Raw genomic sequence first — 57671 nt, 5'->3', positions numbered from 1 at the left:
AATGAATTTGCCATTAAAGGGAATGCCCCCTTTAATTTTTTTTCTTATCTGTTCTTCAAACCAGATGGCTTGGAAAGGGTCTTGAGCTTCTAAAAAAAGATTTTGAGCATCGAAACGGGAAATCTTGAGATTGCGAAGCCATTTTTGTACAGTGGCTTTTCCCATCTCAATCTCTTGCAAAGTCAGGAATTGTTCCCAGGCTTTCATCTACTAAAAAACTCGACTTTGTTTTTTAAGGAACGTTAAGCTTTAGCGATATTAAGAATAACCCTTAGAAAAGTTATCGCAAAGAAAAAAAATCCTAAATTTAAACTTAATATCGCTTTAAATCCGGCTTACCTTAAATTCATTTGAGAGAAGCCGGACTTAAAAAACTTTAGCTACTTCGTCTTTTTCTTGCTTCCGCTATCCACTACCACAAGGTCCGATTTATTTTTTTTTCTTGTCATCCACCACTGCTGAACCATGCCGAGCAGCATAGAGGAGATCCAATAAATGTTTAATCCGGATGGGAAGTTATAAAACATCCAAGTGAATAAAACTGCCATCATCGAACTCATCGCTCTTTGTTGACGTTGCTGCTCAGTCCAAAGGGCCGGATCTTTTGGAAGCGGGGAGGCAATTCGCGGCTGAATAAACATAATGACGCCCAAGATAATAGGCAGCAGGTGAAATTCATTACCGATTAAAGGAAGAGGTGTCTTCCAGCTGAATAAAACATCTGGAGAGGTCAAGTTATCAATCCAGCCGGGTATAAAAGAAGCGCCGCGGAGTTGAAAAGAGGATTTTAAAAGGTCGAACATCCCAATAAGAAAAGGCATCTGAATTAAAAGAGGCAGACACCCGGATAAGGGATTTGCACCGCTTTCGCGATACAAGTTCATGATCTCGATTTGTGCTTTTTTCTGATCGTTTTTGTATTTCTGCTGAATGGCTTGTACTTTAGGGCCAATCTCTTGCATCTTCATCATGGAGTTCGTGGACCATGCGTTAAGAGGATAAAGCATCACTCTTAATGCCACAGTCAAAAGAATAATTGAAAGTCCCCAGGAGCCGGTTAAATTGTAGAAAATATTCATCAAGAAAAAGAGGAACTTGGCAAAAGGCTCTGAAATAAATGCAAACCAGCCATGGTAGGCTTGGCAAGAAATATAATCCGGGTTGTAGCCTGTGGTTGGATCACTGTAGGCGAGATCCACAGCTTTTAAAATGGGGGTCGAGTAAGGCCCTGCAAAAAACCTAAAATTCATTGTTCCCCCTTTGCTATTTAAAGGGAGGTAGGTTTGATAGCCGGGAAGATCTTTTGCTTTGAAACGCTCAAATTCTTCTCCGATTTCTACAAGCCTTGAAGGAACTATGGTTCCATCTACATAAGAAACTCTAAATCCGGGGTCGACTTCTGTGAGTGGATCCATAATGATGCCGAAAAAGGCGTTGGAGTTAGAGATCCAATCAGGATTAACATGCGAAAAAGTAGAGGTTTCTGTGGGAAGATCGATTTTATTAACTTCAGGGGTCCCGGCTTTAGTCATTCGGTATTTAAGGGCCGGCGCCGGAGCTCCGGAGATAAGTTCAGCTTCAGGTACGCCGCTTGTGAGCCAAATGCCTTTTGCTTCACCTTCAATTTTTATTTGAAGATCAAAGCAATAGGGAGCGCTTGATTCGTTCAAGGTATAGGTTTTTACAACCCTTCTTCGCCCATCGCTTGCTTCAAAAACGATTTTTTCCTTATCGAAGTAAGTGGCTTTATAAATTTGCGTGGAAAGCTCCGGAAATTCCGAAACGAAGTTGCAGCTATAGAATTGAGGCGGAACCTGTAGGGATTTTCTTTTACCGGCTTCTATAAGGTCGCGTCTTATCAAGGGGTAGTAGCCGCCGATTTGATTGGCTTCTTTTTCAACAAAAGGACCTTCGCTTTTTTCGCCGGGAGTAAAAAATGCGTGGGCAGGAAATCTTGCATTGTAAGGGTGGTCGCTCACCATTTCCTTATCAAACTCAGTTATTTTAACTACACTTTCCTGATTGGATTCGCTCTCAAAAGGAAGGTTGATTTCGGCAACAGAGCCCCCCCTATTTGAAAACACAAGTTGAAGAGTCTTGTTTTCAAGGACAAAAAACTTTTCACCTTCTTCATCAGTCAACGCAACCTTTTCTTTGACCTTTTCAATGAGAGTATCGATTTTAGGGTCATTTTTAAAAAGTTGAAGATGTTCTTTGCCTGCAGCCAAAAGACCTAAGGGTAAATAGCTTCCATTTACTTGTATTAGGGCGATACCCGGCTTGTCTAAAAGCTCGAATGGGATCCCGTCTTTTTTTAGGGCCTCAAGCTTTTCAACGCTCGCCGCATAATTTTTTAGCTTGGCAAGAGGGAATTCAAGCTTTCCATCTATAATGCTTGCAGAGGTAGTGCTAAAGTCTTCACCTTTGTTTTTTGGAAAAACGAAGAGAATATTATATCGGCCAAAATCAGGCAGATTGCCGATTTTTAAAAGGGGGTTTTCATCTCTGCTATAAAGCCCAAGCTGACCCTCTCCGAGGGCGTTATTCTTAAGGGAAAGGGGGACCGTTTTCCCCTCTATTTTAACAAAAGCTTTTTCCGGAAGCCGGGCATCTTTTTCTCTAAACACAAGAAAAGAACCTTTGCTTGAAACGCTTTTAAAAAGGGGCTTTTGAAGAGCATCATCTTCATAAAGAAGAGAAGTGTTTAATGTTCCAGCCGGTTTATCTAAAGAAATCTCTTCTTTTGTTAGCTCGATTTTTTTATTGATTTCTGCTTGGTGCTGCTTAATCCAAAGCTCGCGGCTTTCTTGGTTTCTATAGTCAAAATAAAGATTGACTGCGAAGAGGCTTGCAGAAAAAGCAATGACCCAAAGAAGAGTTTTTTTATCCATAGATTTTAGCGAATGGGGTGATTAGGGTTTGGCCTTAAAAGGCAAAATTAATTTTAAAATGAAGACGAGTTAAAAAAAAGTTATATAAGGCCTTGAATAAAAATGACTAGACCCTCGTCTCTTTTCGAAGCCAAAAGTTTACCAAAGAAATAGTTAACCCGCAAGTTGATTAAATAAGTGTTTATTGACTCAATATTTTCAATCGAACGCAAATTTCGTAAAAAAGGTTTAAGTTTTGAAAAAATAAATTTTCTTCTCGCCCTTGCTTAAAAAGCAAGAGCAGTCCTATTCTGTTGTTTTCATGTTATTAATTAGAAGCGTTAGATATAGATATTCGATTTGTTGACTGACTTCAGGTTGAAATTCGTTAACAAATGAGAGAGGTAAAACTATGGCAGATTCAAGAAGTTTAGGGGATTACGATGTTATAAAAATGATTGGACAAGGGCCGCTTGGATCTCTTTACCTAGCTGAGCATCGCTTTATGAAAAAGCAATTTTGCCTGAAAATCCTTCCCCAGGAATTAGCACAAGACCGTGGTTTTATCCAACGTTTTGAAGAGGAGATTGCTAAACTATCCTCTCTAAATCACCCAAATATTGTTAAAATCCATAATATTTCATTCGCTTCGGGAAGGTATTTTCTTGTCACGGATTGTGTGGTGGATGATGTCGGTGAGACAACAAACCTTGCCCAATACATGATTTCACTTGATGAGCATTTAAAAGAAGAAGATTTATTTTGTCTCTTGCAAGATGTTGCTGAAGCTTTAGACTATGCCCACAGCCAATGCGAAGACTTTGTTCATAGGGAATTAAAGTTAAATAATATTTTAGTCAGCAAGAAAGAAGGCAAGCCTAAGTTTTATCTTTCAGATTTCGGCCTTGCCAAGATCGTTGGCGATGGCGCCATTTTAACTCGAACTTTTAAAAGTGTGGCTGAAGCTTTAAATATTTATCAAGAGGTTAGTCCTGCCCCTGAAAGCGGGCATTTATACCCCTCTATGGAAATTGATGAGACAAAGCTTAGTCCCTTGCACGCTTCCTTCCTACAGAATTTTTCTTTTTTAGCGCCGGAACAAAAAAAATTAAATGAATTCCATGAGATTGGACCAAAAGCTGATACTTATGCTTTTGGAGTCTTGGCTTACTACCTTCTCACCAGCCGATTTCCGGAAGGGTACTTTGAGATGCCAAGCCTTCTTGGAACTCCCTATCAATGGAATTGGGACTTCCTTGTAAAAGAATGCCTTCATTTTGATCCAGCCAAAAGACCTCTTGAGCTTATTCCGGTGTTAAAAAGCGTTAAGAGTGTAAGGAAGGAAACCGCCTCTCCCCAGGCATTTTTTGTTAAGCAAGAAGAGAGCCATGAGGATTACCAAATGGAAGAAGCCGCTCATGTTTCCTTAAAGGAGCCTGCCTTTATTAGCGAAGAGAAAGAAAGCCATCATTTCAAACCTGTTTTTAACGATGGCTATCTAGAAAGACCGGTTCATGACCCCGATCCTGCGAAACAATTTGCAATTGATCATGGGGTTAAACACTATGAACCTGTAAGAAAAGAAATCCATAAAATCGAGCCCCTCCTAACTGAAATGACAATCATCAAGGCTACCAATTTTATGAGAGGGAGCAATGAAGGAAGCCGTGATGAGATGCCGCGCCACAACATTAGCGTGGAAAGCTTTGCTATGGACGTCCATCCAGTGACGAATGAGCAATTCGTTCGTTTTTTAGAAGCCCTCGGCGGTGAAAAAGACAGCAATCATAATGATGTCATTCGATTAAAAGAATCTAGAATTAAAAGAAGCGGGGGACGCTATACCATTGAATCCGGTTATGGCAAACACCCTGTTGTCGGCGTGACATGGTATGGCGCTTTAGCTTATGCAAAGTGGGTTGGAAAGCGTCTTCCAACAGAAGCCGAATGGGAGCTTGCAGCAAAAGGCGGGGATGAAGAAGCGATTTATCCAACGGGCAGCAGCATCGAAAAATCGGAAGCCAACTTTTTTAGCTCGGATACAACCCCTGTTAAGAGCTACCCTCCCAATCCCTTCGGTCTTTTTGATATGCCAGGAAACGTTTATGAGTGGTGCCAGGATTGGTATGGCTATAATTATTATGAAGTTTCAATCCAAGAGCCTGACAATCCAAAAGGACCTCTTCAAGGCGTCTACAGGGTTTTAAGAGGAGGCTGCTGGAAAAGCTTGAAAGAGGATTTGCGCTGCTCCAAAAGGCATCGCAACAACCCGGGCACCGTAAATAGCACCTATGGGTTTCGCTGCGCTGTGGATGTAAAAAAAGAATATTAAAAGGTGATCCTATTATGAAGTCTTTACTTTTTGTCTGCCTTGGGAATATCTGTCGATCACCCGCAGCTGAAGAAATTTTTAGGGCCCTTGCTGCTAAAAATAATTTAACCGATTTTAAAGCGGCAAGCGCCGGGATTGGCGACTGGTATGTAGGTCATCTTCCGGATGATAGAATGAGAGAAGCTGCGCAAGATAGAGGACACTTTCTTGCTAGCCGGGCACAAGCCTTTAAAAAGGAATTTCTCGATTCTTATGATCTGATCCTTGCCGCTGACACAGAAGTGCTTCATGATCTTTACAAGTTTGCAGACACACCGCAAATGAAATCAAAAATTCATCTTCTAACCTCATTCAGCCCTATTTATAGAGGGGAAAACATCCCGGACCCTTTTTATGGGGGCAGAAAGGATTTTGACCTTGTTTTGGATATGCTAGAAGACTCATGTCAAGGCCTTATCGATTATTTTAAAAACCAAAACAGCAAAAAAAACGGGCCGTCTTAAGCCAAAGTGCCAACCGACTATCATAAACCATGAAATTCTATAGAGTTGTATGAAAAATAAATTTTGTGCCTTGCTTTATACCCTAGCACTTTTCGCTTCTGCAAATGCGATAGCTGAAATGAAACCTGCCGTAAAGATTTTGGCCACAACTGCAAAAGAGAGGTATGATGGGGCAGCTGATTGTAAGTTTGTGTTTACTAATTTTCCAATCAATGAGGATATCAAAGTTTCCTATTTAAGCTGCGTATCGAAGGATCCAAAAAATCGCAAAGTAGAATGGCTTAAGCTTTTTGAAGATGGGACGTTTGGTATCAACAAGTGTAGAAAGGCAGCAGTTTTTGATGTTAATACAAAAAATACTATAAAAGGGGAAAAAGTTGTCGCCCGCTTTGAAACAAAAGAGAAAGTGTTAGCTGAAATTTCATTTGTTCCAAAACCCCTTATTTTTAAGAGCGATAAAGATTCTTTTTCTGTTGAAGTCATCCTGGAAGAAACCGCCCCTACAACTATTTATAAATTTTGTTTAAGAGGACTAAAAGAAAATGACCTTCTTTTTTTCAATTCTCTTTCCGGATCGGAAACGCTAAATTCTGTTTACGTTCATGATCCTAGCAAATCCTTTCTGTACACACCGGGTGTGGCAGGCGAGGTTTCAGGAGAAGCAAAAGTAAAATTTACAAAAAGTGACGACATTTTAGCTTTTTCTCTTCCCTGGGGAATGGCCATAAAAGAACAAAGGAAGGGGAAAACTCTGTCTCTTATTAGAAATTAGCATCTTTCATAAGTTTGTAAGATTAGCTTTTCAAAGTCATGAGCGTATTTTTTAGCATCTGTTCGCATCTCGTAGGATTGAAGCGCCTCTTTTTTCCAGTCAGCTAGAAGTTTTGGCTCTTCTATTAATCGGCAGCAAAGATTGACATAATCCTCATTTTTTAAAGAGGTAATCATCTTTTCCTTTCCAAAATAAGCGCCCATTCTAGCAGCAGGCATAGGGTCTTTTTCATCATACATGGAAACGATAGGAAGGCCTGCAGCCATGGCCTCAAGAAGGGCAAGCCCGCTGCCTACCGGAAATTCATTTAAATAAATGTCCATAGATCTTGTAAAGTCACTTGGATTTTTTTGAAAGCCTAAGAAATGGACCTGGTCTTGCACTTTCCTTTCTTTAAAAAAGGACATAAAATAATCAAGATAAACGGGATCTCCAATAGGATAGTAGTGAGCTCTTTTCTCGCGCTTTAAAATTTTTGCGATACAATCACAAAATTCGGGAGATAAGCGGTTGAATAAGTTTAAAGATACAGTAGTAAGTAAAATTCGATTGTGATCAGGATCAAAAGTTTCTCTTGGGATTGGGCTTTGATTCCAATTTTTTCTAAGATTTAAAGAAAAAGGTAGGGCTTCTACCACCGTGTTACGATTATTAAAAAACTGAATTTCGCTTTTTGGCCTTTCCTCGCAGGTAAGAATTAAATTAAAATGAGGCTCGATTGGAATGGCAAGATAGTAAGGAAGACAAAACCCATTCTTATCAGGAATGAGTGGAAAACCCCCATGATCCATAAAAACTGTGCAAGGAACCTCTAGCATTTTTGCAGCTAGAAGATTAACCGGATTAGGCATATGAAAAATGGCTATCTCGCACTTTGCTTCAGACAATTTTTTAGCAAGGATTTTAGCTTCTTCCTCGTACGTTAAAAAAGGATGGCTTAAAACTGTTAGGGGAATATCCTCTGAAAAAAGCGCTTGAACCGTCTTTTTAGCTCGGGTTAAAGTATCTTGACCGCTAAAACTATAGTAAGGGTATTCTTTGGGCCTATAAAGCCCTGTCTCTGTTGTATAAACACTTGCTTCAAAAAGGGTCTTATCGCGGTTTTCAAGAAGCGAGCGCAAGATTTCAGCCGGAGCATGGGCTTCATCAAACACCGTATTGATGATATGAGCAATTTTTATTGGCTTTTTAGCTTCTTTTTTTCTTTTTTGAGCTAATGGCGGCACTTTATCGAGAATGATCTTCAAGTAATCCGGCATTGCCGCGTTCATAGTAAGATTTTTTGGTTTTGTTTTATGAATATCATTCCAATCTTTATAGGCATAACGAAGCCAAAGGGCTAAAAATCTCTCTTCGCCATAGCGTTTTGCATCTCTTGCGAAGGCATGCCTTTTTCCGACTTCAAAAAGCCAATTAAATGGATCTCTATCCTTTGTTTCGCTTTTGAGCTGAGTTAAAGCTAACTTTAAATGTTCCAATATTTGAGGATAGTCCTCTTTTAGATAGGGATCTTCCGTGATAAAAAGAGGTTTTATTTCTTTGAAAGGTTCATAGGATTTTATAAAGGAACTATCAAGAAATTGTTCCAAGCCATAATAATTTAAAACATAAATTAAATTTTCGGAGTTGAGAAGTTCATCTAGCACCACTTTGAATTGCAGGGATTGGATTAAGACCTCTTTTGAATAAAACAAAAGAATTTTAGGTCTTCCGGAAAGGGGTTTTAATAAAGCATCCCATGGAATTTTTTTAGCCTCCATCAAAATAAGAGGAATATCATTGAAATTCAAAGTTAAGGGAAAATTTTTTATGGCTTTGATCTCTTCGGCATTTGCCGGGTATGCAAAAGCTTGATAGGGCTTTCCGCTTACAAATAAATGCTCGCTTAAAGCCTTCCTCTCTGTTGCAAAGGCAATAAAATGGTTACTAAAGTTTAAACGGTTCTCTAAAATGGCGCGTGTTTTTTCCCTGCACGATTCAAGGTGCTTTTTGAAATCTTCATTTTCACAAGGGATCAATTTTTTTTCATAGGCGATGTGGATATTTTCAAGAGCATCCTCTTGTTCAAGAGACTCTAGCATCTTAAGGGAAGCAAAATCGTCTTTATCCGCTGCAGAAAGAGAGAGAAAAAAACAAACTTTTTTTAAAACATTTTCAAAATCCTCATGTTTTAGCAAGAGCTGAATATCATCTTCTATGTACTTATGAAGAAGGGACCCGGCAACAAAAGAGTGGTAGGGCGGGAATCGAAAAAGAGCATCCGCAAAGTTCAGGATATATTTAGAAAAATCATCTTTTTTGTCTATTTCTTCAAAAGAAACGCTCGGATCATTAAAAATAGCTTCTAATGCTTCCTGAAATTGTTTTTCTTTAAAGTGCTTTAAGAATAAGAGGATAGCTGGATCCATAGTTATGTTATTCCTTTTTTAGAGGAAGAATTAAAGTAAATTCAACCCCTCCTTCTTCCTTATTCTTAACTTCGATCCTTCCCTGATGCATTTCAATGACTGAACGGACAAGGGATAGACCAAGGCCAAGCCCCGGTTTATCTTCCCCGGAAACCCTATAGAATTTATCAAAAATATAGGGATGCACTTCCTTTGGTATTCCGGGTCCATGATCGCAAACTTTTATTTCAAAGCTATCTTCCAAGGAACGAACTTCGATTTCGATGGGCCCTTTGAAATTGGAATATTCAAAGGCATTGACAATCAGGTTGTTTAAAGCAAGTTTCAATAGCTTAAAATCAAAAGGAGCCATAAGGTTTAGTTGTCCCTTGGCTTCTACCGCTTCATCTTTAGTAAGAAATTTTACATTTTCTAAAACTTCATCAATCAGCTTTTGTATTGGAAGCCTCTCAATATTAAGACGAACATAACCGGATTCAATTTCAGAAAGAGCGATGACATTGTCTATAATAAACTTTAGATTTTGGATAAAGTCATCAAGCTTGCTTAAAAGCTTTTTTTCAATGGGTTTTTCCGGAGCTTTTTTTATTTCAGCCAGAATATTTAGGATTTGCTCAAGCGGCATGTAAAAGTTTCGATTAAGTGTGTGGAAAAGGCTTTGATGAATCTTTTCAATTTGCCTCGTATAGTCTTCGTAGTGGATTTTCTGTTCGAAAAAGTGACGCTCAATGTAAATCCCAAGATGATGGTTCACTGTTTGAAGGAAATTTAACTCATCTCTTGAAAGAGTTCTTTTATTATTTGGCGTGTAAACAAGCACCCCGACTGCTTCTTTAGAGAATTTTATAGGAAGATACAAAGAGTTAACAGAAGGCAACGTGTTGGTGGACCATCCGGCCATTTGACCCGTTTGAAAGACGAGGCTTGCGACCGCTTTTTCTTTTTCATCCTGATTAATCTTGCTATCAAACTTTATGCTGCCTTCATCTGTTTTGACAAGTATGTTAAAAAAGCCATCAAACATTAATTCGAGCCTTTCAGTTACACGTGAAATTAAAGCTTCCATAGTTGCCGATTCAGCAATTTCTTGTTCAATCTCATAGAGTTTTTCCATTTTTTCTTCGCGCTGATGCAAAAATTGATCTTGTTCGCGAAGCCGCCTTGTCAAAAAACCGAGTAAAAATGCGGTGATAAAATAAATGGTGATTAAAGCGATATCTTCAGGGTCATGAATGGCAAGAGTAAAAAGGGGAGGGATAAACAAGTAGTTCCAAGCAAACGCGCTTAAAATAGCCGCAAAAAAAATTGGGCCCCTATTTAAAAAGAAATTTAAAATTAAAATGCCAAGCAAATAGACAAAGCCGACAGATTTGTAGCCCACATAAGGAAGCAGGGCATATCCAAAAAAGGTAATGGCCGCGATCGTGATAAGAGCATACAAATACGAAACAAAAGGAATAGGCTCTCTATGGAAGTCATGGGACTTCCGAAAAAGAGAGGTGGCTTTGTCTTGCCTTAGGACAATAATATCCACATCCTTATTTTCTTTTTCTATGCGTTCTATAATGTTTTGGCTGAATAAATTGATAACCCGGTTTCTTTTTACAGGGGGTCTTCCGACAATAATTCTTGTGACCCCTTTTTGTTTGGCAATACGGTTGAGGCCGGCAACAATGTCAAGGTCATGGGTTGTGATCGTGAGGGCGCCAAGTTCGCTTGCTAAATTTAGGTGAGCGTTAAGACGAAGCTGATCCTGATCGTTAAGTTTAACTCCTGTATCTACATAAACTGCATACCAAGGGGCGTCTAATTCAAACGCTAATTTTCTTGCCGCCCTTATTAATTGCTGCGAGGAGGGGCTTGAAGAAATAGCTACCATTAACCGCTCTCTTGTCCGCCATTTTTTACCTTTAATAAGCATGCCATGAAGGTCATGGTCTACTTTTTCAGCTGTAAGCCTGAGTGCAATTTCTCGTAACGCCGTTAAATTATCTTTTTGGAAAAAATTCTGAGCCGCTATTTTTGATTGCTCAGGAAAATATACTTTTCCTTCATTAAGCCTTTGGAGAAGCTCGTTTGGTGAAATGTCTATAATTTCAAGGGTATCGGCATGCTCCAAGAGAAGATCCGGGACTGTTTCATTAACTTTTATCCCGGTAATATTTTCAACAAGGTCCTTTCGGCTTTCAATATGCTGGACGTTTAATGTAGTGTAGACATCGATTCCGGCTTCAAGAAGTTCTAAAACATCCTGCCATCTTTTAGGATGTTTTGACCCGGGAACGTTTGTATGGGCCAGTTCATCAATTAAGACAAGGTCAGGTTTTGCCTTTAAGATGGCTTCAAGATCTAATTCTTCAAAAACCGTGTCTTTATATTTTACCCATTTTTCAGGCAATAATGGCAAGCCTGCAAGGAGTTTTTCTGTTTCCATCCGCCCATGAGTGTTAACAACCCCTACGATTAAATTTACACCCTCTTTCATCAAATTGTGGGCAGCTTCCAGCATAGAGTAAGTTTTTCCAACCCCGGCCGCCATTCCAAAGAAAATTTTAAGTTTTCCAAGCTTTTGCTTTTTTTCGGTTTCTTGCACAGCTTTAAGGAGCTCATCAGGATCCAATCTTTCATCAGGTGTCATAGGTTTTTGTCTAACTCCAGATTAAGAAGGAGCACATTGACATAAGCAGGCCCTAAAATTCCAATCTGCTTACCTTCTTGTAACTTGGAGATCAGCTTAAGTATGGTTTCGACATCGCGATTTCTTGCTTTTGCAATTCTTGGGGCTTGATAGAAGGCCGTTTCAAGGCTAATATGCGGGTCAAGGCCGCTTGCTGAAGAATAAACAAGTTCGTTTAAAACTGGATCGGTTAAAGAAAATTTTTCCATTCTTGCCTGTACTTCGCTTTTAAGCTTTTTACTTGTAGGGCTAAGATTGCTGCCGCCTGAGGGTCCTAAAGGATCATAATTGATGGCTGAAGGCCTTGGCCAAAAATAACGATCGCTTGTAAATTTTTGAGCTATTAACGAAGAGCCCAAAATTTTTTGATCCCTTTTTATTAAACTGCCCGTAGCCTGGTTTGGAAATATTAAATGGGCTAGAAAAGTTATTGCCAATGGGTAAAAAAAACCTGTCAAAATTAATAAGATAAGAAAGAGTTTGATTGCTTTTTTTATCATTAGACCAGCCCTAAGGAAGTGATTAATAAATCGATTAATTTTATCCCGATAAATGGGGCTATAATACCTCCAAGACCATAAATTAAGAGGTTTTGCTTGAGCAATTTATCAGCGCTTCCGGGGGAATAAGAAACTCCTCTAAGTGCAAGGGGGATTAGCAAGACTATAATGAGAGCATTAAAAATCAAAGCGCTAATGATGGCGCTCTTACTTGAGGTGAGATTCATGATGTTTAACGGGTAAAGAGCCCCTTTCAATTCTTTGGTGGCATAAAGCGTTCCAAAAAGGGCCGGGATAATGGCAAAATATTTTGCAATATCATTAGCTATGCTAAAAGTGGTTAAAGCCCCTCTTGTCATAAGCAGCTGCTTTCCTATTTCGACAATATCTAGAAGCTTAGTCGGGTTGCTATCTAGATCTACCATATTACCGGCTTCGCGGGAAGCTTGAGTTCCGGTATTCATGGCAAGGCCGACATCAGCTTGCGCTAAAGCCGGGGCATCATTTGTTCCATCACCTGTCATGGCAATTAGAAGCCCTTTTTTTTGGGCTTCTCTGATTAAGTTGAGTTTTATTTCAGGGGTCGCTTCAGCTACAAAATCGTCAACGCCTGCTTCTGCTGCAATGGCGGCAGCAGTCAAGTAATTATCTCCTGTAACCATAAGGGTTTTTATTCCCATCTTTCGCATTTCTTTAAAACGTTCTTTGATGCCTCCTTTAATCACATCTTTTAAATAAATAGCTCCAAGCACTGCGCTTCCAAGAGAAACAATAAGAGGCGTACCTCCTTTATTTGAAATGGACTGAATGGCGTCTATCAGTTCTTCCGGAAAATGGCCTCCCAATTTTTCTATATGGAGTTTAATGGCTTCATAGGATCCTTTACGGATAATTTTAACGTTGTCGGCAACGCTTTCGGTATAATCAATCCCGCTCATTTTGGTGTGGGCTGAAAAAGGAATAAATTTTGAGTGATTTAAATCTAAATTCTCTGCTCGTAAATGGTATTTGTTTTTAGCCAAAATAACGATGGAGCGCCCTTCCGGAGTTTCATCTGATAAAGATGCTAGCTGTGCCATTTCAGCAAGAGCTTTTTCATTGACATCGGGCGCCGCTATGAATTCAACAGCCATCCTATTGCCAAGGGTAATGGTTCCTGTTTTATCCAGGATTAAAAGGTCGATATCACCCGCGGCTTCCACTGCTTTTCCGCTTTTGGCAATCACATTTCTCTGAATAAGCCTATCCATCCCTGCAATCCCGATGGCGCTTAATAAGGCTCCAATGGTAGTTGGGATAAGACAGACAAGCAGGGCAATGAGTGTTGGCAAAGTCACTTGTTCTGCTAAATTTTGATTCGCGGCAAGGCTTGTATAATCGGCGAATTTTTTTAAGCTGATGATGGTGATGATGAAAATAAGGGTGAGGGAGGAGAGGACAATCGTTAACGCAATCTCATTTGGTGTCTTTTGTCTTTCAGCGCCTTCAATAAGAGAAATCATGCGGTCTAAAAAGCTATGCCCTTTCTCTGAAGTTACTTTAATAACAATTTGATCGCTAACCACACGAGTACCGGAGGTCACAGCGCTTCTATCGCCGCCGCTTTCGCGTATTACAGGAGCTGATTCGCCTGTGATGGCCGATTCATCAACAGTTGCAATCCCTTGAACCACTTCCCCGTCAGCCGGGATGAAGTCGCCGACTTCACAAACTACAAGATCTCCTTTTTTCAAAGACAAAGCGGAAACCTTTACTTCTTGGCCATCTACAAGTTTTCTAGCTATTGACTCAACTTGGGTTTTTTTTAAGCTTTCAGCTTGCGCTTTTCCACGGCTCTCGGCAAGCGAACTTGCAAAATTAGCAAAAAGAACGGTAAAGGAAAGCCAAAGGGCAATTTGCAAATTAAACGCAGAATAGTGCCCCAAAAAAAGAAGGAGAATGACAAAAATAGCGCTTAAATAGGTGACAAAAAGAACCGGATTTTTAATTTGAAATTTGGGATGCAGCTTTAAAAATGAATCCCTTAAGGACTCAAGGATCAAGTCCAGGGTTAAAATTCCTTTTTTCTTTTGCATGGGGTTTCTCATTTAAAAAACAACGCTTCTTCTCATTAACATCTCCTCTAAAATAGGGCCGAGGGAAAGGGCCGGAAAAAACGTTAAGCCGGCTACTATAAAAATTACAAAAAACAAAAGAAGCCCGAAAAGAGGGCTTGCTGTCGAAAACGATCCAAGGGATATCCCCCCTCGCTTTTTTAAAGCAAGGTGTCCGCCAATTGCAATCGCGGCTAAAAGAATAGTCAGTCTTGAAGCCAGCATGATAACGCTTAAGACAACATTAAAGAAGGGAGTATTGGCATTTAGGCTTGCAAAAGCGCTTCCGTTATTAGCCGCAGCCGAAGTAAAGGCATAAAGGATTTCGGTAAGCCCATGAGGTCCTTCGGTAAGGGTATCCAAAACAGAGGGTAGGGATAAGGCTATGGCAGCTCCAAGCAGAATTAGAAGAGAGGGGAATAAAAGAGCTAGCATAACCCACTTCATTTCTTGTTTTTCAACTTTTTTTCCTAAGTATTCAGGAGTCCTTCCAACCATTAAACCCGATAAAAAAACCGTTAAAAGAATAAAGAGTAGAAGGCCTGCAAGACCGACACCGACACCTCCAAAGATAACTTCGCCAAGCATCATATTAAATAGACATAGCCCGCCTGCAAGAGGCGACAGGCTTGAATGTGAGCAATTAGTCGATCCATTGGAAGTTGCGGTTGTGGCATTTGCAAAAAGGACACTATTGTAAATTCCAAAACGAGTCTCTTTTCCCTCTAAAACAGGATTGACTGCCATATTCGGGTTGACTGCTATCTCGGACAGGAAGCTTGCAAAAACACTTGTAAGGAAGAAAATTAAGAGGCATGCAAAAATTGGAGCCGCTTCTTTTTTCGATTCTATCATAAGCGCATACATATATAAAGTAGCGCCAGGAATGATAAGAATGGCCCAAGTTTCTAAAAAGTTCGTTAGGGGGGTTGGGTTTTCAAAAGGATGAGCGCTATTTGCGTTAAAAAAGCCCCCGCCATTAGATCCTATTTGCTTAATGGCAACTTGGGAGGCTGCCGGACCGCGAGGTATGGTTTGCTTAGCATTTTCTAAAGTCTCGACAGTCAAAGCTCCCTCTAGCGTCTGAATGGCTCCTTGGCTTACAAGAAAAAGGGAAAAGAGGAGGGAAAGGGGTAAGAGAACATAGAGGGTAAAACGGGTTAAATCCTTCCAAAAGTTGCCAACCGTCGTAGAATTTTGTCTTGTAAAGCCTCGGATCAAAGTTAAAAGCGCAGCAAATCCGGTGGCGGCGCTTAAATAATTTTGAACCGTTAAGCCAAGCATTCCGGATAGGTAACTTAAAGTTGTTTCTCCTGCATAGGCTTGCCAGTTGGTGTTAGTTGTAAAGCTGATTGCTGTATTTAGAGCTAAAAGAGGTTCGACACCGCTTAAATTTTCAGGGTTTAAGGGCAAAACCCCTTGAAGAAGCAAAAGCGCAAAAAGAAAAGCAAGGCCTAATAAATTAAAGAAGAGAAGAGCCATCATATAATTTTTAGCCGTCATTTCCTCTTCGCAATCGATAGAGCAAATTTTATAAATCTTGGCTTCTGTGCTTGAGAAAATAGGCAAAGTGAAAGAGGGGTGATCTTTAAATAAAATCCAAAGATATCGGCCCAAGAAAAGGGAGGTTCCCAATAAAAATAGGAAAAAGCTAACCAATTCCGCCCAATGATTCATAGCGGATCCTAAAATTTTTCCGGGTATAAAAGAGTATAGGTAAGGTAAAAAATAACAAGAACGCTTGCTAAACCCGCCCAAAAAAATTCATTGCCCATGAAAAACCTTACCCCGAAATATAGAGTGGAATTCCCTCTTTTATTTTAAAATAAGGTAAGAAGTAAAGGATCTTTTAAAAAAAAGAAACCCGCCTAAGCCTTGATTTTTAAGACTAGACGGGTTTAAACGATTTCTAAATTTTTAGAGTCTAGAAACACCTTCTTCAATGGCTGTGTCTTTAACCGCCTTTGCAATCGTTTCTGCAACATGCGGATCAAGGACATGAGGCAGGATTTTTTCAGGCGTTGGATTGGTAATAAGCTCAGCTAGCGCTTTCGCCGCGCGAAGTTTCATTTTTTCTGTGATTCGAGAGGCTTTTGCATCAAGGGCGCCTCTAAAAATGCCGGGGAAAGCAAGCGCATTATTGACTTGGTTTGGAAAATCGCTTCTGCCGGTTCCAACAACTTTTGCCCCGGCAGCTAATGCTTCGGCCGGCATAATTTCAGGTATGGGGTTTGCTAAGCCAAATATAATGGAATCTCTAGCCATCACTCTAACATCGTCGGCTTTAAGAAGATTCGCAGCCGAGACTCCAACAAAAACGTCTGCGTCTTTAAGCGCATCAAAAACAGTTCCATTTTGATTGGTAAAATTAGTGAATTCAAGCATTTGAAGCTTGGATGGATTTAAATCGTCACGGCTTCTTGAAATAATGCCTTTTGTATCGCAAAGAATCACATCCTTCACCGGTTTGACATCTCCATTTTGACCTATGCCTTTTAATAATTTTGCAACGGCCGCCCCGGCAGCTCCGGCTCCATTAATAACAACTTTCAAGTTTTCAAAATGTTTACCGGTAATTTTACATGCATTTAAAAGAGCGGCGTAAAGGACGATGGCCGTTCCGTGCTGGTCATCGTGAAAGACAGGGATGCCGATGTCTTGAAGGGCTGATTCTATTTCAAAGCATTTCGGGGCCTTGATATCTTCGAGGTTAATGCCTCCAAAAGTTGGAGCAATTGCCTTAACAATTTGAATTATTTCAGCAGGCTCTTTGGCGTTAATAACAATTGGGATCCCATCAACGCCTGCCAGTGCTTTTAAGAGAATGGCTTTTCCCTCCATGACTGGAAGCGCCCCTTCCGGGCCTATATCTCCCAAACCAAGAACTGCCGATCCATCCGAGACAATCGCGACGCTATTTCCTTTCATAGACAAGTTATAAGCCTCTTCGGGGTGTCTTGAAAGTCTTTGAGAAACGGCGGCAATACCCGGTGTATATGCGATCGATAATTCGGCCTGAGTGGTCACAGGAAATTTTGAGCGCATTTCCCATTTCCCATGGGTTTTGCGATGAGCATCAAGAGATAAGGTAAAATAATCTGTCATAGCGTGAGCGCCTTTTCGTTGATATAAAGGCAATTATCATAAGGGGTTTTAGAAAATTTTTAAAGAAACTCTTGAAAAAAAACTCTAATTTTCCATTTTTTCAAAAAAATAAGCGTTTTTATTAATAAAATTTATTAAAAATTAATAATTAAATTTTAAACTTTATGTATTATTAATAAATAATAACGAGATAGTTGATGAAAAGAGTAAATTTATTAAAATGTTTATCCTCTTTGATTCTACTCTTTTTTTGTCTTGCTATTGCAGTCAAAATTGTTATTGATTTCCGCGTTTCGAATTTTCAAAGAGTCAGCGCATCTCCTCTTATTAAAACTCTGATCTTTTATGAAAATAAGCCTGATAAATTCTTAAGCCTTTTCAGGGAATTACCCCGTAAAAGGGATAGAGAGTACTTTTTTTCATCCGCGATTAAATCCGGTGTCTTAGCTTATTCTGAAACCTCTTCCGAGGAGACTATCCTCCACCTTATTTTTAGGAAAAACTTAAAGCACAAGGAAAGAAAATTCCTTTTGCAGAATATCTTGAAAGCCGGAGCTGATCCGAATAAACGGAACTTGCTTGGAAATACCGCAGGGGATTTATTAATAGAATTAAAAAGCCCTCAAGAGGAGGGGAAAAGTTATCTCCGCTATCTTTTAGATTACAATTTAGATTGTAATGCTATGAGAAAGGGAATTCCTTTTCTGCAGCGTATTGTTTCTAAAACTGAGCCGGCTGCAGCGAAAACTTATCTTAAAATTTGTCTTCTTTATGGGGCGGATCCTCTTATAAAGGATCTAAAAGGAAAAAGTCTTTTTGACCAGATAGCTCTTCTTGAAGACGAAGGAATGAAGCAGGATCTTAGACAAACTGTATTTGAGGTCTTAGAATTCAACTATAGAAAGCTTTTAGCCAATGCTTTTGCGATACCGGGTAATACCGTAATTTCCGATGGCGAAGCCAATTTAGAAGGCCTTCTAGTTTCCTTGAGCCATAGAAAATTAAATAACCTGGATACGGAATTTTATGAGGGGCTTGCTAAAGAGATAGAAGAAGGAAAAGGAAAATTTCTTCAAAAGCTTATTGCTAATTCCTCAAAATCCATGAAGGAAAAATTTAAACTTTTCTCCGATCATGAAAAAAAAGAGCTTGCAAATATCCTTATTGAAACCAATCTCGCTATGCAAGACAGCCTTTCCTATTGGCATAAGCCAAAAAAAGAAGTGGCCGAAAAGATTCAAAAAGGGGAGATGGTTGCTTTAAAAGCTTCTGCAAGCCAGCACCTTTATGGTTTTGTGGTTTATAAAAATAAACTCTATGTCTGTAACAAAGGGTATTTTTACCTTCAGACTCCCGGAGTCATTAAATTAGATATCAATAATGCGGACGAGCTGCCTCTTTTTTTAAGTCATCTCACTTCAAGAATGCCGGTAGAGGTTCTCTTTAAGAAAGAAGATCCTGAGGGAAGAACGTATCTTGAGAAACTTATTGATTCCAGATCGAGAACCGTTTACATCATCCAGAATTTGCAAACAGTTGGCAACTGTACGTTTGTCAACACAAGTTCGATGCAATACGCCATCTTGAATATCTTGCTTGAAGAGCGTCTCGGTCTAAAAGTAAAAGAAAGAAAAGAGCTTGCCCACGTTATCAAATCGCTATCCAAGCTGCATAGACGAGAAAAATTGCTTCAAGAATATATAGCTTTTCATATGAAAAATGAAGGCAGCCCCCTTGATTTCCATTTGCTTGTTCAGATAGGCACAAAAACGACAGAAAGCTCTTTGCATGATCTTTTCAATAGGACTTTGCTTGCAAACTGGCTAGTTGTCGGCGGAAAAGAATTTATCCAAATGAATTTGGCAAAAAACTATCGCTTTAAAGTAAATAGTTATAAAAAGCCTTTCTCTAAGAAAAGCAAAACACTCCAAGTCACAAAAGATAGGGAAGCGCTTCCTCGCCAAGGGTCATAAGAACGGCTTGTCTTAGAAGCGATTCTGCATCGACAGACTTGTTTTTTAAACTTGAGATTCGCTTTGCGGCATACCTTGCGATGTTGATGCCATCTCTAATCGTATAATTTTCATTTTTTTGGTGAGCTTTTTGTAAAAAAGCAATGACATAATCAAGAATATTATCTTGCAGGAAAGGCAAGTTTTCGCGAAGGATGCGTCTTTCTTCTTCTTCCTCCGGGAAATCAAGATAAATCTGAGGTTGCAGGCGGCTGTGGATATATTCCGGAATTTCATAAGTGGAGGCGTCATCATTCATTGTGACGCAAATTCGAAAATCTGGGTGCGCTTTTACCTTGAGGCCTGCAACTATGGATTCTATATAACGTCTTGTATCTAAAAGGGGGGCAAGCGACGCCCAGGATTTTTCGCTCATTCTATTGGCTTCATCTAAAATGGCAACACCGCCTCTTATCATCGCGGTTACAAGACTTGATGCCACATACCGGATGCCCCCATTTTTATCGACAACAGGCGTGATCAAAAGATCCTCCGGCCTCGTGTCCATGGTGCACTGATAAATATAAACGGGCTTATTCAGCTTTTTTGCGGCGGCATAAGCTAAAGTTGTTTTGCCGACACCCGGTTTTCCAATCAGTCTTGGATTTAGGGGAATATCTTTACTATCGATGACAAGCCAGGAGGCGAGAAGCTGATCCATTACATCTTGCTGTCCGATCCATTCGTATTGGAATTCATCAGGAAAACCAAGTGCTAGGTGTACCCCTTGAATTTCAATGACGCTTTCGTGCTCGCTTGGAAGATCAATTTTACCAGAATCCATCGATGAAAATGCCCCTTTAATTGTTTTTGAGTGACTTATTAGACTTCATTCAATGATTAAATAGCAGTTATTGAGCCTCTTTTCCTAAATTTTTCACGCACAAGTTATCCTATGCTTGAAAATTTATCAAAATTGACACAAACCTGTTCGTTCTTCCAATCAAGTTCGAATTTTGAAAGAAGTTTATTTTCACAAAGTCCAACGGTTCATGATAAAAGTTTTTAACTTTTATGCACAACAAAGATAGTTGAGTCGTATAAATCTTATGGTTCGAGCGCTTTATCTGAGCCATAATTTAAAGCTGCCAAGGATAGGTTATGGCGAGCTCTAGGGTGAACTTCTTCTATTTCTTTAATAAGCTGTTCTGTTTGCTTTCGGACACTATTCTGACCAATCGGGCATTGGCACATAATTCTATGGAAGTTCTGCTGCTTTGCAAATTCAATAATCATTTCTTCCGGCACGAGAATTAAAGGGCGAATGATAGTGACTTGATAGCGCTTCATTGGGACTTTGGGTAAATTTCCGGCAAATTCTCCCTTATGAAAAAGATTCATCAAAAGCGTTTGAATATTGTCATCGCGATGGTGGCCAAAAGCAATCGTTTTGAACCCTTGTTCTTTGGCGTGATTAAAAAGAAGAGTCCGCCTTTTTCTTGAGCACCCATAACACTCAAGACCCTCAAGAGTTTTTTGTCCCGAGTCGATCACATGAAAGGGAACTCCAAGCTGCGATGTAATTCCTCTTAAAAAATCTAAGCCGACTCCGGCTCCGCAGCTAAAAGCGCCATCAATTAGAAACGCGGATAAGTTAAGCTTGGGGAAACCTCTTCCGGAAATGGCAGCCAGCATCAAAAGAAGGGTCAAGCTGTCTTTTCCTCCGCTTAAAGCAATAGCCACATTGTGGTCATCGGGGAGAAGCTCAAAACTTTTAAGGGTTTTTCGTAGCAGGGATTCGATCTTTTTTCCAACACCCTGCCAGGGAGGTGCAACAAGGGGAAAGGAAGGCTTGATGATGTTCATAAGGAAATTTTTTTTTAAAAAAGAAACCTTTATCAAGACAATTTTGAAAAATGAGCCGGTTTCTTTAGAGTAATTTTGACTTTAGATTTAAAAAACGATACAATATAGTATAATTTATGTTGAACATATGTCAAGTTTTAAATTTTAATAATTTGTTATTACAAATAATTTTAAAACTTTTTTAAAAAGACCATTCTTTTTTACTTTTTAAAAAATAATAGTCTCGTAACTTTTGGATGGATGCAGTATGGAAAAAAAAGTAGGCCGCAACGACCCCTGCCCTTGCGGATCGGGAAAAAAGTATAAACAGTGTTGCTTAAAGCTTGGACCAAAACCCAAATTTAAAGCAGTTCTCTTAAGCGGAAAAAAAGAAGCCCCAAAGCAGATGCCCGACCTTTTAGAAAGAACTTTCGGGCAAGCTATCGAGCAGCTTAAAACTCAAGAAAAGCCGGAACCTATATCCTCTCATAAAATCAAAGAAGAAAATACCAAATAAAGATAGCGAAAATGAGCAAAAACGAAAGGCAAATAAAAGTCAGCCCCTCAATTCTAGCCGGGGATTTCGGAAAAATTTATGATGAGGCCAAGCGCATTGAAGATTCAGGCGCGAACAGTCTTCATATTGATGTAATGGACGGTCATTTTGTACCCAATTTAACGATAGGGCCGCAGGTAGTGGCTGCAATTAATCGCGCGACCGATATGTTTTTAGATGTTCATTTGATGATGTACAATGTCTATGAATATATTGAACGGTTTGTTGAAGCAGGCGCTGATAGAATTACGTTTCATTTTGAAGCAACAGAAGATGTAAAAGATACGCTTGATTACATTAGAAGATGCAATATTGAAGCCGGCCTTGCTTTTTGTCCGGAGACCTCTCAAAGCTTCATTCCTAAATACCTAGATAGCTGCGATTCAATTTTGCTTATGACGGTTCATCCCGGGTTCGGCGGGCAGAAATTTATGAGTGAAGTCTTAGAAAAAATTGCCTTTACCCGGGAAATTTGCGAAAAATTGAATATCCGTAAAGGGGGAGTCACCCCAAAGAATAAAGACGACCCTGCAAATAATCTGCCTGTTTTCAATATCGGCGTCGATGGCGGGATCAACTATGAAACAGCAAAAGAATGTGTGAAAGCCGGCGCAAATCAGCTAATTGCAGGAACCTATCTTCTTCATTCCCATGATATGAAAGAAGAAGTCAGAAAACTTCAACAACTAGTTCCCTAAAGGAAAATGTTTTAGTTAAGCTTGTCTTTCGCTTTGACAAAAGATAACCCCTTGTTTTAATCTTAGGCTTCTTTCCTCTTATTAAAGTTGGAATTTGCAAGGATAAACAAATGGCAATTTGTTTTTTAAGCAAAATTAGATATCGCAACGTTTAGGTACAAATGGTATTAAGCAATCAGATTTCAGTCGGAATGATTATTTCGATTAATAAAAAACTCTACAAAGTTGAGTCTGCCATCAAGGTGAATGTCCCAAAAGGAGCTCCCTTCATAAAAACAACTCTCAGAGAGCTTTCCTCAGGAAAGACCGTCGAGAAAAGTTTTAAAATGAATCAAGCCATCGAGGATGTCACTTTAACTGAAAGACCGGTTGAATACCTTTATCTCGAAGGCAAGGATTATCTTTTTTTGGATACTAAAACTCTTGAACAAGTCTTAATCCCCTCACAAATAGTAGGCGACCTTGTCAATTATTTAAAAGAAGGGGTTGAGTTAAAAGCGGCCTATCATGAAGAGGCGGTTTTTTCCCTTGAGCTTCCCCAATTTTTAGAGCTTATGGTTTCAAGGCTTGAAGGTGATGAAGACGGCCCTCTTGTGACGAATGGCAGCCGCGTGGCCATTCTCGAAACCGGGGCAAAAATTGAAGTACCTCCCTTTATTGAAATAGGGGACATCATTAAAGTCGACACCAAAACAGGCGAATACATTCAACGCGTCTAAACGAATTTAAGCCCAATCGATTCTAAAGTGACAAAGGTAAGGAAAAAGTGGATCTCAGACAAATTAAAGAATTAATGGCAGCGATGGAGAGAACAGGAACCAAGCGGCTTAAAATCAAAGAAGAGAATTACGAGCTGGATTTGGAGCGTCATGACGATAAATTTCCGGCAGAACTTGCAACGATCCCTGATTATTTAAAAGCTGCCGAAAATAGAGAAGATCGAATTTTTTCCAAACAAGAAATGCCTTTTTTCAAGGCTACCGGAGCCTCTCAGCCCCCTACAACCATAAGAAACGGTCAGGAAAATGAAGCAGGCGATGCTATTAAACAAAAGAAAGGCGAGGTTGTAAAATCTCCCATGGTTGGAACTTATTATCTAGCTCCCTCTCCCGACGATCCTCCCTTTGTTAAAGTAGGGGATCTTATACAGTCAGACAGCGTAGTTTGCATTATCGAAGCTATGAAAGTTATGAATGAAATTAAAGCAGGCATTAAAGGCCGTATTATTGAGATACTTGTCGAAAATGGCCAACCGGTAGAATTTGGAACCCCGCTTTTTAGAATTGAGCCCTAAGGCTTAAAAGGGTCATTTCATGCAAAAAGTACTAATAGCCAATAGAGGCGAGATTGCGGTTCGAGTTATAAGAGCTTGCCATGATCTCGGACTTCAAACAGTTGCTGTCTATTCGGAAGTGGATAGCGAAGCGCTTCATGTCCTTCATGCAGATGAAGCCATTTGCATCGGGGAAGCCCCTTCCCATAAATCCTATCTTCGAATCCCGAACATCTTATCAGCTTGCGAAATAACAGGGGCTGATGCTATCCATCCGGGTTATGGTTTCTTGAGTGAAAATGCCAATTTTGCCTCTATTTGCAAAAGCTGCGGGATAACCTTTATTGGACCGACTGCGGAAGCGATTCAAGCCCTTGGCGATAAAGCTAAGGCAAAAGAGACTGCCCGTTCTGTAAAGTGCCCTGTTATTCCGGGGTCGCAAGGAATTGTGCAAGATATTGATAAAGCTTTAAAAGAAGTGGAGCAAATCGGGTTTCCGGTGTTTATTAAGGCGGTCGCCGGCGGCGGGGGTAAAGGCATTCGAATCTCTCACAATTTAGAAGAATTCAAAAAGCAATTTGCAGCTGCTAGAGCCGAAGCTGAAGTTAGTTTTGGCAATCCCGAAGTGTACCTTGAAAAAATGATCCTAAACCCAAGACATATCGAGGTGCAAGTATTAGGGGACCAGCATGGGAATTATGTCCATTTAAACTTGCGTGATTGCACGATACAAAGAAGACGTCAAAAACTTATTGAAGAGACCCCTTCTCCCATTTTATCGCCTGCCAAACAGCAGGAAATCGGAGAGGCAGCCATTCGCGTTGTGAAAGCGGCCGGCTACTATTCTGCCGGTACCGTTGAGTTCCTTTTAGATCAAGATGGCAACTATTACTTCATGGAAGTCAATACTAGAATTCAAGTAGAGCATACTGTTACAGAAGAATTGACAGGTATTGATTTAGTGGAGTGGCAGCTTCGTATTGCAAGGGGAGAGCCTTTGCCTTTTAAACAAAAAGATATTCAATACAAAGGCCATGTCATTCAGTTTAGGGTCAATGCCGAAAACCCGGCTTCTCATTTTATGCCCTCTCCTGGCAAACTTGAGTATTATTTACCGCCGGGCGGCCCTAACGTTAGAGTGGATAGCGCTTGCTACTCCGGTTATGTTATTCCACCAAACTATGACTCTATGATCGCAAAGTTAATTGTGAAAGGAGCCACAAGGGAAGAAGCTATTCAGCGTGCTAAGAGAGCTTTAAGAGAGTTTCATATAGGGGGTGTTAAAACTACCATCCCTTTTCATTTATTCATGCTGGAAGACCCCTCTTTCTTGCGTTCAGAATATAATTTAAATTACATCGATCGATTGATTGCTGAAGGTTGTAAGTTCGGCGGTGAAGCTTAAACGTCAAAAATATTTAATTTTTGGCGTTTATTCCGGGAAAACCGGCTTCTTAAATAGGCCTTTGGGCTTGATAATACGATTTTAATCTTGCCCAAATAGGCCAAAATGATTGCTAAACCCTTAAAAATACTTATGTTATAAATATTAACCTGATCTTAATTTTACCTTAAAACAAGCTCCTCAATATTGGGAAAAAGCATTTAAAAGCTTTTATTAAACAAAACTAATTTATAAGGAATGCTATGAATAATAGAAACCGATGGTTGACAACCGTACTTATGACAGCGCTCGTCACTTATGGAACGACTTATGCAGATGATTATAGGCATGATGAAGCCCAAGAAAAGCAAGAAAGATGCGAAAATGCCCTTTCCCTAAAAAATACGATGAAACGTGCGCTCATGTGCTCTCAAGGCGATCATTGCTGCGAAGATCATAATACGGATGAGGACCATATTCCGGTCGGTACAAGAAGCTTGCCTCATTCAGAATGGGTTCATATCCAGGAATTGCGTGCTAAAATGGCATTTCAAAGAAAGTCTCTAGAGCTTTCACATGAAACTGAAGAGACAGAAAGTGAAGATGCCGCAACCCTTGAAGAAATTCGAATCCCCGAAGGCGAGCTTGAGATTTCTCCCATAGAAGAATTAGTGACCCTGGGTCAGGAAAAAGTTGCGGACGAAATAAATAAAGACAATCTCGAAGATGAATCCGTGCCAAAAGAGGAAGTCCTTGCAGCAAGAGCGACCTACTATACTTCGCATCAAGGCGTTTTCTATAGACCGGTTGCTGTAACTGCCTTTGGAGACCAAGTGACGCTAGTGGATGGCTCTATCTGGAATGTAAGATGGGAACATCGCTATAAGACTTTAGACTGGCTTGTTAGCGACACTATTTTAGTTCTTCCCAATCATAGCTGGTTTTCAGCCTACCAGTTCCGTCTTGTCAATCAGAATACCGGCGCAGATGCTGAGGTAAATCTGGCTCTTGGACCTCTTTACAATGGAATTTATACAAGATGGATTATTGCGATTGACTATTTTAACCGCGAAATTTGTTTAGATGACGGCTCTATTTGGAGAATTTCTCCGGCAGATGACCTTGTATTGAAAAAATGGGTCGTTAATGACACTGTTATTTTAGGGATTAATGACTCTTGGTTTTCAAGCCACCCAAATATTCTTTTAAACGTAAATATGTTAAATTATGCTTGCGGCACATGTGAAAACGGGTTTTAACCAATAAAAGGAGAAAAATTATGATTCCAGGTCAAGGTCAAGATGTCTATAGGGGCCATGTGGTTCCGGGTTCGGGACAAAGCGGATTACCGCCGACACCGCAGGGGTTTCAAAATAATTATGGAACTCAGGGTATCCTAAGTCCAATCCCGCTTTATCCGCAACAGGCGCCGCCTTTATTGGTTAGAAGTGTAACGACACAACCGACAGTTTTGTCGACAGTGCCAAGGCCAACCCCGCCCATGCCAATACCTCAAGTGCCGCTTTCGCAGCAAAATAGGAATGTTACCTATAACCCTCACGATCCAAGAGGCGCAAGCCGAGCCGTTCGTGGAGGTTTGCAGCATGATCCAAGAGGGGCAAGCCAACAAGTTCGTGGAGCCTCACAGCATGATCCAAGAGGCGCAAGACGAGACGGTCGAGGTCCAAATAACCCTTATAGTGCAAGGTATAATTAAAACTGATATGGGAAGGGGTGAAAAGCCCCTTCTTAGAAATTTCTTTGGCCTTTGCAATTCTTATAATGTCTATCAATTCCCAGAGCCACTTCTTCCGGATCATCGGTAATTTGAAGCAAGCTTAAATCTTTTTGCGACACACAACCATTTTCAAGGACGGTGGATTGGAGCCAATCAAGAAGCCCTTCCCAGTAGGTTTTTCCCATTAAATAAATCGGAAAAGAGTTGATCTTTTCGGTTTGAATCAAAGTTAGGGCTTCAAAAAGCTCATCAAGCGTGCCGTAGCCGCCCGGCAAAAAGACATAGCCTTGCGCATACCTGATAAACATCACTTTTCTAATAAAGAAGTAGCGGAAATTAAGGCGATACCTTCTATCAATAAAGGCATTGGAATCATCTTCTGTCGGTAAAGCGATACTTAAACCGCATGAGTTTCCGCCAACGGATTGAGCGCCTTTATTGGCAGCTTCCATGAGTCCGGGCCCGCCTCCTGTGATGACTGCAAATCCTTTTTTAGCAATTAAAGCGGCTACATCGATGGCCATGTTGTAGTAGGGGCTTGCAGGCGGCAGTCTTGCGGATCCAAAGATTGAGACAGAAGGACCAAGCGCCGTCATGGTCTCAAATCCGTCTACAAATTCAGAAATAATTCGGAAAACCCGCCAGGAATCAATGGCTAAAAGTCTTTGGGCCCTTTGTTTGTCATTATCTGGAATCTGCGCCATAGTTTTACCAATCCTCTTAAAATCAGCATGATCTCTCTAAGGAGGCTAATCAATCAAGAAGTTTTTTTAGGGGAAGAGAGAGATTTATTAAAAGAGTTTTATTAAGAATATGTAAATTTAATTGGAATTAAATAATAAATTAGATAAAATTATCAATTAACTATTTTTTGAACCAAAGACTTAATAATATGATTCCAAAGTTTGTTGATAATTATAAATATGTTTCAAGACGATGTCCTCTTAACCAAGCGCCTTACGGAGATATTTTAAGTTCGGAATCAGGTTGGACAGAAAAAGAAGACACACTTCCTTCTAAGGTTCGTTGCAAAGGGTTTCGCGGCGTTTTGAAAATTCTTGGAATTTTGGTTTATGTCTCAGAAGAAGGGGCCGGAAGTCAAACCATTACAGAACTTATCCCGCGAGGTAAGTTGTTATCAAACGAAGCTGAAAACGCCTCTTACTCTTTATTAAAAAACATTAAGCCTAGTGTTTTTAAAATTTCTTCCACTTATTTCAGGAAAGATTGAGATTACCTCGTGATTATCAAAATCACGGGTTTAAGCCCTCATTGGACTCCAATTTCCAAGGAAGGCTTTTAGCGTTTTCACGTAAGCCTTTAAACCCTCTTCTCTTCAAAGGCGTTCCAAAAAGAAGCTCAGGGTTGTTTTCAATTTTTGATAGAGTGTCTTCATCCAAATAAGAGCCAAAGCCTGACTCTCCTGAAAAATCGGGGTGGGTAGACGGTTTTTTTCTCGCATTGTGCGGACAAACATCCTGGCAAATATCGCATCCGAAGACATAACCCGGGTTTTTACTCTTTATAGTTTCAGAGACCGGCCCGTCTGATTCAATTAAAATATTAGAGAGGCACTTGGCAGCATCCAATTTATAAGGTTTAAGAGCGCCAGTTGGGCAGGCGTCGATGCACCTATTGCAGCTTCCGCATCTTGGCATTCTTGGAAGGGAGACGCTTTTTGGAAGATCAAGGGTTGTCAAAATGCCGGATAGCAAAAAGAAAGTACCCAATTTCCTATGAATTAAAAGCGTGTTTTTCCCCATGAAGCCAAGCCCTGCTTTTTGAGCTAAAGCTTTCTCTAGGATGGGAGTAGAGTCGCTAAAGGCTTTAAAAGAAGCTGTATTCAGCGTTTTAGTGTCGAGCCAGAAGATAAACTGTTTGAGCCTTTTTCTATGGATATTATGATAGTCTTTTCCTCTTGCATAAGAGGCGATGACTCCAATCCCGGGTTTAAAATCTTCTTTTGGCTGTTTATAGTAGCTAGCAAAGAAAATGGCGGACTTAGCTCCCGGCAAAAGATTCTTCGGCTCAACACGGATCTTATTTTCCATGTAATGAAGGTCGGCTTGCAAACCCTCATCAAGCCAGGAAAAATAGGCAAGTATATCCTCTTCCGGAACTGTTGGCTCTGTCACTTTAGCATCATCAAAGCCTAATTCTTTGGCTTTGGCAACTATTTCATCTAAAGCGACGTCCATATTAGCTCTTTTGGGAACTTGACCATAAAAGCTTGATTATTTTTCCAATTTGGCTCTTTCTGCCACTGACAGGGTTGCTTTTGCCGTAGGCTACCTCGTGAAGGTTTTCAATAGCAATAAAAGCGTTGGAGTCGTAGCGGTGAATCAATTCTTTTAATTCAGCAAGCTGCAAACGCTCGGCAATAACATAGAGAATCTCTCTTTCGTCGCCGGAAAATCCGCCTCTGCCGTACATTACGGTTAGGCCAAGGCCAAGTTCATGGATGATGGCTTCAGAGATTTCTTTAGATCGAGAAGAGACGATCATGACAGATTTTGTCTCATCCATCCCGACAATCACAGCGTCCATCACTTTAATAACCACCATGTAAGTGATTAATGAAAGAAGGGGAGTGTGCCAGTCCTGGAAGATAAGGCCGGCGCTTCCAAAAATGAATATGTTGCAAACAAGCACCACTTGACCGACGCTAAAACCGGCTTTTTGCGAAAGAATAATTCCCAAAATCTCCGTCCCGTCAATACAACCTCCGTAACGGATGATAAGACCTAGGCCTATGCCTAAAATGGCGCCGCCGATGACAACGACCTCTAATGTTTCGCCAAGAAATTCCCAATGCAAGTAGTGATGGATAAAGATAAGAGAGCCTGCGAATAAAAGAACCGCATATAGGAAGTGAATCAAAAAGACTTTTCCGATCGCCCTTAACGCTAAATAAAGAAAGGGAAGGTTAAAAAGAATAAGAAAAAAGGGAAGGTATTTCTGGTGGGTTAATTTTGCGAAAATCATAGCTAACCCCACGATGCCTCCGTCGATCAAGCGACTTGGAATCAAAAAAACTTCGATGGAGAAGGCAGCTAAAAAAGCACCTAGTGCAATGACAGCATAGATAAACGCTTCATAAAAAAATGACTTGCTTGAAACCGGTTTTGTTGACTGCATGGACCCCTTCTTCGAAAAAGGTTATCGAATATTATTAGACTTTGTTCGAGATTCTATTTGATTGTTTAAAAAAGACTTTTTTTAACATCTTTTTTGCTAAATTTTTCAATCAAAGCGAATTTCGAAGGAAGTCTATTCAAGCTATGAATTGCTTGAGGCCATACGAATAGTGATCGCGAGAGACGGGACTCGAACCCGCAACTTCCGGCGTGACAGGCCGGTGCTCTAACCAATTGAACTACTCCCGCAAAAGTAAACGAGTTGGGCGCAACAGGACTCGAACCTATGACCGCCTGTGTGTAAGACAGGAGCTCTACCAACTGAGCTATACGCCCTTTTGCTTTAACACTTTATTGCTTAACGTAAGCTTCAAACTCGGATCGTTGTTTGTCTTGCGACCTAAGCTTTTCATCTTTATTTACTAACGCTTAAAGTTAACGTTGTAAATGAAGCACTAAATCTACAGGTTTTGTTAATTTCCTGCAAGACGCAAATTATCTTATTGTGGAATAAGATGTTAAGAGGAAAAGACAGAATTACTTAAGAGGGAGCCATTTTTCATTCACATTGAAACGCTTCTTTGTATGGCGCAGTTGTTCGCTCTCGATTTGCTCCTCGTTGCTTTTTTTGGGGAAGTATTCAATCAGAAGGGAATCAATTTTTTTCTTTAAGCCGCTTAGGTGCTTCCAATCTACTTCCTGAAGGGACTGAGTATTCTTTAATAATTTATCAACGGAGGATTTTTTAACTTTGAGTTTTGTAAAAATTTTAGGGTCGACTTCTTTTAAACGAGATAAATTAGTTTCGATGTAGCGTAATAGTTCTTTTTGCTCATTGGTTAGATTCGTTTTTTTCTTAACGGGTTTGCCTTGAGCTTTATCCGCTTCATCTAAAAGTTTATTTAAAGCGATTTGACGCATGCCCTCATCAAGAAAACCTTCTACTTTTGTAAAATTTGTTTTTGCCATAAGTAAAACCCTAAAATTCAAGGTTTTTAAGAAAGTTAACTTAAATCATGCTCTCAAATACCATTTTACCAAGATTGTTGAAATATGACAACATAGGGTAAATAAAGGGTTTCCCCTAAGAGGAACTTTTAAATCAATGATAGTAAAAATGTTAAGATAAAGATCCGTTAAATTTTAATTTGACGAATCTTAGGGTTTTTATTATACCTTAGATTTTACTAAGCAGATTCCTGTACTTTTAAGCGTAATAGGCAGATGGAAGAATTAAAAACGGATGTAGTGGTTATCGGGTCTGGTCCTGCCGGGCAAAAAGCGGCTATTCAAGCGGCTAAACTCGGCAGAAGCGTCATTGTCGTGGAAAAAGATGCCGATCCGGGAGGCAACTGTCTTTATAATGGAACGATTCCCTCCAAATCCTTGAGAGAAGCAATTATAGATCTTACAAGATTCTACGAGCGCCAATATCGTGATGTCCGTGATATAAAAGATGTCTCCATTCAAGATTTAAATAGTCGTCTTTCCCAAGTTATCAACGAAGAAAAAACGATGATTGCGAGGCAATTTAAAAAAAACGGCATCCGATTTATTAGCGGTCTTGGGAGATTTGAAAACCCGAATACTCTTCTTGTTCTCGATAAGGAATTCCGTCTTGCCTATACCATAAGAGCCGATTTTTTTATTATCGCGACAGGCTCAAAACCTCGCAACCCGACAGGGGTGCCTTTTGATAATGAAGTTATTTTAGACTCCACCCGTCTTCTTGGGATTGATAAAGTTCCCAATACCATGATTGTTTTAGGGGGCGGTATTATAGGTTCTGAGTACGCAAGCTTTTTTGCAGCTCTTGGCACGGAAGTCACAATTATTGACAGAAAGGATCATATTCTGCCTCTTTTAGATGCAGAAATCGGGATACATTTGCAAACGGCTTTAACAGATATCGGCCTTAAGTTTAGAGGTAAAAAAGAACCTACTGAAATAAAGAGAATTGGGGATAAGGCTTTTGTTCAATTTAAGGACGGCTCTTCTCTTGAAGCGGACTGTCTTTTATATGCCTTGGGGAGAGAGGCGAATACGGAATCGCTTCGTCTCGAAAATGTGGGTTTGTCTAAAAATGAAAAAGGGTATCTTTCCGTAAACCCGCTCTTCCAAACGGGTAATTCGCATATATACGCGGTTGGAGATGTCATTGGGGGACCTTGTTTGGCATCAACAAGTATGGAACAAGGAAGGCTTGCGGCAAGGCATGCTTGCGGTGCAGAAATTCACCATTTTCCGACCTTCTATCCTATCGCTATTTGGACTATTCCTGAAATTTCTTGCTGCGGCTATACAGAGGATGAGCTTAGACAACTTGGATTTCAGTATGAAGTAGGAAGGGCTTACTTTTATGAAATTTCAAGAAGCCATATTGTAGGCGGCACTTCGGGACTAATGAAACTTATTTTTCATAAGGAAACCCTTGAAATTTTAGGGATTCATGTGATTGGAAGAAATGCTGCGGAAGTGGTTCATATTGGCCAGGTCGCAGTAAGCTTCCATGCTAAAATCGATTATTTTATAGATCAGATTTTTAATTACCCGACTTATGCCGAAGCCTATAGGATTGCGGCACTTAACGGAATTAACAAAATTAAACGGCTTAGGTAATGTCTTTAGAATTTGACTTTTTTAAGGCCATAGAGAGACTTCATTCCTCCAAATTTAAAATAATGCCCCGCATTATCGCTTTTATCAGCAGCCTTCTCTTTATCCCTTTTATTCTTTTTCTCTCAATTACGGCCTTTTTATCCACTTTGGCAAGCGCTCTTTTCTTAAGGAAGAGCCGTTGGCTTAATAGAATGGCGAATGATCATATTTCGTGGGTAAAAAAAGCCTCCGCTTACGCTGCCGCCTTTTTTATTTCGGCGTTTAGTCCGACCCTTGGCTTTAGCTTAATGATGGTTTACTTCCATTTGCATAAAGTAAGGCTTATAGATTTAAAACTCTTTCAAACAATTTTTGAAGCTTTTGTGAAAGAGTAGTCATATTTTAAGAAATAACGTCCTAGGTTCGAGCGTAGCGCCGCCTTCAAGCATAATGAAAGCGTTATCTTTTAGGTTTATTTCAACTATCTTGGCGCTATCTGGATGAGGGGTTGTAAGAAAGGGGAGAGCTAATAAAAATTTCAATATCGACATTCTTTAAGGGGTAGAAGGTGGAAAGGAAGGAAACGTAACAACTTAAAGAAAATAAAAAAAGGATTTTTATAGTCTTAGAAGAATTAGCCCCTAGATTGACTGGCCGCTATCTTCTTTTTTGTCGATTTCTTTCTTTTCTTGTTTTTTTCGATCATAGTTTCTTGTGGACTCTTGAACGATGCGGTGATGGAGCTCTTCAAACTTCTCGGCTTTTTTCAATTCCTGCTCCTCTTTTCGTTTTGCGTTTTGCTTTTCAAGCTCTTTTAAGCGGCCCCCTTCCTTGTTCTTCTCTATACTGGCGGCATCCTTTACTTGAAATTCACTTCTGATAGAGCTTCTCTCAGCTTGTCTCCTATGACTTTTTTCATCTTTATTAAGAGAGGACTTTTCACCTTTTTCTTCTTTGGCAACTCTTTTATTTTCGGCAGCTGCTTGCAATAAAACCGCGACAGCTTGGCTCAAATGTTCAGACTCCTCGCCTGTCATACTTGAGATACTAGCGCCTTCATTTTCTATGACTTCTTTAACCTTGCCTTTAGAGCTAATTAATTCCACCTTTTCAATGCGGTCTCCAAATTCCTTATAAAACTCTTCAGACAGTTTGATGTGGTTTTTTTCATCGATAAAGACAAGTCGGCCGGCCTCGAAATATTCTTTTAATTTATCTAATTTGCCGCTTGTTTCATCAAGATAAAGAACCGTAATATTTTTGACATTTCCGGCGTTAATGTCCTTCATTCCTTTGATAAGACCAATCTCAAAATCAAAGTTAGATTTATTAGAAAACTGTGAAAAATTAGCAGGATCCATAAATGACCTCTCAATCTAAATTAACCAATTATGATTTACTACGAGGGGATTTTTTTACTTCAGGAGTTAAAGGGTGAGGTTCTTGTTTTATTTCTCCTTTACGATTCTCTTCTTTTTCCCTAGTCTTTTTTTGGGCGTATGACTTTACAGAATTTTGCACGATTTGCCTAATATTGAATTCTCTTTCATTTTCTTTTTCTTTTTCACGTGCTTCTCTTGATGCTTTTGCCCAAGCTTCTAACTCAGACTGATTGGCAAGGGAATCCTTTAGAGTTTGGCTTTTGACAGTGATTCTTTTTTCTTTATAAAGGCTATCTGGGTCTGGTTTATCCGAGGAGGCAGGGGTTTGAGCTTCTTTTTCTTTGCTTTTTCCGAATTTGGTGCTGCTTTTGATTCTCTCATTCTCATCCATCAATTTCTTTTCTAGAGCTTGATTTAGAATTTTTTCAAGAGCTTGAGATAAATATCGAGATTCTTCTCCGGTCATTGTCCCAATTTTAACTGAACTTCCTTTTAGTACCCTAACCTGGCCATTGGCGTTCTTAATTTTGATTTCATTAATGGCTTTGCCTTGTATTTTCGATTGTAAGCTTTCGCTGAATTTAAATTCGTTTTCGCCATACTGAAGGACATAGTCCCGGTTTTCATTCATATATTTATGAATTTTTTCCGGGGTTTTTGCTTCTTTAATTTTAATATCAACTAGATTTTGAGAACCTAAATCGGATAGGCCATTTTTACTAAGAAAGTGGACAGTGACCTTTCCGCTTCCTTTTGGAGCTGAAGCTTCAGAAATTGTTGAAGGTGGTATATCTGGTATGCCTGAACCTTGTATGCTAGAAAACCGAGCCATAATAAACTCACAATGTATTTCTTTGTAAATTTATTATACCACCTTTTGTGTGATTTTTTTAAAATAATCTTACTTAATAGTAATATTTTATTGTAAATATAGTTTATATCTTTATCTTTTCTAAAAATACAAGGGAATTTTTTTCCCCATGAAAGGAATAAAAGGAGTGTTTGTTGCTGGACACTCCCTTTATGTAAATTTTAAGAAATCACGCAGTTGCCTTTTTTCTTATCTTGCTTTTTCAAATGCCATTGAGTTCTTATAGCGCTGTCTAACAGTTTCACGTCTTCGTCTTTTAAAACAATAGGATCAACATTTTGCGTCAAAGGTTTGTATCCACTACCACTTTTAATAAAAATTTCTTCGACAGCTCCGGAAATGGCTATATCATACATTTTTTGGGTCATTTCCACGGATTTGAGGATTCCGTTTTCAAAATTTGCTACAGCAAAACCCTCATTTTTAGCAATTTCGTTGTATAAGCCCTGCTTTTCTGAGCTTTTAACGTCTTCAGAAATAGGCACTACTATCATTGCAAAAACTGAATTGGTCTTTTCGGCTGAATTGAGAGTTGCTTTGCCAACTTTTAATTCAACTAAATAAGCCCCGTTGTTTACAGAATCAGTAGATTTAAGATTTAATTCATCCACTCTCATATTATTCTCCTTAATGCATAATTTGTAAGATCTTAATAAACAAAGACATTTTTATAATATCAGATAAATCTGATTAATTTGCAATAAGAGAGTTTTTAGTTTTTAAAGAGACTTCGCTTTTGTAAAATTAAATTACAATTTTATTATAACTAATTTAATTTTTTGTGATCTTAAAATCTATATGATCCCCTTTAAGAAAAAGTTCGATACGAGAGCCCGGGGGCACCTTTCCCTCCAGGATTGCCTTGGCTAGCATATTGACCACATCTTGTTGAATGAGTCTTTTTAGAGGGCGCGCCCCGAAATGCGGATCGTAACCTTCTTTAGCTAAGAATTTTACAACGTCTTCTTTCCAGATAAGAGCGGCTTTTCTCTCTTGAAGGCGCTTTTCCACTTGGTGCAGTTGGATAAGAACAATTTTTTCCATGTCCTTTTCTTGCAAGGGGAGGAAGGGAAGGATATCATCGAGGCGATTGATAAATTCGGGTCTAAAATGAGTCTTAATGGCAGGTTCTAAAACGGCAAGAATTTCCTCTTTATTTAAAGAAGTTTTCTTTTCTTCCATTTTAGAGAGTAATTTATCCGAGCCGATATTTGAGGTCATGATAAAAAGCGCGTTTTTACAATTGACGACCCGCCCTTTGCTGTCGGTGATCCGTCCGTCATCAAAGATCTGTAGAAGAATATTAAACACGTCATGATTTGCCTTTTCAATTTCATCTAAGAGAACAACGCTATAGGGCCTTCTTCTAAGAGCTTCTGTGAGCTGGCCGCCTTCTTCATACCCAACATAGCCGGGAGGCGAGCCTATCATTCGGGCTACAGAGTGCTTTTCCATGTATTCTGACATATCTAAACGAATGAGGGCTTCTTCCTCATCGAATAGAAACTCGGCCAAAGCCTTGGAAAGCTCTGTTTTACCAACCCCGGTTGGACCGAGGAATAGAAAGACGCCAACCGGTCTTCCCGGGTCTCCAAGGCCTGTTCTTGACCGTCTGATAGCTTCAGAAACAGAGTGAACCGCCATTTCCTGTCCAACCACTCGTTTTGAAAGCTCTTTTTCAAGATTTAAAAGCCTTTCAGCTTCACCCTCCATCATCTTATGAACCGGAATGCCTGTCCATTTAGAAACAATATGAGCGATCAGATTTTCATCGACTTCTTCTTGCAAGAGCCGATTAGGCTTGGAATTTAATTTTTCTTGAATGTCGTTTATGGACTTTAAAACGGCCGGAATTTCTTGATAGCGAAGCTCTGCGACCCGATTGTAATCGGCTTTTCTTTCAAGTTCCTCTTCTTTAAATTTTAGCCTTTCAAGCTCGTCTTTCTTTTTCTTTAAGTCATTTAAGAGCTCTTTTTCTTGTTCCCACTCGGCTTTAAGTTTGGAAAGGTCCTCTTTAATCTTGGCAATTTTTTCGCTGATGACTTGCAGTCTGCCTTCTTCTACCGCACCTTTCTCGCGCTTTAAAGCTTCTTGCTCGACAATTAAGGCTGAGAGCTCCCTTTCCTTGTTGTCTATAGGCAGAGGCCGGCTGCCGATTTGCATGCGTATTAAGCTTGCGGCTTCATCAATTAAATCGATCGCTTTATCAGGAAGCCTTCTATCCGTGATATAGCGATAGGATAAATAAACAGCTGCATGGATCGCAGACTCGGTGATTCTAACGCCGTGAAAAATCTCATACTTCTCTTTTAACCCTCGAAGGATGGCTATAGACTCTTCTGGGCTTGGTTCATCGACAAAAATGGTTTGGAAACGTCTTTCAAGGGCGGCATCTTTCTCGATGTATTTTTGATATTCATTTAGAGTTGTGGCCCCGATGCAATGCAAGAAACCTCTTGCTAAAGCAGGTTTTAAAAGATTTGCAGCGTCCATGGATCCTTCCGCAGAACCCGCCCCAACGAGTGTATGAACCTCATCAATAAAAAGAATAATTTTGCCGTCGCTATCTTCGATTTCTTTTAAAATGGCTTTAAGACGCTCTTCAAACTCTCCTCGATATTTGGTACCGGCGACCAAACTACCCATGTCAAGAGTTAAAAGTTCTTTATTCTTTAAGGAATCCGGCACATCTTGTGTTACAATCCTTTGGGCTAACCCTTCCGCTATCGCTGTTTTCCCAACCCCCGGTTCACCAATTAGCATAGGGTTATTTTTCGTCCGTCTACTCAAAACTTGCATGGTCCGTCTGATTTCTTCATCACGTCCAATCACAGGATCAATTTTGCCTTGCCGGGCTAAGGCTGTAAGGTTGCGGCAATATTTTTCAAGAGCTTGCATAGTTTGTTCGGCGTGAGGGGAGTCCATGTGCTTTGATCCTCTGATTTTTCGTATAAATTCTTCGAGCTGCTTTAAGGTAATGCCGGTGGCTTGTTTCCATTCTCTAAAGGGGGAATTGCCATTTTTCCAATATGAAATAAGGAAATGGTCGCCGCTTGTATACTCATCTTTCCATTGCTTTGCAATTGATTCAGCGTCAGCGATACGGCTTTGTAGAGAAACGCTTGGATGAGGGGGCTTAGCTTCGCCGCCAACATATTTAGCTCCGCTTTCCAACACTTTTTTAAGTTCGCTAACAAGCGGAGTTGTGTTCGCTTTTAAATTATTTAATAAGGAGTTGAAGTAGCCCTCTTTTTCTTTTAAAAAAGCGAGAAGCAGGTCGTTATCGTTTACTTCAGTGGAATGTCTCTCTTGGGCTTCTTTAAAAGCGGTTTGCAGCGCTTCTGTTACCCCGTCCGTAAAATTTTCCTTCATGAGATAAGCCTCCGGTCTTACGCGAAAATTGATCCATTTTAATGGAATTCAAATTAAAGCTATTTTATCTCAAAGGTGAAAAATAATGAAGGGCTTAAGCCCTTCTTTTTTCTTAGAATTTTAATTTTTTAAGCCAAATTCTTAAGAGACTGACTCTAAGTGCATTCATGAGGGCGCCATTTAGTTTCAGGCATGGATCCCAGGTGATTTATGTTTCTTGACGCCACAAATAGGTAGTCGGAAAGCCGGTTTAAGTAAATTAATACCGCATCCGCCACATCTCCTGATTCCGCAAGAGGTATAATTTTTCGCTCAGCTTTTCTGCATAAACAGCGAGCCATATGCAATAACGCCCCGGCTTGATGGCCACCCGGCAAGATAAATGCTTTTAGAGGGGGAAGCGTCTCTTCCATCTCGTCGATCCATTTTTCTAATTTAAGGGTTTCCTCAGCATCAAAACGTGTTTTTGAAATTTTTTTTGGAGGAGCAATGGTTCTTGGGGTGGCAAGTTGCGCTCCAAGATCAAATAGGGAATGCTGAATATGAATCAATTGTTCTCTAACCTTATCAAATTGAGAATCAGAGGGTAAGAAAGAAAGGCTTGCGCCGATTGTGCTATTGCACTCATCGACCGACCCAAGAGCTTCAATATAGGGAGAGTTTTTAGCTACCCGATGGCCCGAAAAAAGGGAGGTTTGTCCTTGATCCCCGGTTTTTGTATAGATTTTTACACCTGACATAAATCCTCAATAAAATAGGCTTAAATTAGTTTTCTTCCAGAAATTAGTTTGATTTGAAAAACATAATTACTCTTGGGTTTAAACACAATTCTAATAGGAATTTTGACCCGAAATAACTATCATTAAAAAAAGGATTTGAATTTATGGCATACTTTTTTTTACTGATAGCCATGTTATTTGAAATTATGGCGACTTCTTCATTAAACCTTTCACACGGGTTTACAAGATTTATCCCCTCGATTATTTCCATATTAGGCTATGCCATTTCGTTCTATTTCTTAAGTTTGACTCTATTAACTATACCTGTTGGCGTGGCTTACGCTATTTGGTCAGGGGTTGGTATTGTGTTAATTAGTGTTATCGGTTTTTTTGCCTTTGGGCAGAGACTTGATTTAGCCGCCATTATAGGCATCTCCTTCATCATAGCAGGCGTTCTTATCATTCACCTTCTTTCCGGCACGGCTTCACACACCCAAGGTTAAGAGGGACTCGCACCCTCAAGCGCTTTCTTTAGTGATTTGACTTCTTTTGAAGGTTTCAGGTGAGCGGTTAATGATTCATATTGCCTAAAGTAGTCCCAGGCTTTCAAATAGTGGGACCTTTCAAGAAAAAGGGCGCTTAGATAAAAAGCTGAAATTGGGTGTCTATTATCCAGTTGATGGTATTTTTCAAGCCAATCGAGCGTTTCTCCCGGCCGATTCATTTTAGAGTAAAGTTCCGCCATCAAAAAGTAGCCGCTATAAAAATTCGGGAACTTTTTTAAAAGATCTTCTAGTTTCGTTTTCTGTTTTACAAGATCGCTTCTTGTCTCACTCTCATCGCTGCATAATAGATGAAGGGCTTCCTCATCCACTCTTTTTAAAAGAAAATCTTCTGCGATAGTATTATTATGCAGGTAGAATTTGGATGGGTTTGAGGCTGCTTTTTGCAAGCAATAATACGCTTCTTCTTTTCTGCCTAAAAGGGCGTTTGTAAACCCAAGCATTTCCTGTAAAGAAGAGTAATCGGGAAGATAGTTTTCAGCCTTGCGATAGGCATTAAGCGCTTCTTCATAACGACCTTTCTTTAGGTAGTAAGAGCCTCTATTTATTTCCGCGAGGCCGACGACTTCCTTGATGGAATGGGTTTCAAGCGCTATTGTAAAAGGGTTAAGATAATGATCAGTATCTACGTGAACCCCTCTTGCTGTCGTTTCAATATTTATTTCCCGGCCATTATCTAAATAGCGGAGGTATATGTGTCCCGGGGGAGTGACTGCTTCAAGAGAAAGATCAAGCCTTTGCGCTAGAGATAAGTATAGAATAGAAACCCCTAGGCAAACCCCTCTTCTTGAATCCATGACAGACGGCAATAAGGTATAGCGATCCATACTTTGAACCGATTGAGGGGGAAAACGAAATCGCATCTTATCAAAAACAAAACTATTGATGGCTTCAATTTTTTCAGGGGGGCTTGCGTTTGCCGGAAGAGTGGATGCAATCTCTAAAGCCATCAAATCGAGTAAGATTTCATAATAATAAACGGATTCGATGGATCCATCGAGGGAGTTCAAGAGAACGGCCCTTGCTAAATCAATTTGATCTTCAGGAAGATTCAAAATTTCATTTTCAGTTTGAGCCAGATTCCCTTGTAATTTCCTATTTCCGAGATGAGCCCCAAGTCTTGATAAATCTTTTAAAACATTTCCTGAAAAGGAAACCTTGTCTGAAATATTTTCCTGGCATATTAAGCTGAGCCAAAGATTTGGATCTAAGGGAGGTGCGGCTAAATCCTTTAAATTATCACACTTAATTTTCAGCAACTGGTAAAGATGTCTTAGGGCCGTCTCTCCCATATTGGTATCCTTATAGAGATAGATAAAGGCTAAGTGCTCTGAAATGGAGCTTGGGTTTAAACTGCTATAGAGAACTTTAACTTTTTCTTCTTGGGCCGGATAAATAGTAAAAAATGGAAAAATAAGAAAATAAATTAACAAAAATAATTTCATTTCTAAGCCAGATTTTAGTTTGTAAAATATTAAGATTGTTAATATTATTTAAGTTTATTATAAAGGTTATATAAATGATTACATCAATTGAAAGCCTTCCTTTTTGTGTTAGGGAGAATTGCGAAATCACTTTTACACCAAAAAGTAATTCTGACGTGACAAGCGTTTTCTTTCAAGTTAGAAAGAGTGAAGAAGAGTGGAGAGTCATTTACAAAATCACTCTTATGAAGAATGCAAAAAAAAAAGTGTATCGGGAAGTCAAGTTAAAGCAAGGCGGAAGATGTCTCGTAGGGTTTTTTCAACAACCCTTTGAAAAGTCCGGCCTTTCGCTTAATTTAGGGTGGGACAATATATCAGAGCGAGATCCGCTTGCCAATCAGAACCTGATGGTTCTTTCAGTTTCTAAAGAAGGCTTAAGTGTCAAAAGTGACTACTTAAACCCTTGATTTGCGACTAACCGATCGGAAAGCAAGGCCCTATTTTCCAACTCCATCACAATTACAAAAAAGTGAAATAATCTGTTGATGCAGAACATCCTCCCTCGTTTGGAAAAGATATTACGCTCACGGCAATCATCCAGAATTAGTCATATCTTTTTCATCTTTGTCTTTCGGCAATGTTCAGACATTGCCTTCAAGCCAATCTAAAAAATCTATTGACACTTTGCGGCGCTTCGCCGTGGATTAGGCGCAAATCAAGGGTTAAGAGTCTAATGGCTTAATATCATTATCGCATTGAAAGTAATTGCTTCTTAAAAGACAGCCGTTATGGGTTGAGCTAATGGTGAAAAGGGTTTGATTAAATAGCGAGCCAACCTTATCGGCCAGATCTTGAGTTTCATTGAGATTTAATGAGACTCCTTTTTTCTCAAAAACAGGGTCCCAAAAACCGATTAAGAGGCTTTTAGATTGATCAAAAGTGAATCGTTTTTCAATAAGCTTTTGATTTTCAAATCTTAAAAGCAGCGTTGCTTCTTTGATATTTGACTTGCTTTGATTAATAACGATCTCAACTTCTTCAATATCACTCTTAAAGTTTTCTTTGGGGTGCCAGGTTAAAGAGGTTTTTTCCTTATAGGAATCCCCAATAAAAATAGGATTATTATGAATCATAAAACCTCTAAATTTCTTTTTTAAAAGATTCAAATTCCGGTTTGTAGGGGGGAACTGTTTTGGGAATAAAAGGAATAATTACGGGTCTTGTTAAAGGATCGTAGATTTTTGAATCGGGGTTAACGATTGCGCCCTCTAAATAGCCCTTTTCTGTAAGAACTCTATTATCACTTGTAAAAATAAGGCCGGATTCAAGAGCTTCAGGAAAAGACACCAAATCGGGTACTTTATGGTCAAAATAAAAGGCGCCATGACTTTCCGCTCCTCTTGAATATATGTCTTGACCGGTTTCTTCCGGCCACCACATTTTATTCAAGACATCGATAGTATGTGTGTCGTCTTCTAATACTTGAGCTACAGTTTGAATGGGGGTAAAAGGCATGACAATAATTTTGTCGAAAAATAATTCCAGGACTTTGTCTTGTCTTTCTCTTGCCGTTTTTATTTTTTGCAGATTCTGATGACCATCTGAAATAGCGCTTTCATATCTACTAAGCGCTAGATTGTATTCTATTTTTGCTTCTTTATAAGGCTTATTCCTTGCATCAAAAGCTTTCCTGAGTTCAAAAAGTTCTTGCGCATCAGGTGGAGGAGATAAAGATTTTATCTCTTCCTTCCACTTTTTCTTTTCCGAATTATAAGCTAATTTCAATCTTTCAAGCGCTTCTTTAGTTTCTATTAAACTTGCTTTAGCCTTTATAACAGACTCCAAATCATCGACGCTTTCATCCCCTTTTCTGACCTTCTCTTCTAAACGTTCTATGAAAGGAATATCCATCGTTTTCACTCGATAGTAATTTTCGGCTGCAGCCTTAACTTTATCCATTCCATAAGTCGTTGCATAGGCTGAGATCACGATAATTTTTGGGGGAGGGGCTCCAAAAATTTCATGTAAAGGAATAAAGGAACCCAAGGCCAAGCAAATAAATTTGGCCATTTGTTCCCCTGAATAAATGCCGTCATCAAAAAAAACGATGTTGCTCGGGATATAAAGGTCCGCTTGCAAATGTTCCATTCTCGAAGAAATCACAAAATTGGTAAAATTATCTAAATTTGAATCCCAAATCTCCGTTGGAAGCCGGCTTAAGTGAGGAAGCGCTAGTTCCGCCATCCAAATGTTGCTTTTTCCATTGGCTACAACACATAAATAATCTTTATTTTTTTGCTCTTCGATCCATAGATTAAAAGCGTCGATGCTCTTTTCAAAACTGACTTCAAGATCTTCAAAGCTGACATGCACAAGACGTTCGCAAAGCTTTCTCAAAGGTTCCCTAACGTCTTTTTCATGAGATTCGATCCAAAGTTTTTCAAGATCAGGATCCCTTAAATTTGATCTTACGGGAGGTTCCGGAGAAAGAGAAATTAGCTTATGGTAAGATTTAGTTTTAGAGATAACTTCAAAGTCCTCTTTCCTTAATAGCGCTTGAGAGGCTCGAATGGATCTAAGGACTTCCAATTCTTCTTGGGAGGGCCGGCTATCCAAGACTTTCTTTTTTAAATATAGGAATAATGTTCGTTCCTCATTAGTTTGCAGATGTGTTTTATAAACGCTAGCCAGATCTTTTAACAGATTTAAATCCGGACTCGCTTCGTTTGAAAGAGAGTTGGAAATTTTTTTTTGCATTAGTTTTGTTATCAACTGTCTTATTTCTTCTTTAAGCTCTAAATCGGATCCGGCTCTTCTTTGAAAGTGGACAAGATTTAGCATTAAGTCATCAGTTTCTTCAGAGTAGGGCTTTTCAAGCTCTATTTGAAACGCATTTAAAAGTGGAGAGAACTCCTGTCTGATCCCAAGATACTCTTCAATATTTTCCTTGGGGATTACAAAAGACTTTCCATTTTGATATTGCCCTTCAATTTGAAAGCTGAACGGAAGGGAATTTCGCTCAAAAATTTCTAAAAAAGGCATCAGGTGTTTTGAAAAAGGTTTATAATGACCGCTATAGGCATTTATAGAGCTTATTTTACCATCTGCACCAATAGTTAGCTCGCCAACTGACTTAGCAGGTTTTCCTTGAGAAAGGCTGCTGTGATGCATCTCTCCTTTCACTTTTTTCGCAATCAATAGCTCGCCTTCCGTATTTACTAAAAAGAGGTATTCGCCCGGCGGCAAAGGGGTTGGCTCTTTGAGAACTTCTTCGCTAGGAAGCTCTTTTAAAAAATTTCTATAAGAATCATCGAAAGTTTTGTATTTGTCATTATAGGTATTAAGCCAAAGGGAGAAATGATTGCTTGGCAATAGGGGAAGGCCTTCTGAATCGAAGGTGACTCTAAGTGTGTCAAGCTCTTTAGGCGTAAGGTAATGAACATCTAGGGACTCATAACTTGCGAACTCGTCTTTTGCGTAAGTTTCAAGGTAAGTTTTAAAATTCATCACTTCTCTAAAAGGCTGCCCGTCGTTATTTATTTGCGTTTGCCATTTATGAAGGTGAAGGCCGATGCGAGTGTCTTTTGCCGGATAAAAGTGACCTTGGTATCTCTCATCTCCACTATCAAGGGTAAGGCCTCTTGCTTCTATCCAGTACTCGCTATCTAAAGCTAGGTCTTCTTCCTCTTTTGTTCGAACAAGCTTTAGCACCTCTGCTCCCACATCCCTAAATCTATCAAGAAAGGTCTTTTCTTCATGCTTTAAGGAAGGTAATTTTCTTAAATGGTGCTTTTCGGCAATGTTATTGATGCATTTTACAAGTTCTTGGAAAGGTTGATTGCCATCTTGAACTTTATCATCAAGCTCCATGCAACTTGCTCTTAAGTAGAGCATCATTCGGCCTAGGTTGGAATCCGGACTTTTTAGCAGAGTTTGAGCCATTGATAATAGTTTTGGGATGGCTTCATCGATCTCCTCATTATCATGAATTTTATCCAAGAGCTTTAAGGCTTCAGCTTCTCCTAAGTAAGATCTTGGAAGAGAGGACGATGATTGTTCCATAAGCAACCTTTCTTACAAAATTTTTAAGGCGTCAGCCCAAAAATCCCGCGTTTTATTCCACTACCGCTTCCTTCACCTTGAGGAACTTGGTTATTGGTAATCGAATCTTTCCAAAACTTGGCCTTTTCTGAGAAAGGGCTTAAGAAATCAGCGATTTTGATCCCGTTTAATTCATGCAAATCCAAGCGATCAAAGAGAATTAAGTGCTCTTTTTGCTGACTATACGCAAAAAAGCCATAAGGGTTTTTCGAGTCATTATTAGCTTTCAGGGCGGCTTCAAATAAATCTTCCCTAAACCTTCCAAGAGGTAGTTCGCCAAGATCCGCACCCACAATAAGAGCGTTTTGACGCCTGTCAAGTTCTATCTGTACTTCCACACCATTTTGAAGCCGTAAAAGACAGGTTTCATTACTATCCGGCTGAAGATTCGGGATGCGTAGAGCTTGTCCAAGCTCTTCTAAAAGGGCGCCAAGCTGACCTGTAATCATTTTAAACACCTCTTAAAAGTTTATTGAACAATCAAATGCGATTTTGAAGAGTTCTATTTTTTCTTCTTATCATCGGATTCTTCTTCCTCTTCCCATTCATCATCGCCTTCATTCTCTTCATCTTCTTCTTCCTCTTCCCAATCTTCTTCGAGGTCCTCTAAAGCTTCGATCAGGGCTTGGAAGAGTTCATCCCTATGCTGTAAAGATTTATAGATTTGATTGATAGCCACTTCCCGAATCGCATCCCGCATCTGGGAAAAGACAATGATTTTTGCGATAATCCATTTCTCGATGCCTAATTTTTCAGCAAGCTTTAAGACTTTATCGGGCGATGGATATCTTTCGCCTGTCAATGTCATAAATTGCTTAGCCATCAGTTCAAAATTTAATCTCTGAGGCAGTTTAAGACCTTCTTGAGCAAAAAGTTTTTCCATTAAAGCCATACGGCCTTTGAAAAAACGGTACACTCCTAAAATAGCTTGAAGCGTCCTTGTTTCTGTCATCAACCTATGCAGCATCCCTCTTGGAATCGAGGGCCCTTTAGCTTTCATGTCGGTTCCAAGGGCATGGAAGAGGAATTTAATGACTTTTTGCAAATCTTTAAAGGAGTAGAGATTTGAAAGTTCCTGGAATAGGTTATTTGGCTCCCTTGGATTTCCTGTGATATCCCGGTAAAGATCGCGAAGGGAAGTTGGGGTTCCGATATTTTCTGTTTGTCTTGCAAGGTCACCGATGTTTCTACCGGCAGCAATTTCTCTGCCGTGGCTATCATTAAGGGAGGCTCTAGCTTCCCTAACTTCCTGAAGGAGATCGCCTTCTGCCGTCTCCTCTAAATACTCGAAAGCTTCATCGGCAAGGGATACGTCTTGGTAAAAGTCTTGAACTTTCTTCAGGATCTCCTCTTTAGACATGCCGGGTTTAATCTGATCGCGTAGTAGTACTAGGATTTTTGCTTTAAGCTCGGGGTTTTTACGCTCGAAATCAGTAGCTTTTTCTTTAAACTGTTCAATTTTTTCAAGGCTTTCACTCTTATCGCCTTTTTGAAGAGCCCTTGAAACCCTGCCAAATTGCTCGGCTTTAGTCTTTCTTTTGGGCTGCATTTTTCTGGCAAAAGGATTTACCATAGCTTCAAGTGAAGCTTGGAAGGCTTCCTTAGAGGTGATCTGCTCTGCTCTTAGCTCGAGCTGCTCGTCGCTTGCAACCTGTTTCATTGCCTCTAGGGTTACATTGACTCTGCCGGCTGACATATCGGTCATAGACTAAACTCTCCTTAGTTTAAGTCTACTAGCTAACAAAAATCTGTTAGCTATCTATTAAAGTCGCTTTTACCTTAAGAGATCTGTATACGTCCTAGGGGTTGAATTCGAATTTCCGGAATGATCTCTTGGTAAGAAACCACAGAAATGTCTGTGAACTCCATTTCAATTAACTTTCTAACAAACCGTCTCACATCAATCGCCGTTAAAATTACAGGAGGCTGTCCACCCGGAGGCGGAGGGGCAACAGTGCTTCTAACGCCTTGAAGGATCAGCTGCACTGAATCCGGATCCAAAGCTAAGTATGATCCGGCGGACGTCTGTTTAATGGCTCCTCTGACCATATCTTCAATTTCAGGGTCTAGAATATAGACTGAAAGTACCGATTGACCTTGGGAGTATTTATAGCTTATATAGCGTTTTAAAGAAGATCTCACATATTCGGTTAAAAGAACGGTATCTTTTTCTGTTTGGGCCCATTCACTTAATGATTCAAGGATCGTTCTTAAGTCTTTAATGGAAATTTGCTCTTGGATCAGCCTTTTGAAAATATCGGTCATTTTTTGAAGGGGGATCAAGCGAGTGACTTCTTTTACAAGGTCCGGAAAGGATTTTTCCATAAATTCAAGCATTGACTTCACTTCTTGTATACCCACAAACTCATTCGCATAATGCCTGAAGAAATAAGAAAGATGCAGAATCATAACTTCAAGAGAGCGCCACTGTTTGATACCGGCATTATTGAGGAGCTCCACATATTTTTCTTCTACCCAGAGAGAGGGGAGTCCAAGAGAGTTTTTATAAGAGGTAAAAGTCAGATTATAGCGGCTTAAGTTTTCTTCGTTTTCGTTCGTAAGAACAAAGCCTTTTAATACTTTGCCTCTAACCACCGGTACTTCGTTTAAATGAATCGAATACTCATCAGGTTCTAAAATAGGGGAATCGGTTCTGACGTGAACCCCCGGAAATCGAACGCCTAGATCTGCGTAAAGAGCTTGTCTCATCTTTGGAATCATGGCATCCACAAAGCTTGCGCCTTTAACTTTTTGAGCTTCCCTGATCTCATCGGAGAGCCCGGCTCCGCACTCTATGATAACCGGTAGGGTTAAGGCGTAGTTGTCGATCCCGCCGCCTGATATGACCTGATGTTCCGGAACACCCGTTTTTTTAGTAGTTTTTGGAGGCCCTCCTTTAGAAGAGGAGATGGTGCTGCCACCCGAGCTCATCATGCCGCTGCCGTCTGTTGCTACAGCGCTTTCATCCTCGCTTGTCCAAAGGGCATATCCAATTAACGCCAAGCATGCAGAAAGAATCATAAAGGGAGCTGTTGGAAAGCCAGGTAATATGCCCATGCCCATTAAGAAGGCTGATGCAATCAGAAGCGCTTTCGGCTGTTTAAATAGCTGGCCTGAAATTTCAGATCCTAAGCTAATATCGCCTTTATCGCTTGTAACCCTCGTTGTCACGATACCTGCAGTAATTGAGATAAGAAGCGCAGGAATTTGGGAAACAAGACCATCACCTATAGATAAGACAGAATATTTTTGCACTGATTGCATTGCGTCCATTCCATACATAGTCATCCCGATGATAATACCGCCGATAACGTTGATAATGGTAATGACAATTCCCGCAATAGCGTCCCCTTTAACGAATTTCATCGCACCATCCATCGCACCATATAACTGGCTTTCTTTTTGGATGGTTAGACGTTTTTCCCTCGCTTGGTTTGAATCCAAAATACCGGCTCGCATGTCAGCGTCGATACTCATTTGTTTACCGGGCATGGCGTCCAATGTAAACCTTGCGGCAACTTCTGCGACCCTTTCAGCTCCTTTTGTAATAACGATAAAGTTAACAAGGGTAATGATAAGGAAGATAATCCCCCCGACAACAAAGTTCCCCCCGATAACGAAGTTACCGAACTGGAAGATGATTTCTCCAGCATCTCCTCTAAGCAAGATCTGTCTTGTAGAAGCAATGTTTAAGCCCAATCGATAAAGAGTTGTGATAAGCAGAAGGGAGGGGAAAATTGAGAGTTGAAGGGCGCTTGGGATATAAAGAGCTACCATGAGTAGCATAACGGAAATTGTTAAGTTTAAAGCGATTAAATAGTCGATTACATAGGGAGGAACCGGTATAATGATCATTGCGAGGATCGCTATAATGACTATGGCAAGCGCAACGTCGCTACTTCGATTGATAGCCCCGGATTCGCCGGCAAGTCTTGCAGCTATTCCATCCAGAATCTTTTTTAGTGTTTGGAACATTCTTTATATCTCCGAAAATTCTCCAGTATAGCTTCCCGCATTTGCCGGGTCAACTTGAAGCTCTTGAACCCATCTGATAATTTCAGCTACAGCTTCATAAGTATCTTCGGGAATAAACTCATAAAGTTCGCCTTCTTCCCAAAGTTTGTGAGCGAGGCCTATATTACGTACAATAGGGACATCATTTTTTTTGGCAATATCAATCATTCGTTCGGCAAGGATTCCTTCTCCCATGCCAAGAATATAAGGAGCCGGATCCATCTCTCTTTTATAACCGATGGCCACAGCTAAGTGAGTCGGGTTAGTAACGAGAGCTTGCGCTCCTTTGACTCCTCCTGACGGACCTTCTTGATAGGCAATCTCTTGCGCTATTTGTCTTCTTTTTCCTTTAATGTGAGGGTCGCCTTCTGTGTTCTTATATTCTTGCTTAACCTCAAACTTTTCCATCTTCATCTCATTGGCAAAGTTTCTTTTCTGGAAAACGAAATCAATGATGGACACCGCAATAAAGAAAATACCGACCTTAAAGATAACTTCCATTAAGAAATTATAAAAAACCCATAGAGCCACCTCAACGTCTTGATTGACTGTGTGAATCAAGACAGGGAGGGCATTATACATAACCCCATAGATTAAGTATCCAGCAACTGTAATCTTAAAGATAGACTTTACAAGTTCAAAAAGGGTTTTAACTTTGAATTTTGCTTTTAAGTTTTGAACAGGGTCAAACTTTTTAATATCGAATTTAAATACTTCCGGAGCAAAAACCGGGCCAACCGATAAAAAGTTTATCGTCATGCCAACAAGGGACACTAAAAGCATAACCGGAATACTACAAAGGAAAATTATGATAAACGCTTCTAAAAAGTAACTTGGAATAATTAAGTGAAGCCCATCTCGTGTTATGGTTTCAAAAGTGTTAAGTAGAAAAGCGCTAATTTTCTTATATAGGAAACCCATCATGGCAATTGTAATCCACAAAGAGGCGATAAAAGTAAAAGCTGAAGGCAAGTCCTGAGACTTTGCTACCTGGCCTTTTTTTCTTGCGTCCCTAAGTTTTTTAGGGGTCGCCTTCTCCGTTTTTTCGCCCATAATGCTTTACACTCCAAAAAACCTCCATAAAGAACCTAAGTTAGAGGGAAAGGGATCCTTTAAAGTGGAGGGATGGCGTTAGTATTATATCTTATTTTGGGAAGGGAAAAAAATAGAATAAAAAACTGCCTTTATCATAAGGCTAAATCCCCTTCCCATTCCTATTATAGTATAGCTCTGTTTATAACCCCTGTCAAGATGAAATAAATTTGTTAGACTTGATTAAAATTTAAAAAAAATTAATCATATTTCTTTAGTAAAAAAAATAATTAAAAGTTATTTTGTGTTAAACTTTACATAGGGAAGTGGGGGCTTTTTGCCAAGGAGCCGATATGTCTATTCTCATAATCGGTGCGGGCCTTTCTGGCTTGTCTGCCGCTTTTTATCTAGAACGCCTGGGATATCATCCGATTGTTATTGAAAAGAGTAGTAGGATAGGGGGAAGAGTTGTCACTGATAAGGTAAAAGGGTTTTTATTAGACCGTGGCTTTCAAGTAGTTTTATCAAGCTACAAGGCTCTTTTTGACATTGTAGACTTTAAAGATTTAAGGTTAAGGGCTTTTCCTCAAGCTGCTCTTATTCGCACTTTTGATGACGAAAAAATTATAAGCTCTCCTTTTTCACTTCCATTCTCCTTTAATTCCCTAAAATCAAAAGATCTCCGATCTTTTGGAAAGTTAGGAGTCCTTGTTTTAAAATTCAAGGCAGGTTTGTTAAAAAAGGAGTTACTTCACGCAAAAACACAAAGCGCCCTTTCCGAATTATCTTTAGACCCTAACTTTCTTAATCGTTTTTTAGTCCCTTTTTTTAGGGGAGTTTTTTTAAGCGATGCCTTGGAAATCCCCCTCTATCGATTCTTGACCCTTCTTAAATACTTTGCTTTTGGCAAGGCTTATTTACCGGAAGAAGGAATGGAGGCGATCCCTCAAAGCATAAGAGAGAAATTAACAAAGACAGAATTTCTTTTTAATTCCAGAGTTAAGGCTATAGATGGCTCATGGGTGATATTAGAAGAAGGAAATGCTCTAAGATCTCTCGCTATTATTTTAGCGATAGACTATCCTTCGATAAGGCTTATTTATCCGCAATTGCCTTCCCGGGAAAGCTGTAAAGCAACTTACTTTTATTTAAGCGTGCCTAAAAATAAAACCGGCACCCCCAAGGCTTTTCTTTATCTAGATGGAAGTCCTGCCTCTCCAATCAATAATTTTTCATTTCCAAACTTAATCCAATCCTCCTACGCACCGGAGGACCAGCATCTTATTTCAGTGACAGTCATCAGTAAAAGTTGGCAAAAGGAGTCCGATCTTGAGTTTTTTGTGAAAGCTGAAATTGCCAGGAGGCTTAAGCTAGATGAAAGGGCGCTGAAAGTTCTTTCTGCCTATAATATTCTTCATGCCCTTCCAAGCCAGAAAGAAGATCCCCCTAATTTAAAACATCTCGAGGGTCAAATCCCCATGGCTTTTGCAGGAGAGCTATCCTCTCTACCGTCTATTCAAGAAGCGATCCTTTCAGGGAAAAATGCCGCTTATGAAATTCATAATAAATTAATAAAATAATTATTGTCTGTTAATAAATCAGGATCATAATAAAATTATTATTTTGTAGTATAATAGAATATAACTCAATCGGTTAATATTAAAAAAATATTAAGGTAGTTATATGATAGACGGTGATCCTGTTTTCCGTCGCCAAAGCGATGCCTCAGAGGCCGGAAAACCTTCACAAGTTGAGGGGAAAAAGGTCAGTAAAGAGGGAGAAATCGCCCAAGGAAGATTGCAAAAGGCGAGGGACTTTCTTTCTAAAATCACTTCAAAAGAGCCGCTTCAGTTTGGTGACATCCAAAGAATTATCGAAAATTCCTCGAAAAACTCAAAAAAATACAAAGACTTTTATAATATTGTGACTTCCGGAAAATTAGACTCTCTTCAAGAAGAAAAAGCCTATGATTTAATTTCGGAAGCTTTTCGAGCAATTGAACATGATCAAAGCCCAAGGGCATGGGTTCAAAAAGCGGATCTATTGGACGTTATAGATGCTCTTGTATTAAAGGACCCCTCTCGTTTCTCTCCAATAAAAATTACGCCTAAGAAAGACTTTGATGAAAAGTGGGACGACGCCGACATCCCGCTTATTCCAATCTCAAAAGCTTTTGATGCAACAGAGAGAATCGTGGATGCAAGAACTAGAGAGGTGGCTCAAGATAGCTTAAATCCTAAAGAAAAAGAAACCTTGAGAGGGCTTGAAAAAGAGGGTCTCGTAGTAAAAGAAAGCACCAAAACCGCAAAATTTGTTCAAAAAGTAACAAGAAGGGATTTTAGGGGAGCGGCTCTTCTTGGAGGATTCTTTCGTCTTTTAACTCGCATTGTTGGTTTTCACTATGGATCGCCTCCTTGGTTTGGAAATACTTTAGACACCATTGCAAAAGTTTCTCAGGATATGGGAATTTCTTCCATTAAAGAGGTGGCTATGAAAGTTTCCGATCCTGAGAAGGAAGAGTTTTATTACCGGGGACCAAGGTTTTTATTTGGACATTCTGTTCACGATTACAAATCGGTGAATGAATGGTTTGTAAGAGACTTAACAAAGGAAGCTAGAGCTCTTCATTTGGAGAAAGCCAATGACCTTTCTTCTGAGATTGATAGACGTTATGGAAAGTCGGAAGAGCCTTACAGTAGAGTTGGAATTTTCAATTCGGACTGCCGTGTTCGTGTCCATAAAATTCAAGCCGGAAAATTTGGCGAAGAAAGAGAATTGACCGGGAAAGTGCTTAGTAGAAAAGCGGAAGAAGAAGCTATTAGCAAAAAGGATAACTCTCGCTACTATGAAGAGGAATATAGGTTTAGCGCCAAAAATTTAGTAGGCCGTGAAACTGATGATGATATGGCGCCTCGTACACTTTCACCTGAAAGCGTTGATTTATTAAAACGGGCAGCAAGAATCCTTGCCGAAACAGAACCTTCTGTAACCCCAAAAAATCAAAAAGATGCTTTAAAGCTTGGTGAAAAAGCTATAAAAAATGCGCAGCATGAGCTTCTTGGGTTTTTTTATAGAGGTTTTGAGGAAGAAGGAGCTCATGAAGTCATTCAAAGATTGGCTCCGGCAGATATTCATAATTATGTCTCTCCTGTAAGCGGAAAGCCATTAAGCCATTTGGAAGCTGTGCAGTACTTAAAGGAAAGCCTTGAAGCAAAAGAAAAAAGACTAGCAAGCTCTGATGGTCCAAATGAGGCATTATTAGCCTCCATTAAAAAAGAGAAAGAAGTTCTAAAGCAATTAGAAGAGGTTTTTACAGCCCAACAAACGATTCTTGGAAGACCCTCTCAAAGCACTATCGACGTTTATGGCACAAATATGCCTGTTGCGGGAGTAGCGATTGATAGCCAATCTAGGATTTTGGCTCAAAACGACCGTAAGATTATGTTCCTTCTTCATGATGATGGCAGCCTCTCAATGCATGTCTTTATAGGGGCAACGGGGGTTAATCGAGTGGATGTAAACCCTTCTACAGATCGTCAAGCCCAGGGGGCAAGAACAGGCGATATGGGTTTTGGCGAGGATATTTATAGCACAGACAAAAAGCTGCAATTACATAAGGCAAGCAGTATTACCACAAGAGATGGGATCCATAAACTTCAGCTAGGCGAAGAATTTGGGGACTTCAGAATCGATGGGTCTACTGTTATTTCTTACTATAGGCCGACGGACTTTTCTTTTGCTCCCCAAGTAGATAATTATCGTTTAAAGGCTGAAGCCGGCGTTGGAGCCTCAATTGGCGGAGAGAAAGAGCAGCGGAAGATCATTGAACTCAAAGTCGATATGGGCGATGTTGCCCTTATTAAAACAGAGATTGCGCTGGTAGATGCTTTAGAGCGAAATGTCGATTTTGACCCCGAATTAGACTATCTTCAATTCTTAGGCTTCGTTCAAAATACATTAGATCCTAAAGATATAGAATCGCCCTCAGATAGGGAAAATTTGAGTTTATTTAAAAAATTACTCGGAAAAGAATCTTCGCTCAGTCCTCAAGAAGTTGAATTAAAGGAAAAGGTTATTAAAGCCTTAAAAGACCGCTTAGCTAAAATTGAGGAATCGGAAAGATGGGGAGTTAGGGAAGAAGATGTAAAACCTTTTGCCATAGACCCGTTTGCTGAGAATGTTGTAGTAGTCGAAGAGAAAAGGCCGAATAGGGATCCTTTTAAAGAAAATCCTTTTTATAATTACGGCAATGATAGTCCTTTCTATAGAAGAAAAGAGAGGGAGATATTCTAGGATAAAACCACCCTTTTTCTTTTATAGCTCTTTATTTCATCTTCTGCTATTCTAGTGAATATTTTTTTTCAAATTTCTTGAATATCCAATTTATCATTATAAGAAGGGCTTTATGGCGGGATTATCCTGTGGAATTGTCGGTTTGCCAAATGTGGGAAAATCAACTCTTTTTAATTGTTTAACGCAAGCTGGTGCAGAAGCTTCAAATTATCCTTTTTGCACCATTGACCCTAACATTGGAGTTGTCGATCTTTTAGACCCTAGGATCGATGCCTTATCCGAGATCTCAGGCAGTCAAAAAAAAATCTATGCTAACGTGCAGTTTGTGGATATTGCAGGTCTTGTAGCAGGGGCGTCTAAAGGGGAGGGCCTTGGAAACAAATTTTTAGCGAATATTCGTGAAACGGACGCCATCATCCATGTGGTTCGTTGCTTTGATTCAACAGATATTGTGCATGTCGCAGGTCAAGTAGACCCCGTGACGGACGCTAAAGTCATAAACCTGGAGCTTATCTTATCTGATCTGCAGATGTGTGAAAATATTTTGCCAAGGCTAGAAAAGCAAGCCAAAGGAAAAAAAGAAGGCGAGCCTGCCATTCAACTGTTAAAAAGAATCAGCGAGCATTTAAACGAGGAAAAACCTGTCCGCGCCCTAAGCTTTACTGAAGAAGAAAAAGAGATCTTAAAAGTTTACCCTTTTTTAACAGCCAAGCCTGTCCTTTTTGTGGCTAACGTTGCTGAAGACACGTTGTCAAACCATAACAACGCTTACGTTGAAAAATTAAAGGCCTATGCAAAGGAAGAGGGAGCAAGTCTTGTTGTCATTTCTGCAAAGCTTGAAGAAGAGATTGCAGCCCTGCCTCCAAGTGATAGACAAGAATTTTTAGAGACCCTCGGTTTGAAAGAATCAGGTTTGCAAAGACTTGTTCGAGCCTCTTTTGATTTGCTTGGCCTTATCACCTATCTCACAACAGGCGAGATAGAAACAAGAGCTTGGACTATTCCAAAAGGCATGTCGGCTCAACAAGCGGCAGGAAAGATACACTCTGATTTGGAAAAAGGGTTTATTCGGGCGGAAGTGGTCAAATTTGATGACATGATTAAATTTGGCGGCCGAAATGAAGCGAAAGCCGCAGGGGTTGCTAGAAGCGAAGGCAAGACTTATCCTGTCCAAGATGGCGATGTTATCTTATTTTATACCAATAAATAACCAATTTTGTTGTCTTCAAGATTAAGAAGCTGTTTAATGAAGCCATAAACTTACCGGCTTTTTAATTGGTATATATGGACCTTCCCGTATCGCTTCCAAAATCTTTTGATGTTTTAAAAAACCTGAATGAAAAAGAAGTTGAAGAAAGGCTTTCAAAAGATGCCATTTCTTTAACTCTTTTTTTTGAAGCCGAAGCGTCTGATCCGATTTGGCGTAAAATGCATGAATCTTTTTTTAATAACCTTAACCAAAAAATCACGGATCTTTATCTTGAGGGCCTTTTATCGATTGAGCTTGGAGAGCGGATACGTGCTAAAGTCTACGAGCTTCATTTAGAAAATCCTATTTCCTTTCCCAAAGATTTAAAACTTGTGTTAGAAGGTGAGTCTTACGAGGTAAACAGCCTTCTTTTTTCACTCTCAAGTCCCTATTTTAATAGCTTAATGACTGCGCAAGGTATTGATGCTGAAAAAAAAGAGCTTCGCCTCTATGGAATCAATCCCGAATTTTTAAAAATGGTCTTAGAATATGTTGAAACGGGACGACTGCAAGAGCTTTGGAAATGGGATAAAGAACCCATTTTAGCTTTATTGAAAGAAGCCTCGGAATGGGAAGTTGAGGGGATGATACACTTAACCTCTGAAAATTACGTCCGCTACCTCAATCGCGTCAATATTATCGATGTCCTTCTACTAAGCATAGAAAGCCGCTGGAGCGTTCTTTATGAAATGGGTCTTCAAACTTTAAATACCTTCGATACAGGGATTCATTTTAAAAATGAGGGTTTTGAAAGACTATCATTGGAATTTATCGATTTTAGAGAGCAGGCTCTAGATATTTTTTATCGTCTAAAAGATTTTGTCACCGATCTTTCTTTTCATGGGGATTTAAGCCTTGACCCTCGTTTTAGCGATATTCTGGTGGCTAGTAAGAAACTAATCGGCCTTGATTTAAGCGGCACAAAAGACTATAGCCCGAGAATTATCGATGTCCCAAAAACAATAGAAGCACTCAATCTAAGTATGTGCGCTTGGCTAAATAAGGAGAATTTCGTCTCTATCGCGAAAGAATTCCCTCATTTAAAAAATATCAATTTAAGCAGTAATAGACAGCTTGATTTTCAAACGCTTGGTCAAATACGAATATTTCAAAATCTGGAGGGGTTAAATTTAGCAAGATGCCATCAACTATCTGATGATGATCTTAAAGTTGTGATTCAAGCGACCCCAAATCTAATAGAGTTAAACTTGGAAGACTCTTCCAAGCTTACCGATCACACCTTTATCCTAATTGGGAAGCTCTTAACCCGTCTTGTAAGGTTGAATTTATCCAAGACCACTTTAACCGATATCGCTTTGATTGAACTTTTAAGCAAGTTGACTCAATTAAAAGAGCTTTATATCAGAAGAGTGCCATCCTTAAGTGATAATGGTGTTTTAGATGCCCTTAAAAGGGCTCCAAACTTAAAGGTAATAGACCTTTCCAATTCACCTATTTCTGAAGGCGCTCTTGAAAAGATGAAAACTTTAAGGCCGTTTCTTAAAATTATCAAGGGTATGGCCTAATAAGGCTTCAGCTTCATTATAAGACTCTTTTGCAATAAGATCCCTAATTCGGCTGCTTGTTATGGGTAGCTCATCTTGTAGGACGGGAAAGTGTTCGACCACTCTAAAACCTAATTCCTCTGCCGCTTTTATAATATTCGCGCGGTTATTTTTTTGGTCGCTGCCAATAGTGGCGCTAAAGCCGATAACAAGATCGGTAAAGGGAATTTTTTTGGCTATGATTTCAAAAAACTGTTTAGCCGTGAGCACAGCCAGTTCTTTTTTAAATTCAAGCGGACAGATGATATCAACGCCATACTCTTGAAGGTGTCGAACCCTCTCAGAAAAAGAGCATAAAAGCTCCACTTTTCTTTCGGGAAAAAGAACTTGAGCAGGAGGGTTTTTAAAAGTGATCAGAAGAACTTTTGTCTTTTTTAAAGCCGCTATCTCTTTTGCTTTTTTAATCAAGGCTTGATGCCCTTTATGGACGCCATCATAAACGCCAAGAAGCAAAACGACAGGCTTTTCTTGCTTAAATTTATCCAAGCTTTCTAATAAAGGCATAAGGGCTCTTTAAAAATCTGATTGATTCTTTTAAATTACCTTATTTTCTCTTTAAAAGGGTTAACAAAAGGTTGAGAGGGGGCAAGTATTTCGTTATCTACAAAAAAATTTCATCCTCTCTGAAAATAGATTAAACTTGGT

The 57671-nt window shown here is 39.7% G+C and carries 47 protein-coding genes, 2 tRNA genes and 1 pseudogene (1 of these 50 running past the window's edge); 20 read left to right on the top strand and 30 right to left on the bottom strand.

The genetic code is table 11. From position 1 onward, the window contains the following. On the bottom strand, positions 1 to 207 hold the 5' end (the start) of the coding sequence (locus CSEC_RS06305) for a DnaA ATPase domain-containing protein (protein ID WP_041017612.1). It extends 1167 nt beyond the left edge of the window; the window shows 207 of its 1374 coding nt (coding positions 1–207); its start codon is at positions 205 to 207; its stop codon lies beyond the left edge, outside the window. Between the two features lie 173 nt (positions 208 to 380). Continuing rightward, positions 381 to 2891, bottom strand: coding sequence for a membrane protein insertase YidC (gene yidC, locus CSEC_RS06300; RefSeq protein ID WP_041017611.1), 2511 nt, complete (start codon positions 2889 to 2891; stop codon positions 381 to 383). Between the two features lie 391 nt (positions 2892 to 3282). Here yidC and CSEC_RS06295 point away from each other — a divergent pair, with 391 nt between their 5' ends. From CSEC_RS06295 to CSEC_RS06285, 3 genes are read left to right on the top strand one after another with little or no spacing between them, the layout of a single operon-like run. After that, positions 3283 to 5202 (top strand): bifunctional serine/threonine-protein kinase/formylglycine-generating enzyme family protein, encoded by a 1920-nt coding sequence (locus CSEC_RS06295; protein ID WP_041017610.1) that lies wholly within the window; start codon positions 3283 to 3285, stop codon positions 5200 to 5202. A gap of 14 nt (positions 5203 to 5216) precedes the next feature. Continuing rightward, positions 5217 to 5705 (top strand): low molecular weight protein-tyrosine-phosphatase, encoded by a 489-nt coding sequence (locus CSEC_RS06290; RefSeq protein WP_041017609.1) that lies wholly within the window; start codon positions 5217 to 5219, stop codon positions 5703 to 5705. Positions 5706 to 5754: 49 nt separating this feature from the next. Beyond that, a complete protein-coding gene (locus CSEC_RS06285) occupies positions 5755 to 6477 on the top strand; it encodes a hypothetical protein (protein WP_041017608.1) in 723 nt (240 codons plus the stop codon). Here the strand turns inward: CSEC_RS06285 and CSEC_RS06280 are convergent. The 7 genes from CSEC_RS06280 to CSEC_RS06255 form a co-directional block, all read right to left on the bottom strand. Further along, the gene (locus tag CSEC_RS06280) at positions 6474 to 8885 is read right to left on the bottom strand and encodes a glycosyltransferase (RefSeq protein WP_041017607.1); all 2412 of its coding nucleotides are present in this window, start codon (positions 8883 to 8885) and stop codon (positions 6474 to 6476) included. The genes CSEC_RS06285 and CSEC_RS06280 overlap by 4 nt on opposite strands. Before the next feature lie 7 nt (positions 8886 to 8892). Then, positions 8893 to 11523 (bottom strand): ATP-binding protein, encoded by a 2631-nt coding sequence (locus CSEC_RS06275; protein ID WP_041017606.1) that lies wholly within the window; start codon positions 11521 to 11523, stop codon positions 8893 to 8895. Beyond that, positions 11520 to 12062, bottom strand: a complete 543-nt coding sequence (kdpC, locus tag CSEC_RS06270) for a potassium-transporting ATPase subunit KdpC (RefSeq protein WP_041017605.1) — start codon at positions 12060 to 12062, stop codon at positions 11520 to 11522. Before kdpC ends, CSEC_RS06275 begins: the two co-directional genes overlap by 4 nt. Next, entirely contained in the window at positions 12062 to 14149 is a 2088-nt protein-coding gene (gene kdpB / locus CSEC_RS06265) for a potassium-transporting ATPase subunit KdpB (protein ID WP_419761211.1), read from the bottom strand. Before kdpB ends, kdpC begins: the two co-directional genes overlap by 1 nt. Further along, on the bottom strand, positions 14150 to 15832 hold the full coding sequence (kdpA, locus tag CSEC_RS06260) for a potassium-transporting ATPase subunit KdpA (RefSeq protein WP_041017604.1): 1683 nt from the start codon (positions 15830 to 15832) through the stop codon (positions 14150 to 14152). Positions 15833 to 15840: 8 nt separating this feature from the next. Next, positions 15841 to 15930 carry a potassium-transporting ATPase subunit F gene (locus CSEC_RS13520; protein WP_079977995.1) on the bottom strand — a complete coding sequence of 30 codons (90 nt, stop codon included), beginning with the start codon at positions 15928 to 15930 and terminating at the stop codon, positions 15841 to 15843. Positions 15931 to 16072: 142 nt separating this feature from the next. Continuing rightward, entirely contained in the window at positions 16073 to 17260 is a 1188-nt protein-coding gene (locus CSEC_RS06255; RefSeq protein ID WP_041017603.1) for an NAD(P)-dependent malic enzyme, read from the bottom strand. 197 nt (positions 17261 to 17457) lie between these two features. Here CSEC_RS06255 and CSEC_RS06250 point away from each other — a divergent pair, with 197 nt between their 5' ends. After that, the gene (locus CSEC_RS06250) at positions 17458 to 19233 is read left to right on the top strand and encodes a hypothetical protein (RefSeq protein WP_041017602.1); all 1776 of its coding nucleotides are present in this window, start codon (positions 17458 to 17460) and stop codon (positions 19231 to 19233) included. Here CSEC_RS06250 and CSEC_RS06245 read toward each other — a convergent pair. Continuing rightward, entirely contained in the window at positions 19193 to 20056 is an 864-nt protein-coding gene (locus tag CSEC_RS06245) for an AAA family ATPase (RefSeq protein WP_041017601.1), read from the bottom strand. The genes CSEC_RS06250 and CSEC_RS06245 overlap by 41 nt on opposite strands. A 263-nt stretch (positions 20057 to 20319) precedes the next feature. Beyond that, complete coding sequence (locus CSEC_RS06240) at positions 20320 to 21078, bottom strand: tRNA lysidine(34) synthetase (RefSeq protein ID WP_041017600.1); 759 nt, start codon at positions 21076 to 21078, stop codon at positions 20320 to 20322. A gap of 250 nt (positions 21079 to 21328) precedes the next feature. Here CSEC_RS06240 and CSEC_RS13415 point away from each other — a divergent pair. From CSEC_RS13415 to CSEC_RS06205, 7 genes and pseudogenes are all read left to right on the top strand, one after another. Beyond that, positions 21329 to 21397: pseudogene (locus CSEC_RS13415) on the top strand (SEC-C metal-binding domain-containing protein); the annotation flags it as partial. Between the two features lie 188 nt (positions 21398 to 21585). Further along, positions 21586 to 22311, top strand: coding sequence for a ribulose-phosphate 3-epimerase (gene rpe, locus CSEC_RS06230; protein ID WP_041017599.1), 726 nt, complete (start codon positions 21586 to 21588; stop codon positions 22309 to 22311). A gap of 161 nt (positions 22312 to 22472) precedes the next feature. Then, positions 22473 to 23030, top strand: a complete 558-nt coding sequence (locus tag CSEC_RS06225) for an elongation factor P (protein WP_041017598.1) — start codon at positions 22473 to 22475, stop codon at positions 23028 to 23030. A gap of 47 nt (positions 23031 to 23077) precedes the next feature. Then, complete coding sequence (accB, locus tag CSEC_RS06220) at positions 23078 to 23605, top strand: acetyl-CoA carboxylase biotin carboxyl carrier protein (RefSeq protein WP_041017597.1); 528 nt, start codon at positions 23078 to 23080, stop codon at positions 23603 to 23605. Positions 23606 to 23624: 19 nt separating this feature from the next. After that, complete coding sequence (accC, locus tag CSEC_RS06215) at positions 23625 to 24989, top strand: acetyl-CoA carboxylase biotin carboxylase subunit (RefSeq protein WP_041017596.1); 1365 nt, start codon at positions 23625 to 23627, stop codon at positions 24987 to 24989. A 242-nt stretch (positions 24990 to 25231) separates the two neighbouring features. Further along, positions 25232 to 26227, top strand: a complete 996-nt coding sequence (locus CSEC_RS12675) for a hypothetical protein (protein WP_053331842.1) — start codon at positions 25232 to 25234, stop codon at positions 26225 to 26227. Between the two features lie 20 nt (positions 26228 to 26247). Next, positions 26248 to 26685, top strand: a complete 438-nt coding sequence (locus CSEC_RS06205) for a hypothetical protein (protein ID WP_041017595.1) — start codon at positions 26248 to 26250, stop codon at positions 26683 to 26685. Between the two features lie 32 nt (positions 26686 to 26717). Here CSEC_RS06205 and CSEC_RS06200 read toward each other — a convergent pair whose 3' ends face one another. Then, positions 26718 to 27410 (bottom strand): LOG family protein, encoded by a 693-nt coding sequence (locus CSEC_RS06200; RefSeq protein ID WP_041017594.1) that lies wholly within the window; start codon positions 27408 to 27410, stop codon positions 26718 to 26720. Between the two features lie 188 nt (positions 27411 to 27598). On the opposite strand from CSEC_RS06200, the gene CSEC_RS06195 reads away from it, so the two are divergent. After that, positions 27599 to 27937: a hypothetical protein gene (locus CSEC_RS06195; RefSeq protein ID WP_041017593.1), complete on the top strand. Its 339-nt coding sequence runs from the start codon at positions 27599 to 27601 to the stop codon at positions 27935 to 27937. A gap of 22 nt (positions 27938 to 27959) precedes the next feature. On the opposite strand, the gene queG is transcribed toward CSEC_RS06195, so the two are convergent. The 5 genes from queG to CSEC_RS06170 all read right to left on the bottom strand — a co-directional run bounded on the left by queG (position 27960) and on the right by CSEC_RS06170 (position 30812). Beyond that, positions 27960 to 28904, bottom strand: a complete 945-nt coding sequence (gene queG / locus CSEC_RS06190) for a tRNA epoxyqueuosine(34) reductase QueG (RefSeq protein WP_053331841.1) — start codon at positions 28902 to 28904, stop codon at positions 27960 to 27962. A 1-nt stretch (position 28905) separates the two neighbouring features. After that, positions 28906 to 29844 (bottom strand): YitT family protein, encoded by a 939-nt coding sequence (locus CSEC_RS06185; protein WP_053331840.1) that lies wholly within the window; start codon positions 29842 to 29844, stop codon positions 28906 to 28908. Positions 29845 to 30018: 174 nt separating this feature from the next. Further along, positions 30019 to 30092: transfer RNA gene (locus CSEC_RS06180), tRNA-Asp, on the bottom strand. Positions 30093 to 30106: 14 nt separating this feature from the next. Beyond that, positions 30107 to 30179, bottom strand: a tRNA-Val gene (locus CSEC_RS06175). 201 nt (positions 30180 to 30380) lie between these two features. After that, on the bottom strand, positions 30381 to 30812 hold the full coding sequence (locus tag CSEC_RS06170) for a hypothetical protein (protein ID WP_041017592.1): 432 nt from the start codon (positions 30810 to 30812) through the stop codon (positions 30381 to 30383). A gap of 255 nt (positions 30813 to 31067) precedes the next feature. Here CSEC_RS06170 and sthA point away from each other — a divergent pair, with 255 nt between their 5' ends. Together sthA and CSEC_RS06160 are read left to right on the top strand one after the other, a co-directional pair. After that, positions 31068 to 32462: a Si-specific NAD(P)(+) transhydrogenase gene (gene sthA, locus CSEC_RS06165; RefSeq protein WP_041017591.1), complete on the top strand. Its 1395-nt coding sequence runs from the start codon at positions 31068 to 31070 to the stop codon at positions 32460 to 32462. Continuing rightward, positions 32462 to 32836, top strand: a complete 375-nt coding sequence (locus CSEC_RS06160; protein WP_041017590.1) for a hypothetical protein — start codon at positions 32462 to 32464, stop codon at positions 32834 to 32836. Before sthA ends, CSEC_RS06160 begins: the two co-directional genes overlap by 1 nt. A 246-nt stretch (positions 32837 to 33082) precedes the next feature. Here the strand turns inward: CSEC_RS06160 and CSEC_RS06155 are convergent, their stop codons facing one another. The 5 genes from CSEC_RS06155 to CSEC_RS06135 form a co-directional block, all read right to left on the bottom strand. Beyond that, positions 33083 to 33802, bottom strand: coding sequence for a hypothetical protein (locus CSEC_RS06155; RefSeq protein ID WP_041017589.1), 720 nt, complete (start codon positions 33800 to 33802; stop codon positions 33083 to 33085). 28 nt (positions 33803 to 33830) lie between these two features. Beyond that, positions 33831 to 34655 carry a hypothetical protein gene (locus CSEC_RS06150; protein WP_041017588.1) on the bottom strand — a complete coding sequence of 275 codons (825 nt, stop codon included), beginning with the start codon at positions 34653 to 34655 and terminating at the stop codon, positions 33831 to 33833. A 200-nt stretch (positions 34656 to 34855) separates the two neighbouring features. Further along, a complete protein-coding gene (locus CSEC_RS06145) occupies positions 34856 to 35311 on the bottom strand; it encodes a hypothetical protein (protein WP_041017587.1) in 456 nt (151 codons plus the stop codon). A 154-nt stretch (positions 35312 to 35465) separates the two neighbouring features. Next, entirely contained in the window at positions 35466 to 38066 is a 2601-nt protein-coding gene (locus CSEC_RS06140; protein WP_041017586.1) for an ATP-dependent Clp protease ATP-binding subunit, read from the bottom strand. A gap of 155 nt (positions 38067 to 38221) precedes the next feature. After that, the gene (locus CSEC_RS06135) at positions 38222 to 38806 is read right to left on the bottom strand and encodes a cob(I)yrinic acid a,c-diamide adenosyltransferase (protein WP_041017585.1); all 585 of its coding nucleotides are present in this window, start codon (positions 38804 to 38806) and stop codon (positions 38222 to 38224) included. A 143-nt stretch (positions 38807 to 38949) separates the two neighbouring features. Here CSEC_RS06135 and CSEC_RS06130 point away from each other — a divergent pair, with 143 nt between their 5' ends. Beyond that, on the top strand, positions 38950 to 39288 hold the full coding sequence (locus tag CSEC_RS06130; protein ID WP_041017584.1) for a DMT family transporter: 339 nt from the start codon (positions 38950 to 38952) through the stop codon (positions 39286 to 39288). On the opposite strand, the gene CSEC_RS06125 is transcribed toward CSEC_RS06130, so the two are convergent. Beyond that, complete coding sequence (locus CSEC_RS06125; RefSeq protein WP_053331839.1) at positions 39285 to 40793, bottom strand: transglutaminase family protein; 1509 nt, start codon at positions 40791 to 40793, stop codon at positions 39285 to 39287. The two genes, CSEC_RS06130 and CSEC_RS06125, sit on opposite strands and share 4 nt — an antisense overlap. A gap of 74 nt (positions 40794 to 40867) precedes the next feature. Here CSEC_RS06125 and CSEC_RS06120 point away from each other — a divergent pair, with 74 nt between their 5' ends. Then, positions 40868 to 41239, top strand: a complete 372-nt coding sequence (locus CSEC_RS06120) for a hypothetical protein (RefSeq protein WP_041017583.1) — start codon at positions 40868 to 40870, stop codon at positions 41237 to 41239. A gap of 255 nt (positions 41240 to 41494) precedes the next feature. On the opposite strand, the gene CSEC_RS06115 is transcribed toward CSEC_RS06120, so the two are convergent. From CSEC_RS06115 to sctU, 6 genes are all read right to left on the bottom strand, one after another. Beyond that, a complete protein-coding gene (locus CSEC_RS06115; RefSeq protein WP_154017642.1) occupies positions 41495 to 41905 on the bottom strand; it encodes a hypothetical protein in 411 nt (136 codons plus the stop codon). A gap of 7 nt (positions 41906 to 41912) precedes the next feature. Further along, a complete protein-coding gene (locus CSEC_RS06110; RefSeq protein WP_041017581.1) occupies positions 41913 to 44834 on the bottom strand; it encodes a phosphoribosyltransferase-like protein in 2922 nt (973 codons plus the stop codon). A 23-nt stretch (positions 44835 to 44857) separates the two neighbouring features. After that, complete coding sequence (locus CSEC_RS06105) at positions 44858 to 45322, bottom strand: CesT family type III secretion system chaperone (RefSeq protein WP_041017580.1); 465 nt, start codon at positions 45320 to 45322, stop codon at positions 44858 to 44860. A gap of 53 nt (positions 45323 to 45375) precedes the next feature. Further along, positions 45376 to 46578: an HrpJ domain-containing protein gene (locus CSEC_RS06100; RefSeq protein ID WP_041017579.1), complete on the bottom strand. Its 1203-nt coding sequence runs from the start codon at positions 46576 to 46578 to the stop codon at positions 45376 to 45378. Positions 46579 to 46652: 74 nt separating this feature from the next. Further along, positions 46653 to 48848 carry a type III secretion system export apparatus subunit SctV gene (gene sctV, locus CSEC_RS06095; protein WP_041017578.1) on the bottom strand — a complete coding sequence of 732 codons (2196 nt, stop codon included), beginning with the start codon at positions 48846 to 48848 and terminating at the stop codon, positions 46653 to 46655. 3 nt (positions 48849 to 48851) lie between these two features. Next, the gene (sctU, locus tag CSEC_RS06090) at positions 48852 to 49940 is read right to left on the bottom strand and encodes a type III secretion system export apparatus subunit SctU (protein WP_053331838.1); all 1089 of its coding nucleotides are present in this window, start codon (positions 49938 to 49940) and stop codon (positions 48852 to 48854) included. Between the two features lie 332 nt (positions 49941 to 50272). Here sctU and CSEC_RS06085 point away from each other — a divergent pair, with 332 nt between their 5' ends. From CSEC_RS06085 to CSEC_RS06070, 4 genes are all read left to right on the top strand, one after another. Beyond that, positions 50273 to 51499: an FAD-dependent oxidoreductase gene (locus CSEC_RS06085; protein ID WP_041017577.1), complete on the top strand. Its 1227-nt coding sequence runs from the start codon at positions 50273 to 50275 to the stop codon at positions 51497 to 51499. Positions 51500 to 51602: 103 nt separating this feature from the next. Next, the gene (locus CSEC_RS06080; protein WP_041017576.1) at positions 51603 to 54212 is read left to right on the top strand and encodes a phosphatidylserine decarboxylase; all 2610 of its coding nucleotides are present in this window, start codon (positions 51603 to 51605) and stop codon (positions 54210 to 54212) included. A 112-nt stretch (positions 54213 to 54324) separates the two neighbouring features. After that, entirely contained in the window at positions 54325 to 55422 is a 1098-nt protein-coding gene (gene ychF, locus CSEC_RS06075) for a redox-regulated ATPase YchF (protein ID WP_041017575.1), read from the top strand. Positions 55423 to 55496: 74 nt separating this feature from the next. After that, entirely contained in the window at positions 55497 to 56987 is a 1491-nt protein-coding gene (locus CSEC_RS06070) for a BTB/POZ domain-containing protein (protein ID WP_041017574.1), read from the top strand. Here CSEC_RS06070 and CSEC_RS06065 read toward each other — a convergent pair. After that, positions 56949 to 57530, bottom strand: a complete 582-nt coding sequence (locus CSEC_RS06065) for an FAD synthetase family protein (protein WP_041017573.1) — start codon at positions 57528 to 57530, stop codon at positions 56949 to 56951. The two genes, CSEC_RS06070 and CSEC_RS06065, sit on opposite strands and share 39 nt — an antisense overlap. Positions 57531 to 57671: the final 141 nt, after the last annotated feature.

This window comes from Criblamydia sequanensis CRIB-18 (assembly GCF_000750955.1).
GTDB classification, from domain to species: Bacteria; Chlamydiota; Chlamydiia; order Chlamydiales; family Criblamydiaceae; genus Criblamydia; species Criblamydia sequanensis.
The sequence above is the reverse complement of the archived record's forward strand: the minus strand, read 5'-3'. Positions and strand labels throughout refer to the sequence as shown.

Excerpts from the sequence above, each read along its gene's own strand:
- CSEC_RS06085 (WP_041017577.1), top strand. The coding sequence starts at position 50,273 with ATGTCTATTCTCATAATCGGTGCGGGCCTTTCTGGCTTGTCTGCCGCT.
- CSEC_RS06185 (WP_053331840.1), bottom strand. The coding sequence starts at position 29,844 with ATGCAGTCAACAAAACCGGTTTCAAGCAAGTCATTTTTTTATGAAGCG.
- queG (WP_053331841.1), bottom strand. The coding sequence starts at position 28,904 with ATGGACGTCGCTTTAGATGAAATAGTTGCCAAAGCCAAAGAATTAGGC.
- kdpA (WP_041017604.1), bottom strand. The coding sequence starts at position 15,832 with ATGAATCATTGGGCGGAATTGGTTAGCTTTTTCCTATTTTTATTGGGA.
- CSEC_RS06290 (WP_041017609.1), top strand. The coding sequence starts at position 5,217 with ATGAAGTCTTTACTTTTTGTCTGCCTTGGGAATATCTGTCGATCACCC.
- CSEC_RS06065 (WP_041017573.1), bottom strand. The coding sequence starts at position 57,530 with ATGCCTTTATTAGAAAGCTTGGATAAATTTAAGCAAGAAAAGCCTGTC.
- CSEC_RS06145 (WP_041017587.1), bottom strand. The coding sequence starts at position 35,311 with ATGAGAGTGGATGAATTAAATCTTAAATCTACTGATTCTGTAAACAAC.
- CSEC_RS06155 (WP_041017589.1), bottom strand. The coding sequence starts at position 33,802 with ATGGATCCTGCTAATTTTTCACAGTTTTCTAATAAATCTAACTTTGAT.
- CSEC_RS06080 (WP_041017576.1), top strand. The coding sequence starts at position 51,603 with ATGATAGACGGTGATCCTGTTTTCCGTCGCCAAAGCGATGCCTCAGAG.
- CSEC_RS06110 (WP_041017581.1), bottom strand. The coding sequence starts at position 44,834 with ATGGAACAATCATCGTCCTCTCTTCCAAGATCTTACTTAGGAGAAGCT.
- CSEC_RS13520 (WP_079977995.1), bottom strand. The coding sequence starts at position 15,930 with ATGGGCAATGAATTTTTTTGGGCGGGTTTAGCAAGCGTTCTTGTTATT.
- CSEC_RS06140 (WP_041017586.1), bottom strand. The coding sequence starts at position 38,066 with ATGAAGGAAAATTTTACGGACGGGGTAACAGAAGCGCTGCAAACCGCT.
- CSEC_RS06170 (WP_041017592.1), bottom strand. The coding sequence starts at position 30,812 with ATGGCAAAAACAAATTTTACAAAAGTAGAAGGTTTTCTTGATGAGGGC.
- CSEC_RS06070 (WP_041017574.1), top strand. The coding sequence starts at position 55,497 with ATGGACCTTCCCGTATCGCTTCCAAAATCTTTTGATGTTTTAAAAAAC.
- CSEC_RS06150 (WP_041017588.1), bottom strand. The coding sequence starts at position 34,655 with ATGGCTCGGTTTTCTAGCATACAAGGTTCAGGCATACCAGATATACCA.
- CSEC_RS06245 (WP_041017601.1), bottom strand. The coding sequence starts at position 20,056 with ATGGATTCTGGTAAAATTGATCTTCCAAGCGAGCACGAAAGCGTCATT.
- CSEC_RS06240 (WP_041017600.1), bottom strand. The coding sequence starts at position 21,078 with ATGAACATCATCAAGCCTTCCTTTCCCCTTGTTGCACCTCCCTGGCAG.
- CSEC_RS06120 (WP_041017583.1), top strand. The coding sequence starts at position 40,868 with ATGATTACATCAATTGAAAGCCTTCCTTTTTGTGTTAGGGAGAATTGC.
- CSEC_RS06100 (WP_041017579.1), bottom strand. The coding sequence starts at position 46,578 with ATGACCGATATGTCAGCCGGCAGAGTCAATGTAACCCTAGAGGCAATG.
- yidC (WP_041017611.1), bottom strand. The coding sequence starts at position 2,891 with ATGGATAAAAAAACTCTTCTTTGGGTCATTGCTTTTTCTGCAAGCCTC.
- rpe (WP_041017599.1), top strand. The coding sequence starts at position 21,586 with ATGAGCAAAAACGAAAGGCAAATAAAAGTCAGCCCCTCAATTCTAGCC.
- kdpC (WP_041017605.1), bottom strand. The coding sequence starts at position 12,062 with ATGATAAAAAAAGCAATCAAACTCTTTCTTATCTTATTAATTTTGACA.
- kdpB (WP_419761211.1), bottom strand. The coding sequence starts at position 14,149 with ATGAGAAACCCCATGCAAAAGAAAAAAGGAATTTTAACCCTGGACTTG.
- CSEC_RS06195 (WP_041017593.1), top strand. The coding sequence starts at position 27,599 with ATGATTCCAAAGTTTGTTGATAATTATAAATATGTTTCAAGACGATGT.
- CSEC_RS12675 (WP_053331842.1), top strand. The coding sequence starts at position 25,232 with ATGAATAATAGAAACCGATGGTTGACAACCGTACTTATGACAGCGCTC.
- sctU (WP_053331838.1), bottom strand. The coding sequence starts at position 49,940 with ATGGGCGAAAAAACGGAGAAGGCGACCCCTAAAAAACTTAGGGACGCA.
- CSEC_RS06275 (WP_041017606.1), bottom strand. The coding sequence starts at position 11,523 with ATGACACCTGATGAAAGATTGGATCCTGATGAGCTCCTTAAAGCTGTG.
- CSEC_RS06125 (WP_053331839.1), bottom strand. The coding sequence starts at position 40,793 with ATGAAATTATTTTTGTTAATTTATTTTCTTATTTTTCCATTTTTTACT.
- CSEC_RS06130 (WP_041017584.1), top strand. The coding sequence starts at position 38,950 with ATGGCATACTTTTTTTTACTGATAGCCATGTTATTTGAAATTATGGCG.
- CSEC_RS06250 (WP_041017602.1), top strand. The coding sequence starts at position 17,458 with ATGAAAAGAGTAAATTTATTAAAATGTTTATCCTCTTTGATTCTACTC.
- CSEC_RS06115 (WP_154017642.1), bottom strand. The coding sequence starts at position 41,905 with ATGATTCATAATAATCCTATTTTTATTGGGGATTCCTATAAGGAAAAA.
- sctV (WP_041017578.1), bottom strand. The coding sequence starts at position 48,848 with ATGTTCCAAACACTAAAAAAGATTCTGGATGGAATAGCTGCAAGACTT.
- CSEC_RS06295 (WP_041017610.1), top strand. The coding sequence starts at position 3,283 with ATGGCAGATTCAAGAAGTTTAGGGGATTACGATGTTATAAAAATGATT.
- ychF (WP_041017575.1), top strand. The coding sequence starts at position 54,325 with ATGGCGGGATTATCCTGTGGAATTGTCGGTTTGCCAAATGTGGGAAAA.
- CSEC_RS06285 (WP_041017608.1), top strand. The coding sequence starts at position 5,755 with ATGAAAAATAAATTTTGTGCCTTGCTTTATACCCTAGCACTTTTCGCT.
- accC (WP_041017596.1), top strand. The coding sequence starts at position 23,625 with ATGCAAAAAGTACTAATAGCCAATAGAGGCGAGATTGCGGTTCGAGTT.
- CSEC_RS06160 (WP_041017590.1), top strand. The coding sequence starts at position 32,462 with ATGTCTTTAGAATTTGACTTTTTTAAGGCCATAGAGAGACTTCATTCC.
- sthA (WP_041017591.1), top strand. The coding sequence starts at position 31,068 with ATGGAAGAATTAAAAACGGATGTAGTGGTTATCGGGTCTGGTCCTGCC.
- CSEC_RS06135 (WP_041017585.1), bottom strand. The coding sequence starts at position 38,806 with ATGTCAGGTGTAAAAATCTATACAAAAACCGGGGATCAAGGACAAACC.
- CSEC_RS06225 (WP_041017598.1), top strand. The coding sequence starts at position 22,473 with ATGGTATTAAGCAATCAGATTTCAGTCGGAATGATTATTTCGATTAAT.
- CSEC_RS06255 (WP_041017603.1), bottom strand. The coding sequence starts at position 17,260 with ATGACAGATTATTTTACCTTATCTCTTGATGCTCATCGCAAAACCCAT.
- CSEC_RS06205 (WP_041017595.1), top strand. The coding sequence starts at position 26,248 with ATGATTCCAGGTCAAGGTCAAGATGTCTATAGGGGCCATGTGGTTCCG.
- CSEC_RS06200 (WP_041017594.1), bottom strand. The coding sequence starts at position 27,410 with ATGGCGCAGATTCCAGATAATGACAAACAAAGGGCCCAAAGACTTTTA.
- CSEC_RS06280 (WP_041017607.1), bottom strand. The coding sequence starts at position 8,885 with ATGGATCCAGCTATCCTCTTATTCTTAAAGCACTTTAAAGAAAAACAA.
- CSEC_RS06105 (WP_041017580.1), bottom strand. The coding sequence starts at position 45,322 with ATGATTACAGGTCAGCTTGGCGCCCTTTTAGAAGAGCTTGGACAAGCT.